Genomic DNA, 55,975 nt, shown 5'->3' with positions numbered 1-55,975 from the left:
CTCACAATGTGCGTGGCGAGTGCGGAGAGCATGCCTCCCGACGTCAAAAATGTCGTTATCTGATCGACGGGATGGTCCAGCTCGCACATCACGAACGGCTCCGTGAACAGATCGCCTGCCAAGGTGCTGGCGAAGATGCGGAAGTGCTTGCCCATCACTGCTACCGGGTTGCCTTCTTCGTCGTAGGTTTGTCCCACCTTGCCATCGGTGTTCTCTACATAGAGCACGCACCTGCCGTTGTTGCTTACGCTAAACGATGCCGGGCCACAGCCTGCGGCACCCACGGGCTGCGTTGCAAATGCCGATGCGCCTCGCGTCCAAGTAATATGCTGCAGTTGCTCGTTGACGGTTGCCAAAAAGCCCGAATGTTGTGGCCATGGCACCGCATGAGGTACCGTGGCGTCTGGTGACATAACGTCCCAGCACGCAATGGACTGGCCGATCACGGCGTACGATGCGCAGCCGCAACCGTCTGCGGTCTCGTACGCAACGGACACCACCATTTTGCCGTTGATATTCTCGGGCTCGCCCAGCTCGATACTCGACGGTGCTTGCGGAAAGCGGAGGACCTGACGGAACGTGAGACTGTCGCCCAAATCATCCGACCACAAGGTAAAGCATTCCAGCGCAACCTCGGCCTCGCTGCCGAGCGCCTTTTCTGCGGTGGTTCCGCGGCGGTGGAGGTAGGCACCCGACAGGCGCCCGTCGACGATCGTCTTGCCCACCGTGATACGCGGGCACTGCAGACAATGGTAGCCATCCTCCTGAAGGCGGCCGCGCGAGATGCTGCGCCACGACGTATGCGACACCACGCGAACTTCGCTATTACTTATGCGCAGGCGCACGACGGACAGTATGCCGGCTGTGCTTGCCGTATCGAAAAGGGTGTTGTCACCGGCGGGGCGCTCGCCCGAGATCAGCAGCACGTAGGCGTCCTGGTTTCCTCTTCCGTCCGTATATTCCACCACGTCGAAATCGTAATCGAATATGCCGTCGCGCTCCACGTCGCCCTCGCCAAACCCAAGGGGAAAGTCCACGGGAGTGGGAGCGGACCACGTGCCGTTTGCCTTTGTGTGCACCACCAGGCGCGAGCGGCCATTGTCGCCGTAGCGCACCGAGGCGATACGGAACAGACATTCTACGCCGGCAATCATTGCCAGCTTCATGTGAGCTTCGCTGAGCACGCCAGTAAACAGCACGTTGTCGCTCGAGGGTTTTATGCCGCCACGCTCGTCCTCCGATACACCAGCAGAATTGGCGTTGGGGTCCGCAACGGCGTTCGTCGCCTGCCCGATATAGGTGTACTCATACATCGGCGCGGCTTTTTCGTCGTTCTCTATCAGTGTATGGACGAAATGCTCGATCTGTCCCGTGTCGTCGCTTTCTGCATCCACCTCGAGCTCAATGCGCGTGACCGCTTGATCCCAATCGCGCACGACAGGCGCGACGTTTACGGCAGTGGCCTTAACCTCGGCGCGTGCGAGCAGCTCGGCGTTGGTGACGATGGTGGCCGATGCGATAAATTGCGGCACGCCGCCTGCCTCGGCGTTGCCGGCCGTGCCGAAGCGGGCATCCAACGTGTAAGGCGTATCTCCACCCAATGCGAGCTCAGAGCGCTGGAGCACATACTGGTTGCCATTGTTCACCGACATATTCCACGAATCGAGGAGTGTGGGCCACGACCCCGACCAAGCCTTGGTGGTCCACTTGAACATTACGAACTGGAGTATCACATCGACATCGACGTCTGCACCTACGCGCAGCCGCGGAAGCTGGTGTCCATCTGCCTTCTCGTACCCAATGAACAGCGTGAGGGATGCGGCGCCGCGCACGGCAGACGAAGCGACACCTGCAACGCCGGCGCCAAAGGTGACGGCAAGCCCGATCTGGATGGTGAACGAGCCCGAGGTGTTTGAATAGTCGAGCGAAATGTTTTTAAAAAACGCCGCGCCGCTGCCGTGCGTGTGGGCACCCACGGCGAGCGCCAGCTTCGCCAGCACCCAGGGGTTGACGTTTAGGAAAAACGGCACCGGTCCTAGGGTAAACTGCTCGGTCCAATTGAGGTCGGTTCTTACCTGGAAGAGGGCCTTAATATTGCCAAATGCGGGGTCGTTGTTGTCACCCCAGGTTTTGCCCACCCAGTCGTAGGCGAGCGATCCGTACAGCTGTGTGGCGATATCCATCGTAAAACGCGGCGTGCAGTGGTGACGAAGCAGCTTAGTGTTCCTTGGATCGGTGCCCGAACCGGCACTCATACTTTTGTACTGATTCCACTTCCCCTCCATCTCGTCGAGGTAGCGGTTTGCCTGCTTGGCGCCCGACTCGCGCGGTGACTTCTTCCAGTACTCCGGATCCGGATTGCCCGAATCGTTCATGTAGCCGACCGGTTTGTATCCTCCGCCAAACAGCACGTATCCGGCAAAAGAGAAATCGAACAAAATGGGGAACGAGGGCATCCAGCACGTGAACTTATTGCCGCCGATGCCGGGAAACGCCGCCGGGAAATCAAACGGAGTAATCTCTTGGTCCATGGTGGTGGGGACGATAGTGGTCGAGCCCGATTCTGCCTTTGCGGCCGGCGCGGTGACAACGGCCATGGGGGAGGAGAGTGTATAGGTCTTGCCCTGATAGTCGAGGACAAAGCGCAGCTTGCATCCTTCCTCCAGAAGGCCCGAAGCTGTATCGAGGAACGTGTCTTCGAGTGTGAACGTTGCCAGATTATCCGAACCCGATGCACTGGCCTTGACTTGGCCAATTTGCGTGACGGTTTCGGATGAGCTGCTCGTGGCGGGCATTACCTTGTTGATGCACAGCGTTGCCTGTCCACCCTGTGGCAGATGTGCCTGCACGGTAAAGGCGTGCGTGTCGGGTTGGTCGTTTCCGGCGTCGTCCTTCGGCAGTGCCATGAACGTGGCGTCGGCGTACTGGATGTCCCACTCGTCGAACGTAAGCTGGCGAAAGTACGGCTCACCGTCGGAAAGCGGACGTGTGGGCGCGGTAATGGCGGTGCCGCCCTGGATGCGCGTGAGGGGGATCTCGACATCACGGTAGCCCGCCATACTGATGGAGATGCCACCGTTAAAGTCGTACGCGTCGAGAAGCGTTGCCTCGTCCACGTAGCCTTCCGAAAGCGGCGCGACCTCAAAGATGGCCGTGCCCTCGTCGTCGGTAGTGGCGGAGATCTGCTTGCCCGCGGCATAACGCGACGCGAGCGTGACCTGGGCTCCCTTGATGGGCATATTCTTGTTGGCGACGTCGACCACGACCACACCAAACATGGTGCGCGAGAGAACGAGCACCTTGAAGGGGTCTTCTTCGTCGGCATAGGCCTCGGTGGGGGCGAATGGCAGTATGAAGGCGTTTGCGCTGCTCGGCACGCGAGGCAGCATGATGCCTGCCAGCGATGATGCTCCGGCGATAAGTAGCGAACGACGATCAAGCATTTTGGGCTCCCATCCCGCAAATATCGGAGGAAATAATCCTATTTTGCGAGAAGGTGCCCCGTGGCGGTAGTGCCGTTCAAGGGTCAAAATGTCCAAATTGATCGAGCGAAGCGCCGGGTTCCGGAACGCGTTCGATGCGCTTGGCAGCCCGGTCGCTAACGCAACATATGCGCGACCAGCTCGGCGCGAGTTCCGATACCAAGCTTGGCATACACTCCTGATAGGCGGTTTTTAACAGTGCCCGGCGATACTTCCATGTGGCGTGCGATTTCGGCGTTGGTCCATCCGCGGCAGGCGAGCATGGCCATGGTGAACTCCGTGGTCGTTAAATCGTCGGCCACGTCCTCGCCCGAATCGGGGTTGTGGATGCGCCGCCAGCCGTAGCTGAATCGATACGTAATCTCGATGATGCGTGCGAAATCGTCAGGGTATTGCGCTTTTAGGCACGCCTCGATGAGCCCCTGTAAAAGGCCGTGGTGCTCGCCAATGAGCTCGATAAGGCCGTCGGGGCGCGCAATGTTCCAAGCAGCTCCGAAGTGCGTTTTTGCAGCGTCGATGTCCTTGAGGCTCATGCATGCCATGGAAGCCGCCAGGTGTAGGAACAGTTCCGAGATGGGATAGCTTCCCTGTTTCATGATCAGGGCATTTTCCACCATGCCCAGGCTGCGGCCGTATTCGCCGCGCAGATACAAGGCGTGCGCCATCACGTAGCTGGCGAACAGGCGCAGGCCTTCGGGCAAATGCGCCGCAAGCGGATAAAACTCTTCGGCGGAATACGGGGAAGGCAAGTGCAGCAGGACGCTCGCGGCCGAGGCGAACAGGATATGCACGGCGTGGACGGCAGGTGATTCCTCGTCGGCCGGCGTATCGAGGATGCCAGTAAGGCACCGGCGGGCATCGGCGATACGGTTGAGCGACAGACTGGCGTATCCGCAGATAAAGCATGCGGAATAGCGCAGTGCGGGGTCGGTGGCGTCAAGATAGGGGCGCGCCGTCTTGGCAGCGAGGGTGGCCTGTCCGCGAAAGTACAGCGCTTCTGCCGTGGCAATGGCGCGCGAATCGGGGTCGGAAATGCCTGCAACCGCAGCGTCAATCTGCCCCGGCACAAAGGCGGTGCACATCAACGGCATGGGAACGCATGGGTAGCCATCGCAGTCCATCTTCCATCTCCCAACAGCTGGCAACAATAGCAGCAATTGTACTCCTGTTACTCGGGACTGGAATTTGCGGGTATGGCATACGATTGCGCAGAACGTATAAAGGAAGAGTCTATTGGCGATGCTGCCAAGGTGGCTACCGAAGCCTAGCTGAGCTCGCCAGTAGGAAAAATTGCCACCCCTGCAAAAAGCTTTGTCGCAGCGATGGGAAACACATCTTGTTCTGCATATAATGAGGTCATATGACGGTGCGTCTGCATACGCGCGGCGCATTCCCATCGAACCGAAAAGGAGCTTTGCATGGATTCCAACAAGCGTCCCGACGACATGGTGCGTATCACCACTTCCGAACTTGCCCAGGTGTTCATCGATGAGCAGGTCGCTGCAATCCGCGAGCAGATCGGCGACAAGAAGGTCCTGCTGGCCCTTTCCGGTGGTGTCGACAGTTCGGTTGTCGCGGCCCTGCTCATCAAGGCCATCGGCAAGCAGCTTATCTGCGTGCACGTGAACCACGGCCTGATGCGTAAGGGCGAGAGCGAGCAAGTCGTCGACGTCTTCAAGAACCAGATGGACGCCAACCTGGTCTATGTGGACGCGACCGATCGCTTCTTGGATAAGCTCGTGGACGTCGAGGAGCCCGAGGCCAAGCGCAAAATCATCGGCGCCGAGTTCATTCGCGTGTTCGAGGAGGAGGCCCGCAAGGTTGGCGACGAGGTCAGCTTCCTCGCCCAGGGAACCATCTACCCCGACATCCTGGAGTCCCAGGATGGCGTGAAGGCCCACCACAACGTGGGTGGCCTGCCCGAGGACCTGCAGTTTGAGCTTTGCGAGCCCGTCAAGCTGCTGTACAAGGACGAGGTCCGCGTCGTGGGCCGCGAGCTCGGTCTGCCCGAGAACATGGTCGAGCGTCAGCCGTTCCCCGGTCCCGGCCTGGGCGTCCGTTGCCTTGGTGCCATCACCCGCGACCGTCTTGAGGCGCTGCGCGAAGCCGACGCCATCGTGCGCGAGGAGATCGACAAGGCAGGTCTGACCATCTGGCAGTACTTCGCCGTGGTGCCCGACTTCCGTGCCACCGGCGTGCGCGAGGGCAAGCGCGCCTACGACTGGCCCTGCATCATCCGCTGCATCAACACCGTCGACGTGATGACCGCCGAGGTGCCTGAGCTCGACTGGGCACTGCTCAAGCGTATTACCGCTCGCGTCACAGCCGAGGTTCCCGGCATCTGCCGTGTGTGCTACGACCTCACGCCCAAGCCCGTCGGCACCGTTGAGTGGGAGTAAGCTTTTTGGGCTGCTTTGATCATAGTTCCATGAATGGGGAGGCCTCGCGCGATTGCGCGGGGCCTTCTTTTTCGAAAAGGGCTGCCGTCGTGGTGTTGCCACTTTCCATCGTGCTTGTCATCGCCTCTGGTGTTGCTCCTGAGCAGGACTGGTTTGCGACGAGAACTAGCAGGGCTTGTTGGTGGCACGAGCGAAGCAGGTTGTTTCGCATTGAGCGCTCCGGGCAGAAGAAGGCCATAATGGAGTGTGCGCACAATTTGTTTTAGAGGAGGATGCCGCATGGCAAAAGACGAACAAACAGGCTGGATTGTTGAGATGCTCATGGCCAGTGTGTCGGTGGCGCCCGCGGCTCTTTTGGAAGAGGTTATGGCAGATGAGCGCTGCGTGGCTTTTGGCCCCATCCACCATTTTATTGTGGGCGCGGTGCTGCTTGCGTGCTGGCGCAACGCCGAAGCATCTGGGGAGCGAGATGCGATGCTCAAAGACGATCTTGCCGATTTGATGTCTCGTTCGGATTGTGTGCCGGGGGCAACGTGTGCCCGCTGGGGCATGTGCGGGGCAGCTGCGTCTGCGGGCATGGCATATGCAATCGTGCGCGGCAATGCGCCGCTGCGCAGTGAAGGCTGGCAGGAGGGGCAGCTTATGGTTTCGGAGCTGCTCGCCGCCATCGCGCGCTCGGGAAGCCCACGGTGCTGCAAGCGAGATGCGCGCGTGGCGATTCGTGAGGCCGTTTCGTTTTTTAACGCGCTCGGCGGACCACAGCTTAAAGCATGGGAGAAGACGCCGGCCTGCGATAGCTATGCGGCCAATACAGTGTGCATGGGCGAAAAGTGTCCGTATCATCCGTCCTTTATCATCCAATAGGGAATCGGGTGCCCCAATACGGGTTGGGCAGATGTGACAAAGTGACAGTTCCTTTGTCACATTATCGACGGTATACGCGGGATGGTGCGCCACGCGGCGTGCCGTCCCGTTCGTTTTTTGGTGCGGTTTGTTACATTCCTCACTGGCGCCGGTAAAAAATGGGGATAGAGTAGGACAAACGCGTCGAATACGAACGGCGGGGGAGAGTGGGCGAGTGCGCCCGCGCAGGAGAGGTTGCCGTCCATGCTGGAGCTCAAAGGAATTTGCAAAAGGTACGTTACGCAGTCGTTTACGCAGGTGGCGCTCGACAGCGTGAGCCTGTCTTTTCGGGATAACGAGTTCGTGGCCATTCTGGGGCCCTCGGGTTCGGGTAAGACCACGATGCTCAACGTTATCGGCGGACTCGACCACTTTGACTCGGGTGACCTGCTGATCGACGGTATTTCGACCAAGGACTTTCACGATCGCGATTGGGATGCCTATCGCAACAACCGCATCGGCTTTGTGTTCCAAAGCTATAACCTCATTCCACATCAGACCATTTTGGAAAACGTGGAGCTGGCGCTTGCGCTCACGGGCGTGGGGCACGCCGAGCGCCGCCAGCGTGCGCGCAAGGCGCTCGAGGCCGTTGGTCTGGGCGAGCACGTGAACAAGCGCCCGAGTCAGCTTTCGGGTGGATAGATGCAGCGCGTGGCCATCGCCCGCGCCCTGATTAATGATCCCGAGATTGTGCTGGCAGACGAGCCGACTGGTGCCTTGGATTCCACAACGTCCGTGCAGGTCATGGACTTGCTCAAGGACGTCGCGCGCGACCGTCTGGTTATCATGGTCACGCATAATCCCGATCTGGCGTACGAGTACGCCACGCGCATCGTCAACCTGGCGGACGGCAAGATTACCGACGATTCTGATCCTTTCGATGTCGCTGACGCCACGCGCCGCGAGGCCAAGCCTACGCGCAAAACCTCGATGAGCTTTGTGACGGCGCTGGGGCTTTCTGCCCGAAACCTTATGACCAAGAAGGGCCGTACGGCCATGACGGCCTTTGCGGGCTCGATTGGCATTATTGGCATCGCGGCGATTTTGGCGCTGTCCAATGGCGTAAACGGCTACATCAAAAAGGTCGAGGAGGATACGCTTTCGAGCTACCCGCTTACCATTTCCAAGCAGGATTACGACCTGTCGTCCATGATGGGCGAACAGGGGGCCACGGATGACGATACGTCCAAGAACGAGGGTTCGTCCGACGACGGCACCGACGGCAAGGCTCAGGGAACCAAAAAGATCCCCGTGGTCACGGCCGTAAAGGATATGTTTGCAAGTGTTAAGTCCAACGACATGACGAGCTTTAAGGCATGGCTCGATGCCGGCGGCGACGGTATCGACAAAGAGGTCAACGCCATCCAGTACGGTTACGGCGTGACGCCGGTTATCTATCGTGCCGGCAAGGGCGATGAGAAGCCTGTCCGGCTGGTGCCCAACGCTATGACCGAGGCCATGAGCGGTGGTGCGAGCTCGGCGGCAACGGTGAGCATGGACTCCATGGGGACCTCGGTCTTTAACGAGATGATCGACGATCAGAGTCTGCTCGACAGCCAGTACGATGTCGTCGCCGGCCATTGGCCTACGTCTGCTCACGAAGCCGTAATGGTGCTTTCGAGCCGTGGAACGGTGGGCGACTATACGCTTTACAGCATCGGTGCGCTGGATATCGATGAGCTCAACGACCTGGTGAACAGTGCCATGGCCGCCGACGGTAAGATTGAGACGCCTGAGAGCGGCGCCGACTTTACTTACGACGATGCGCTGTCCACGACGTTTAAGGTGTTGTCGCCGGCCGATGCTTATCGCAAAAACGAAGAGACCGGCATGTGGACTGACATGTCCGGCGACGCCGACTTTATGACGGCCAAGGTTGCCGACGGTATTGACGTGCACATTGTGGGCGTGGTGCGACCTAACGAGACGGCCAATGCGAGCGCGTTGTCTCCGGGCATAGCCTATACGCATGCGTTGACTCGCCAGCTTATGGAGCGCGCCGCCGATTCGCAGATCGTGCAAGAGCAACTTGCCCACCCCGAGACGGATGTCTTTACGGGCAAAACCTTCGACGAACTGCAAGGCGAGGCCAAGCAAGGCGTGGATCTGGGCAGTATGTTCAGTGTGGACGAGGCGGCGCTCAAGAGCGCGTTCTCGTTCGATGCGTCTGCACTCTCGGGTGCTGCCGGTGGCATGGATCTTTCGGGCATCGATTTGTCGGGCCTGGATATTGACCTTTCGGGTGTTGGCAAAGACATCGACTTAAGCGACATCATGGCCAAAGCGCCGACCCCCGATTTCTCGGGCATCTTTGACGGTCTGGAGCTCACGCCCGAGCAAATGCAACAGGTGGGAACGCTTGCCAACCAACTATTTGAGGGCTTTTTGCAGTCTGATCAGTTTAGGGCGCTGTCACCCGAAGATCTCAAAGACGCGTCAAAGCTTGCTGCCGCATTCTCGGCGTATCTCGAGAACGATGTTGTGGCGCAGCAGTGCCTGGCACAGCTCAAGGCGCTCGGCGGCGATGCCCTGGTCGAGCGCCTGCAACAGGCGATGACCGACTATGTCCAAAATCAGTTGGCTCCGTATCTGCAGCAGGCTATGGATCAGGTGATGAAGGCGATCAGCGAGCAGGTGGCAACAACCGTGTCGACCCAGCTTAAGGCCGGCGCGGCAGGGCTCATGGACCAGATGGTGACGCAGATGTCTTCGAGTTTTGCCAACCTGGCGAGCGCCATGCGCGTGGATGCGAGCGCCTTTGCTCGTGCCATCCACTTCAACATGGACGCCGAGGACCTGAGCTCGCTCATGATGAGCTATGCCAAGGCGTCGAAGCTCACCTACGACAACAATCTGATCACGTTGGGCTACGCGGATGAAGCGGATCCCATCTCGGTCAAGATTTTCCCGCGCGACTTTGAGGCCAAGGAGCGCGTACTCGACCATATCGATGCGTACAACAAGCAGGTCAAAGCCGCCGGCCACGACGAGCAGGCAATCTCGTACACCGACTACATGGGCATCATCATGGGCTCGGTGACTGATATCGTGAATACCATCAGCTTGGTGCTCATCGCGTTCGTGAGCATCAGCCTGGTGGTGAGTTCCATCATGATCGGCATCATCACCTACATCAGCGTGCTGGAGCGCAAAAAGGAGATTGGCATCCTGCGCGCGATCGGCGCGTCGAAGCGCAACGTGGCAAACGTGTTCAACGCCGAGACCTTTATCGAGGGCCTCATCGCCGGTGTCTTTGCCATTGTCGTTGTGGTGGCCGTGAGTTTTCCGGTTAATGCCTGGGCGCTTGCTGCCAAACAGGTACCCAATCTGATGAGCTTGCCCGTGCAGGATGCGCTGGCGCTCATTGCAATTTCGGTGCTGCTGACGGTCGTTGCCGGCCTGCTGCCGGCCCGCAGCGCATCCAAAAAAGACCCCGTGGAAGCCCTGCGCTCCGAATAATGTGACAAAGGGACTGTCCCTTTGTCACATTGAGTGACATGTAAATCGAGGTCTAATACTTTTCCCGAGAAGTGAACGAGTCAAAATGGATCCCCGAAGCATCGACACTTATTGAAGGCGGTTTCCTGCGGTTTTGCCAGCCAAATCCTGCGGGTTTGGCGTCTAAGAATGTCGATGCTTCGGGGGTCCAAATACAGCCGTTCACTTCTCGGGAAAAGTATTAGACCTTGAGATATAGACGGCGTTTGCGAGCGTCAATTAGAGCGTAAGTTGCTAGTCCTCCTTTGCGGAGAGCATGAGGCTAATTTCCGGATGGGTGTACTTGTCGAACTCTTCTTTGGGCTCGGTGTCAAAGGTGTAGTACGACTTGATAGATTCGTCCTCCGTCTTGATGCTGATTTCTTCATATAGGGATCCGGCTAAAAATGCCTGTTTAAATTCATCCGACAGGCTGCATGGCGTGAGGAGGCCCGGTGTGGCAACAGAAATGTCCAACCCGTTGACCGGGGGGCGCATAGTGTCGCGATATCCTGCTCGCTGCAGGCGAGGTTGTATGCAAGGCTTGCCTCGGGGTCGATCTGACTGGTGTAATCGACGTCCGTGAGCATGCCATCTGCATCGAAAGAAAGGTAGACATAGGCTGCTTGAGCGCCGAGGTCATTATCACGCAGATAGCCGATAATGCGGTAGCCGTAGTCGTGATACGACTCGTATGGGTCGTCTGCCGCGACGCGTTTGCACACGGGTTCCAAGGCATCTTGCGCGGCGAGCACGCCGGCGACCTCCGCGGAGCGGTCTTTGTTGGTTTGGGCTACCGCAAGTCTGCTCTGTAGCTCCTTCCACTGTTTGCCCTGCATTCCAAAGCGCGGCGCAAGAGCGCAATAGCAAAAGATGACGAGTTCGATTGCGGTGAGTGCAATGGCGGTATATATGCCCGCGGGTTGGAATTCCTTTTGGTGGAACGCGATATCGTTGATCATTTGGAGCGGCAACATCAACAGGCATGCTACGAACGACATGACGAGTACGGTCGCTGCGATCTTGGGGTACGTGCAGTACCGCTGGATGCGTTTCTTTTCTTGCTCGGTGAGCAGCTGCATGGGGCCTCGACTCTCATCGTTTTTCGAGGGCGATGCGCATACGCTCTTGAGTATGTGAGTGGAGGGTGTCTGTTGTTCAGACATGGCGGTCAACAGCTTGCTGTTGGTGATCGCTTGATCGCGAACGTCCTCTTTTGGACAAGGAAAAAGTGGCGAGTGAGGGAGCTGCTGTGGGGCGGCCCTGCTTGCTGTTTGTGGGCGCCATTCACTTTCGTTGCACAGAGATGGTCGGAGGGCTGGTTGGTGTCAAGCAACCGCCTCCGCCTTGTGGGCCGCCTCGGGGACAAGGCATAATGCATGTGACAAAGGGGCGGTTCCTTTGCCGCATTGATTTGAGAGTAGATGTTGATGATTCTATCGTTGGCCCCCATGGAGGGGATTACCGGGCATGTGTTCCGTCGCGTGCATGCGGAGTGCTTCGGTGCGCTCGACTGCTATTACACGCCGTTTTTGCCGCCGCCGCGGGTGGGCAACCGCTTTGGCGGCAAGGCGTTTAAGGAAATCGATCCGGCTAACAACCAAGGGCTTAACGTGGTGCCTCAGCTGATGTCTAAGAACGCGGACGAGTTTGTGTGGGCGGCACAGGTGCTCGCCGACATGGGCTACCGCGAGGTTAATCTCAACCTTGGCTGCCCCTCGGGTACGGTTGTTGCCAAGGGTAAAGGATCGGGCTTCTTGCGCAACCTCGATGGGCTCGAGGTGTTCTTGCTTGATGTGCGTGAGCGATCGCCCTTGCCGGTGTCGGTAAAAACCAGGCTGGGGTTGGAGAGCGACGACGAATACGAGCGCGTGCTTGACCTGTACTGTCGCATGCCGCTGGCAGAGTTGATCGTGCATCCGCGCGTACAGAAGGATCGCTATACGGGCTCGCCGCGCAGAGAGTTTTATGGCGAGACGCTGGAGCGCGCGCCGTTTCCGGTGGCATACAACGGCGATATTTTTGATCTTGAGGACATGGATGCGCTGGTGGAGGCCTATCCCGGTACACGCCATGTGATGTTGGGGCGTGGCTTGCTTGCGAACCCCGCGCTGGCTCGCATGGTCAAGGGCGGCCCTGCTGCCACGGCAGCCGAACTGCAGCGCTTCCACGACACGCTGTTTGCGGCATATGCAGAAGAGATTGGCGGCAACGCGGTCTTTCGCATGAAGGAGTGGTGGTTCTACGCTAAATGCGCCTTCGCCGATCCTGCTACCGTTCACAAGCTCGTACGCAAGACTAAAAAGGTCGACGAATACCGCGCCGCCGTCGATCGCGTCTTTCGCGAGCAGCCACTTGCGCCCATAGCCCGCTTCCACGGTTAGCTAGTCATTGGGGACGTTCTTTAACGGCTAGTCATTTAAGTGCGTCCCCAATGAGTACTCGCACGCTAGAGCAGGTTCTCCTGTACCCATGCGATGATGTCGCTCGATTCGTAGAGTGGTTTGCCGTCGATGAACAGACAGGGAACCTGGCGTTTTCCGCCGACGGCGATGAGCGTCTGCTCGGCATCGGGGTCGGTCGAGATGTTGCGCTCAGGGATGGTCATACCGTTATCGGCAAGGAAACGCCTGACCTTCATGCAATACGGGCAGCCGGTCATAACGTACAGCGTGAGCTCATGTTTAGTAGCCATAGGTCTCCAATCGGTTGAGGTTTTGATTGAAATACCCAAAGCCGCCGCGGTCTATGCATGAGCTGACGACGACTCGATGGCCTGTACCAGAAACGCCGTGGCTCCGGTGCCGCAGGGCTTGTCGTAGTAGTCGATAAAGCGCTGGTCAGCAAGATAGCCGTGGGCGAGGCCCAGGTATGCTTCGTCTTGGGGCTTGTGCCCCCAGTTAAGGCCAATCCATCGACGGTGCATCGCGACAAGTTTGCGGGCCTCGCTTCCATCCGCATCGCCGTCGCCCATGGCAATCGAAAGCTGGCCCAGAATAGCGCGTTCAAGTTCCTTCATGTCGTTCCATGTCTCGGGGTCCATGTCCAGCAGTGCTTCGTTTGCTGCGTCGATCGCCTCGTCGCCATAGCGCGCCCGCGCCTCGGCGCCGTAGCGCTCCTCGTTTTCTTGCACGGAGCGCCAGCGCTCCAGTTGCGGCAGGACGGCGCCCATGAGCGAGACGGCTTCGTCGAGCGACATGCCGGTGTTTTGCGCCAGCCGCGGGGCACAATCCTCGATCATCGCCTCCATGGTGGTGTCGTAGGTGTACTTGCCGTGGTCGTAGCACCACTTGCAGTAATGGTCGGTCGTGGCGCCCACAGCATCGGTGCCGCAGTCGTCGGGTGTGAGTATCATGCCGCAGCTCTGGCAATAGTGCTCGGGCATTTCGAGCAGGTGGGACAGCGGTTCTCCGGTTACGGCGGCAATGAGCTTCATCATGTCGATGCCCGGGGTGACTTCGCCGCGTTCCCAACGGCTGACGGCTTGGCGTGTGACGAAGAGCTTGGCGGCGAGCTGCTCTTGGGTAAGGTGATGGGCGCGGCGAATGGCAATGAGCTTTTCTGCAAAGGCCATAGCGACTCCTTTCTGCTGGTTGATGGCTTAAGCATACGCGGCGGCCGGCGCCCTTCCAAGCAACCGTTGGTTGCACGACGGGAGACCGAGACGAAGAATTGCGCGCTGCACCCCCACACCTCCATGGCGTACAATGACCGGCATGGAACCTATCGCACACATACATACCGACCTGCCGCAGAAGTTCGGCATTCCGCGCAACAGCTTTTTGGCGCCCCACCTGCAGGGACGCATCGTCTTTGAGCCGGAATTTGCCTCCAACGCAGCAGTTGAGGGTCTGGACTCCTTCTCTCACCTATGGCTGCTGTGGCGCTTCGAAAACGGAACGCCCGGCGGCGCGGCTAAGGATATAGCTGCCGATGCCAAGACGCAGGACAGGTCCGGCACTAACGTCAAGTGGTCGAAGACTGTGCGCCCGCCGCGTCTGGGCGGAGCCGAACGCGTGGGCGTGTTTGCCACGCGGAGTCCGTTTCGCCCCAATCCCATCGGTCTTACCTGCGTCAAGCTCAGCCGCGTTGAGCGCACCGACGACGGCCCCATCATCCATGTACTGGGGGCCGACCTGCGTGACGGCACGCCCATCTACGACATTAAGCCCTACATCCCGTTTGCGGACTGCCACCCGGATGCGACCGGCGGCTGGATTGAGGGTGCTCCGTGGCAAGAGGTCGATGTTGAGTTCCCGCAAGCGCTTCAAGACATGATCCCGCCCGCAAAGCTCCCCGGCCTGGTCGAGGTTCTTCGCCAAGATCCGCGCCGCGCGGGCAGCAAGCACGAGCCAAACCGCGTTTACCACTTGGCTTACGCCGGACTCGACATATCGTTTACGGTTGACGGGACCAGGTTGACGGTAACCGCCATCAACGACGCGCGAGACTAGCCGGCCATTCGTCCGCACCCATCAAATTAAGCGCCAAACCCCATGCCAAAATCGCCTACGCTGGTGGACAATAACGCTTACCGAATCATTCCGCTCTGCACGGGGGCTCAGCATGAAATACGACTTCACTTCAATCATCGACCGCCACGGCATGGACTCCATCGCCGTTGACTCTTGGGGTGAGATCCCCGGTATGGCTCCGAACGCACCCGACGAGGGCTTCGACCGCATTCCCATGTGGGTGGCGGACATGAACTTCGCCACGGTGCCTACAGTCCAGGAGCACATCATTCAGCGCGCCCAGCACCCCATGTTTGGTTACTTCAATCCGCGTTCCGAGTACTTCGACCGCATCATCGAATGGCAGAGCCGCCGTAATGGCATCGAGGGCCTGGCGCCTGAGCATATCGGTTACGAAAACGGCGTGCTGGGCGGTGTCGTGTCGACGCTGCGCGCGTATGTCCAGCCGGGCGATGCGGTGTTGGTCCACAGCCCCACCTACATCGGCTTCACCAAGTCCATCGAGGCCGCGGGCTATCGCATTGTCCACAGCCCGCTTCAGCTCGACGGCCAGAGCGTGTGGCGCATGGACTTTGAGGACATGGAGCGCAAACTCGCCCAAAACCACATCCATGCCGCAGTGTTCTGCTCGCCGCACAATCCCTGCGGCCGCGTATGGGAGCGCGACGAGATCGAGCGCGCCATGGACATTTATCGCGAGCACGATTGCGTGGTGATCTCGGACGAGATCTGGTCCGATATCATTCTGCCGGGACACAAGCACATCCCGACGCAGTCGGTGAGCGAGGATGCCCGCATGCGCACGGTTGCCCTCTATGCGCCGAGCAAGACGTTTAACCTGGCGGGTCTGGTCGGCAGCTACCACATTGTCTACAACGAGACACTGCGCGACCGCATGTGCGCTGTGTCTAACAAGACCCATTACAACGAGATGAATGTCCTTTCGATGCATGCGCTTATCGGTGCCTACCAACCGCAGGGGTACGAGTGGGTGGACGAACTCAACCAGGTGCTTGCCGACAATGTCGAGTACTTCTGCGATTACGTGGACGAGCATTTTGAGGGCGTGTCCTATTCGCGTCCGCAGGGCACGTACATGGTGTTTCTGGACTGCACCGAGTGGTGCCGCGAGTATGGCCGTGATATTCAGTGGTTGCTCGACGAGGGGGCACGCGTGGGCGTGGGGTATCAGGATGGACGTCCGTTCCATGGCCCCTGCCACATTCGCGTGAATCTGGCGCTGCCGCTTTCGCGCGTAAGGGAAGCGTGCGACCGCCTAGACCGTTACGTTTTTGGGGTATAGGGGTCGCACGATTCGGGTACTGCGGATTGCGCCCGTGTCGTCAATGTGCGTGGGCGCATAGGGCGCAGAGGATTGCGAGCGCGTTTTCCACGTTTGCTACTTTTCTTGAATTTGCTTGCCGCAAAGGTGTTCAACCGTAATTTCATACAGCTGGACGCCCCTGATACTTTGCTTGATCTCCTCTTCGACCTCTTCGGCAGAAGGATAGTACTTGAGGGCAAACTGTCGGACTTTGTCTTCGACAAACGCCGGGTCATCGTTCACGAGGCGGCAACGGCCAAAAACCACAGTGCTTTGAACATAGGGTGCCCAGTCGTCGTCTTTGTACCAATCGTTGCCATAGACGGTAAAGCAGACTTTGTCGCTGCGTTTGAGTGCATCGACCTTATGCCCCGCCTTGGCTCCATGAAAGTAAATTTTGTCGTGCTCGGGGTCAAAGTAGTAGTTAACGGGAATGGCGTAAGGATAGCCGTCGTCTCCGTTGACGGCAAAAATGCCGCGTTTGCAATTAACGAGCAGCTCTCGTGCCTCTTGATCGGTGATAGCACGCTTCTTTCTACGAAGAGGTCTAAACATCGTGGGTTTCCTTTCTTTCCGCGTGCTGCGTGCACGGCGGTGGGTGGCATGTCTATATCATGATACTAGTTCAGGCTGCGAGGCCGACGGGAACATCCTATTTGTCGCAGATTGAAACGCACTTTTTTGTTGTGGAAGGATTGTCCCTCACAACTCGTCGTCTAGGGGCATTCTCGATGGCTGGTTCCGTTTGCGGGGGAGGCGTGGGACAATACCGACCAAAAGCGATTGCTTGTCCTGAAAAAGGGGGTCTCGATGAAAAAGCTGAGGACGCTGGCCGATGTGTTGCGTCAAGCCGGTTTCGTGCGCATCACGGGCCTTTTTCTCGTCTTTTATCTTCTGTGTTCAATGGCTGTTTGGCTCTCTGAGCCAACAACTCTTACGTTTGGCGATGGCCTTTGGTTTAGCTTTGAGACCGTATCGACGATCGGCTTTGGCGACATTCCGGCCGAAACGCCGGTCGCCCGTGTCATCACGGTCGTCCTGAGCGTTATCAGCATTTTTTACATTGCCATGCTCACGGGAGTGGCGGTGAGCTACTGCAATATGCTCATCAAGATGCATCAAAAGGACACTATGGCGCGCTTTATGGATGATCTTGAGCATTTGGAAGAGCTCGATCGTGACGAGCTCGCCGATCTGTCGCGCCGCGTGCGCGAATATCGCCGGCGCCAGCGCTAAAACGGGCGCCGCACGTCACGATGAGGGGGACTGAATTTGAATATCACCGTGTATCTGGGTGCCAGTATCGGCAATGACCCGGCGTTTCTGCCTGCGGTGCAGGAGCTGGGCAACTGGATTGGCGCCAACGGGCACGCGCTCGTGTACGGCGGATCCAAGTCGGGCCTGATGGGCGCGCTCGCCGATAGCGTGCTTAATGCCGGCGGGCACGTGACGGGTGTGGAGCCGAGCTTTTTTATCGAGGCCGAGTTTCAACATGACGGTATCGACGACCTCATCGTGACGAGCGATATGGCGGAGCGTAAGGCAAAGATGATCGAGCTCGGCGATGCGTTCATTGCCTTTCCCGGTGGGACGGGCACGCTCGAGGAGATTGCCGAGGTTATGTCCGCGGTGTCGTTGGGGCACCTGAGTGCTCCGTGCATCCTGTATAACCTGGACGGTTACTACAACGACCTCAAGGCGCTGCTCGGACACATGATTGATAAGGGTTTATCAAGCCCACGGCGCCAGCAAGGCATTTACTTTGCCGAGGATCTGTACGAAATCGCATCAATTATCAACGGATAAGCCTTGAGCCTGTCCCGCTGTGGCCCCCGGTGGCTCCGTTTGCAGCGCAGACGGTTGGCTTGTCTGGGCCACACTCGCTCTACAATAAAACGTATCTATGTCGACTTTGACCGCGGGAGGACCCGATGGATAAGCTTGCTAAACCTACAAACCGCGCGCTGTTTTTAGTTAGCGTTGCCGTGACCGGTGCGTTCGCAGGTGCCGCGGTCTGGCTGTTCTTTTTTGTGATGGAGCATGGCATCGACTATCTATGGACCGAGATTCCGCACGCACTGGGCGTCGCTTCGCCCGAGCTCGCCAGCGGCCCGTTTGGCTTTCTGCCGTACCCGTTTTTTGTCTGCCTGCTGGGCGGCCTGTTAATCGGTCTGTACGAAAAGATGACAGACACCAAGACCGATAACCTGAATCAGGTGATGGCTAAGGTCAAGCAAGATGGGCGCTACCCGTACGACAATCTGGGCAAGCTTTCGCTTGCGGCATTGCTGCCGCTGCTGTTTGGCGGAAGTATTGGACCGGAGGCCGGCCTGACCGGCGTTATCGCGGGCCTGTGCAGCTGGGTCGGCGACCGCATGCGTCGCTTTGGCGCCGAGTTTAGGGAGCTCACGCTGCTAGGTACCCAGGCTGCCCTGACGGCGCTCTTTACCGCGCCTGTCTTTGGCTTTGTGGCGCCGCTCGCCGGTAGCGCCGACGGCCAGGGCGAAGATGCCGACGATGAGTCTGCGTCCGACGAGATCACCCTCAAGCTGCCCAAGTCGCAAAAGACCGTGGTCTACGGCATTGCGATTGCCGGCGGTCTGGGCACTTACCTGTTGCTTGGCCAGCTTGTGGGCGGCGGCATGGGCATGCCCAGGTTCGAGTCCGCCGAGGTGGGCAACCTGGAACTTGTCTGGCTCATTCCGCTGGCGTTGATCGGCACCGTATGCGGTTGGCTGTACTTTGTCTCCGAGCACGCGAGTGAGGCGCTGTCCCATGCAATAGGGGAGCGTCCTGTCGTCAAGGCCATGTTAGCTGGTCTGGCGCTCGCCATCTGTGGCACGCTCCTGCCCTACACCATGTTTGCCGGCGAGACGCAAGCCGATGTGCTCATGGAAACCTATCTGACCATTCCCGCCGGCGTGCTTATCGCGACCGGTCTTGTCAAGGCTATGCTGACCCCCGCCCTCATCAATATGGGCTGGCGTGGCGGTCACTTCTTCCCGGTTATCTTCTCGGGCGTAAGCCTGGGCTATGGCCTTGCCATCCTCACCGGCGCCGATCCGGTCTTTTGCGTCGCCGTCTGCACGGCATCGACGATGGGCGCCGTCATGCGCCAACCCGTTATGGTCGTGGGCCTGCTGCTCATGTGCTTCCCGCTCAAGGGCATCGTCTGCATGATCATCGCCGCAGCCATCGCGGCCGGCATTCCGCTGCCCAAGCCGCTGCGCAAGTAGCATATTGCGCTTTGCGTTTGTTCAGAACTCGTTTTGAAGAAGCCGCGCGAGGCCATTTGTTTACGGCCTCGCGCGGCTAATGTTTAGAGCTTTCTCAGCACAATGGCGATGGTGTTGAGGTATTCGAGCGCACCGGCTTCAACGGCAGCGCGGTCGCCTGCTGCGTACTCGTTGTCGCAGGCGAGCCAGTCTTTCCATGCTTCGTCCGTGCAGAGCATAGGCTGCATCGAGACAATCTCGACGCCGGGGGTCGGCTCGATCATGGCGCGCCACCAGGCTATGTCGTGCATATAGTCGAGCTGCTCGGGTTTCCAGGATTTGAGCAGGCAAACGGGCAGGTTGTCGTGGCAGTCGCGAACCATGCCGGGGATGCTTAAGTAGAGCATCCCGCCTTGCTTTACGTAGGGGAGTAGGCGCTCACCCAGATAGTGTGGGTCACGGCCGTAGTAGTTGTACGAGTCGATACTTACGACCGCATCAAAATAGTCGTGCTCAAACGGCAGCCCCTGCGAGGCGTCTGCCTTAACAGGGTGAATCGTGTCGCGCGAGATACCGAGCGAATCGAAGAACGCACGGTTTTCGACGGGGTCGCTCCACAGATCGACAGCGTAGGTGTCAAACCCGTATTCGCGGGCGAGTAGGGCGCTGGTGATACCGGTGCCCGATCCAAGGTCGCAGACGCGGACGCCGCAGGGGATATGCACATCGCGAAGCAGCTCTTCGCAGAGCTTGAGGGGATTGGGGCCCATAATCTTAGAGCGTACGAGTGTCGCGCCGAAGCTAGTTGCTTTTGGGAAGGATTGAGATTCCTGGGTTTGCATTGTTCTTTCCTATCAGGTGCAAAAATGGCAGATGACGGAGGCGGAACGGCGCAACAAACCACGGCCGTTGGACGGCCGTTTTCGTGGTTCTATGCGATTGACCGTTCCCTAAAGAACAATGACCAAAAAGACATCCCCTTGGATGATCGAGACTGAGCCGAGGCCCGTGACGTTTATATTGTAAAACGTCACGGGCGTGCCGGGATATGCCGTTTATCACGGATTTGCGAGCGTCTAGATCTCGCTTGGCATCGGCGCTATTTCCAAATCGCGAGCGCGGCGGTGCCCAGGACGATGAAGGCGAGACCGATAGCGCTGCGCCGTGAGAGTTTTTCGTTGAATGCCAGGCGCGCAAATAGTACCGATACGACAATCGATAGTTTGTCGATCTGCACCACGACGCTCACCTGGCCTGTGGCGATGGCGTAGTAGCACAGCAGCCACGATGCGCCAGTCGCAATGCCCGATGCCGCGAGAAATACGAGTTCGTAGCGGTCTACGTGCACGGCTTGGCCCATCTTGCCTTTAGCTGCCACGATTGCCCATGCCATAACCAGTACCACACAGGTACGGATTGCCGTGGCCAGGTTGGAATCGACGCCTTCGATGCCAACCTTGGCAAGGATGGACGTGAGCGCCGCGAACACGGCGGCGCCGAGGGCGTAAGCGAGCCAGGTCCGGTCTTGCTGCCGCTCGGATCCGGCAAACTGCTTCTTCTCGATCATTAAAAACGTACCGAGGGTGATGACAGCGGTTCCCACGAGCTTAACCGCAAGGTTGCTCGTCTCGCCAAAAAGCACGATGGCGATCAGTGCAGCGAGTACGGTGCTCATCTTGTCGACCGGTACGACCTTATTGACGTCTCCGATGCCCAACGCCTTAAAGTAACAGATCCACGAAGCACCGGTAGCGAGTCCCGAGAGGACGAGAAAGAGCCAAGATCTGGGTTCGATGCTGCCGATGGTTCCAATGGATCCAGAAATGCCCGCCATTGCCCAGGCGAAAACGAGCACCACGCAGGTGCGAATGGCCGTCGCGACATCGGAGTCGGTCTGCTTGATGCCGCATTTGGCCAGGACTGATGTGACGCCGGCAAAGAAAGCCGACACAAATGCTGCTGCGACCCACGACACGGGTGAAATGCCTCCCCAAAGAACGACCGCGCCAGATTTACGGCGCTCGTCCGATGATACCGTCCCGCCATGAAGCTTTGATATCGCTGTGGTGAGACAGGGGCCATAGTTTGAGAGGGCATTTGGTTAAGGCTCGAATCGAAGGTGAATGGTTTTCCGCGAAGTGAACGAGTAAATCTGGACCCCTGGAACATGCGCACTTTTTTCGAACAAAACTGCAGGATTCTTAGACAAAAACCGCAGGAATTGAGTCCTTAAAAATGTCGATGTTACAGGGCACTGTTTTTACTCGTTCACTTCTCGGAAAAGTATTCACCTTCGATATGCTGACGGTGTCTTTTTGGTTGCCAAGAACTAGACGGCCTGCTGTGAAGGGCGGTGGTGACGCTATGCCGCCTCGTTTCATTGAAAAAATAAGCGGGGTACCACCTAAGCTTTTTTAGCCGTCGATTACAGATCGCGTACTCGATAAACCTTGGTGCTGACAGCGCAGCTGATTACACATAGTGCGAGCGCCAGTACTGCAGTTCCTGCACACAGGCAGCCAAGGACGGTGGGATCGGGATTCGCCCCGACAATCGACATGAGCCAGTTGCTGATGGGGTTGGAGGAGCTCAACGTGGCCATGGCAAGGCATCCGAGCAGGGCAAACAGGCCAACGGATAGGCGCAGCGCCTCCATATGTCCAAATCGAAAGAACAGCGGCTGCGCCAAAAACACCATCATGAGGGAGATGAGCATCGATGCTGCCGAGGCGATTGCGATTTCAAAGACCGTCTGTCCGGTCGAAGGAATGCCCGCGCTGTTGAAGAGCGGGATGGAGGCGATGCTCAAAAGCGTGGCGGCGCACGTCATGACGGCCGAGAAGACAACGATGCTCAGGTAGCGTGCGCAGATGATGTCTTTGCGCGAGAGGGGCAGCGTTGCCCGATAGCGCTCCCATCCGTTTTGATTGTCGAAGCCTGCCAGCGAGCTCATGATCATGATAGGTGACATGGCGCTGAGCGCGCAGGCGCCGGCACTCATGCCGGAGTCGCCACCTGACGTGTTGGCGAGGGTCAGCACAACGAATATGAACAGGCCGACGCCCGCTATGCTTGGGACAAGCGTGCGAACGATGGCGAGCTCGGACATAAAGGCGCGTTTCATTTCGAAGCCCCTTTCAGCGTGAGGCGTAGATAATCGTCAATGGTTGCCCGATCGCAGGGAATCTCGGGGAAGGCCTCGAGCGTTTCGCGACGGTTGGGCACGAGCACGTCCACGCTATAAGCGTGGTGGGCGGCACGGGCACCTTCGACGCAAGCCATAAGCTCCGCGGCCTGCGCTTGGGTACAGTGGGCGATGCCGGCGCGGTCGGTAATGTCCTCGCGCGGCAGGTCAAACACAATCGAGCCATTATCGATGCAGATGATGCGGTCGGCGGCGCGATCGAGGTCGGACGTAATGTGACTCGAGAGCAGCACGCTGTGTTGGCCGTCGGCGACAAAGGCAAGCAGCTCATCAAGCAGTTCCTCGCGCGCCATGGGATCAAGCCCCGCGGTGGCTTCGTCCAAAACGAGCAGCTTGGCCTTGTGGCTGAGCGCACAGGCAAGCTGCAGCTTCATGCCCATGCCGCGGGAGAGGTCCTTGACCTTCGCCTTGGGATCCAAGCCAAATCGGTCGATGAGGCTGGCGAAGGTGTCGTGGCTCCAGGTGGGGTACGCCGGGCTTACGAGTGCCTCAACTTCGGTCACCTTGAGTGTGGAAGGGAAAGGACACGTGTCCAGCACGAGGCCGATACGGGCGTGCAAGCAGCGCTGCACTTCACCGGGTGCGTCGGCGCCACAGCACTGCCCAAACAGGTGCACCTCGCCGGCATCGAGCTTTATAAGCCCGAGCGCGGCGCGAATGGTCGTTGTCTTGCCGGCGCCGTTTGCGCCCACAAAGCCAACAATCTGGCCGGGCTCCACGGCGAGCGTGACATCGCGTAGTGAAAAGCGGTCGCTTACAGCACGTGAGATGCCTTTGAGTTCAAGCAAGTTTTGCATGGTATAGCCTTTCTTGCAGATGGCTACTGCATGGTTTCGGGGGCTACCAGGTCGAGCATTTCGTGCAGTTTGTCGCGCGTGACGCCCAAGGCTTCGGCTTGGCTCGCCGCTTTCGCAAGCAGGTCTTCGATATGGCAGAGCTGGTTTTCGCGCAAGAGCTCCTGGTTGCCCTCGGCGACAAAACAGCCCTTGCCCTGCACGGTGCAGATAAACCCGAGTTGCTCTAGGTCGGCGTAGGCGCGCTTGGTGGTGATGACGCTCACACCCAGGTCGCTCGCGAGTGCACGGATGCTGGGGAGTTTGGCTCCCGCAGCGAGCGTGCCCGATAAGATCTGAGCTTTGACTTGCGAGGTTATCTGCTCGTAGATGGGCTTGTCGCTCGAATTGGATAGGATGATGTCCACAGCGGCTCCTTAGCTGTTGGGCTACACGTGTATATAACCGATAAGCACAGTATATATACACTATGCACAGTTATGCAAGAGGCAAATAAGGATTGTCCGCTCGTTCATTCATCTCAATCTGTAACATCTGGAACCGATTTGGACGGCTACCTGTTACAGATTGAGATTTTGTTGGTGGGCCCCACCTGGTTGTCTCAATCTGTAACAACTGGAGAAGTTTTTGGCTGCTAGATGTTACAGATCGAGATCTTTCTGGGACGCCCACCTGTTTGTCTAAATCTGTAACAGGTAGAGGTTCAAAAACCGTCTAGATGTTACAGATCGAGACAAAGTGCTGCGGAGTGCCGTCATCGACTGCTACACAGGCCCCAACTGATGAATTTGTCCTGATAGGCGCCCTAGAGCGGAATTTCGCGGCTACAATAGTGCGGTTACAACGACGTAATGCACTCAATGCAAGAAAGGATCCGCATGGCAAGCCTGTCGGATGAAATCTCGTCGCGCCGCACATTCGCGATCATCAGCCACCCGGATGCCGGTAAGACCACGCTTACCGAGAAGCTGCTGCTCTATACCGGCAGCATCCAGACCGCCGGCTCGGTCAAGGGCAAGAGCTCGGCCAAGCATGCCGTCTCGGACTGGATGGACATCGAGAAGGAGCGCGGCATTTCCGTCACCTCCTCGGTGCTGCAGTTCACTTACAACGGCGCCTGCGTCAACATCCTCGATACCCCCGGTCACCAGGACTTTTCGGAGGATACCTACCGTACCCTTATGGCCGCTGACGCCGCAGTCATGGTCATCGACGGCGCCAAGGGCGTCGAGGCCCAGACCAAGAAGCTCTTTAAGGTCTGTACGCTGCGCCACATTCCCATCTTCACCTTTGTGAACAAGCTCGACCACGAGGCTCGCGATCCATTTGAGCTCATGGAAGAGATCGAGAATGTCCTGGGCATCAATACGTATCCCATGAACTGGCCGATCGGCAGCGGCCGCAATTTCCGCGGCGTGTTCGATCGTCAGACCCGTCGCGTCATTGCCTTTGAGGGCGATGGTCACGCCAACGCCACCAAGAAGGTCGCCGAGGTCGAGGCCGAGCTGGGCGATTCTTCCATGGATGAGCTCATCGGCGAGGAGAACCATAAGAACCTGATGGACGACATCGAGCTGCTCGATGGCGCCGGCGACGAGCTCGACTTGGATGCCGTGGCCTGCGGCAAGCTGAGCCCGGCGTTCTTTGGCTCGGCGCTTACCAACTTTGGCGTGGAACCCTTTCTTAAGGAGTTCCTGCGTCTGGCCCCGACGCCACGTGCCTATACCGATACGCTTACCAGTGAACCGGTCGATCCCTGCCGCGACGACTTTAGCGGCTTTGTGTTTAAGATCCAGGCCAACATGGACAAGAACCACCGCGACCGCATCGCCTTTGTGCGCATTTGCTCGGGTAAGTTCGAGCGCGGCATGGATGCCTTCCACGTGCAGGGCAACCGCAAGCTTAAGCTTGCCACGGGCACGTCGATGATGGCCGACGACCGCGCCATCGTGGACGAGGCGTACGCGGGCGATATCGTGGGCCTGTTCGACCCGGGTATCTTTAGCGTCGGCGACACCGTGTGCTCCGGCAAGCGCCATGTGCAGTATCCGCAGATCCCGACGTTTGCCCCCGAGATGTTCGCTCGCATTACGCAGGTCGACACGCTCAAGCGCAAGCAGTTCGTCAAGGGCATGGAGGAGCTTGCCCAGGAGGGCGCCATCCAGATCTTCCGCGAGCTGGGTGCCGGCATGGAGAGCGTCATCGTGGGCGTGGTCGGCGTGCTACAGTTTGAGGTACTCGAGCGCCGCCTCAAGGCCGAGTACCGTGTTGAGGTTCGTCGCCAGCCGCTGCCCTATACGGACATTCGCTGGATCCAGAACGACCCCGACACCATCGATATCCCGGGCCTTTCGCTCACGCGCGACACGCTGCGCGTCGAGGACATGCGCGGTGGCAAGCTGTTGCTGTTCACGAGCCCGTGGAACGTGGATTGGGCAACCGACCACAACCCCGACCTTATCCTGTCGGAGTTTGGCAACGTAGTCTTTTAACGCATCGGCGCGGTGGCCCTGCGGGGCTGCCGCGCTGCCTGCTTGCCTGATGCCGCGTGAGCGGCTATCATGCCCACCGTCGTCTCAAGACCGGGGCGTCCGAGCAGTTCGGGTCCGATATCCTGCTCGTTAAACCTAAAACCAAAGGAGTACATAATGATCAAGAAGGTCATGGAGGACTACAAGGTCCTGTTGCGGAGCATTCCCGCGGCAACGGTTTCGCTGTTTTTCGTGAGCGTCATCATGATGAACCTGCTGGCCAACAAAGAGCTCATCAGCCTGCCGTATCTGGCACTCGATTGCGGCTTTGTGGTGAGCTGGGTCTCGTTTTTGTGCCAGGACATGATCTGCAAGCGCTTTGGCGCCAAGGCATCCATCAAAATCTCTATCCTCGCACTGGCGGTCAACCTTGCCGTGAGCCTGTGCTTTTGGGCGTGCTCGCTCACGCCCGGTATGTGGGGCGCCTACTACGACACGGGCATGATCGAGGTCAACACCGCCCTTAACGCCACTGTCGGCGGCACCTGGTACGTGGTGCTGGGCTCTTCGCTGGCAATGCTCGCTTCTGCCGTGGTTAACTCCACGCTCAACCAGTCGCTCGGCCGTATGCTCAAAAAGAATAACTTTGCGAGCTTCGCCTTCCGCTCCTATGTGTCCACGGGTGTTGGCCAGTTTATCGACAACCTGGTCTTTGCCATTGTGGTGAGCCACACGTTCTTTGGTTGGACCTGGGTGCAGGTCCTTATGTGCTCGCTGACCGGCGCTGTTGCCGAGCTGCTGTGCGAGGTCTTCCTGAGCCCCGTGGGCTACAAGGTCGTGCGCGGCTGGGAGCGCGAGAATGTGGGCGCCGAGTACCTTGAGCGCCACGCAACCGCCTAAGGAGCAAGTATGCGGGTTTTGATCACGGGCGCTTCGGGCGGTATCGGAGCCGCGTGCGTGCAGCGCTTTTTGGACGAGGGCCACGAGGTAGTGGGCTTTGATCTGCTGCCGGCGGCGATCGAACACGAGCGCTATCGCCATCTGGTCGTTGATGTACGCGAGCCGGACTCGTTTCCAGGCGATCTTGAACCCCAGGTAATCGTGAACGTTGCCGGTACGCAGGATTCGGCTGACGACATCGCCGCCAACCTGTGTGGCACCATCAACGTGACCGAGTGCTACGCCTTTGTGGGGGAGGGGCTTGCTGCCAAGCCGGCGTCGGCTATCAAATCCGTGGTCAATGTGGGGTCGGCGAGCGGGCATACGGGATCGGAGTTTCCCGCCTATGCTGCCAGCAAGGGCGGCGTTATCGCCTACACCAAGAACCTTGCAAACCGCCTGGCACCGCAGGCCATCGCCAACAGTGTGGACCCGGGCGGCGTTATCACGCCGCTCAACCGTTGCGTGATGGAAGACGAGCACCTGTGGAACCAGATTATGGAGCTCACGCCGCTTAAACGCTGGGCTACCGCCCAAGAGATTGCCGAGTGGATCTACTTTGTGGGCGTGACCAACCGGTTTATGACCGGGCAGAGCCTGCTCATTGATGGTGGCGAGGCCGGCCGCACGCAATTTATTTGGCCCGAATAGGAAACGCGCCCGATGGAAAGCCGTCGGGCGCGTTTGTGATGTATCGATTCTTAGCCGAGACAAGTCCAGTTGACGGGGGTCGAGCCGTGCTGTTCGAGTAGCCGATTGGCTGCCGAGAAGGGTCGCGACCCCATAAAAGCGGGGAGTTCTGCCGTGGCACGGTTGGCCGAAAGCGGCGAGGGGTGCGTGGAGGCAAGGCAGAACTTGCCGGTTGTTTTGCCCGCGCCGATTGTGGCGAGCTTGCCCTCCACCATCTGCTGGGCAAAACGGCCCCATGCCAAAAAGACTACCGGTTGGGGTAGCTGGCAGCAGCGTTCGATAACGTAGTCGGTGAGCGTACTCCAGCCCAGCTTGGCGTGTGAGTTCGCGGCATGCTCGCGTACGGTGAGCGTAGTGTTGAGGAGCAGGACGCCCTGTTGTGCCCATGGCGTCAGATCTCCCGTGGCGGGAATGGAACAACTCAGATCGGCTTTGAGTTCCTTATAGATGTTGCGCAGGCTTGGCGGCAACTTGGTTTGCGTCGCGGGGACCGAAAACGATAACCCCATGGCCTGGTTGGGTCCGTGATAGGGGTCTTGGCCCAAGATGACAACTTTGACCTGGTCGGCCGGCGTGTAGGCGAGGGCATTGAGGATGTCGTCTTGTGCCGGGTAGATGGTCTGCTCGGCACGCAAAAGGGCGATGCGCTCGAGCAGCTGGTTCGTAGTGTCACGTACCGGCTGCGGCGCATCGCCCAACCAAGTTGCTATGTTGCGGTCGCGAGTTGCGGTGTCCATGGAGCTCCTTTATGGCAAATGCTACGTTGGCATCTATTGTAAAGGCGCACCGGTTGCCTTTATGCCGCGGCTGTATGAGGGGCGGGGTCTTCGAGACGTGCTCGATGCATTCGCGGTGTATGGCCTGTCGCCGCACGTGACGAGCGAGGTCACCGACGACTACACCATCATGGCGATGGTGGAGGAGGGCCTGGGCGTGAGTATGCTGTATCGCCGTACCGTTGAGGGCATGCGTGCCGATATTCGCGTACGTCCCATCGTGCACGCCCCCTCACGCGACGTAGTGGCGGCCTGGCGCAGCTGGGACACCATGCCTATCGCCACGAGGCGCTTTATCGACTATATGAGCTCGCATATTGTCAATTAATGACTGGCGTGGCGTTGAGTGCGGTGTTTAGCAGGCTGTCGCTTTGGCTTGGGTGGCGCGATAGGTGCGTGCCGGGTGGCAGAGTAGTACCGCCACGACCATAAAGAACGCCGTGGTGCCCAGGCTGATGGGGTAGACCATCATGATGTTCGCAAAGGTGCGGAAGTGCGGGAACACGCAGAATACCCAATAGAAGCGGATGCCGCAGACGCAGATCATGGTGATAAGGGCGGGCATGAGCGAGATGCCAAAGCCGCGCAGGTAGCCGGACATGTTTTCGTAGAACATACTAAAGGCGTACGCAGGGAAGATCGAGCACACGCGGATATAGCCGATTGAGACGATGTTGGGATCGCTGTTGAACAACGACAAGATCTCGCGCCCCAGGCCGACAATAACAATAATCGTGGTGAGCGCGACGATACCGCCTTCGACCAGGCAGACCTTAAGGGTCTTGGTGCAGCGGTCGATCTGACGGGCACCGTGGTTTTGCCCCACAAAGGTGGTGCAAGCCTGGCTAAAGCTGTTGAGCAGGTTGTAGCACACGTACTCCAGGCTCATGGCGGCGCTCGAGGCCGCCATGACCTCGGTGCCCAGGCTGTTGATGGCGGACTGGATGATGATGTTGGCGACGGCAAAGACGGCGCTTTGGATGCCGGCGGGCAGGCCGATCTTGACGATGCGCTTGAGGGCGACGGGGTCGATAGCAAGGTCGCGCGGGGTGACGCGGACGACGGAGTCGGTCTTGAGCAGGCGGATAAAGAGTGTAGCGGCGCTGACGGTGTAGGCGATGACGGTGGCGATGGCGACACCCGCGACGCCCCAGTGGAGTACGGGGACAAAGATGAGGTCCAGGCCAATGTTGAGGACGGTGGACACGGCAAGCGCTTGCAGCGGCATGCGGGTGATGCCGACGGAGCGGAAGATCGCGGACTCAAAGTTGTAGAGCAAGATTGAGGGCATGCTGAGCAAAAAGACGCGTAGATAGAGCGAAGCGAGCGGCATGGTCTCGGCGGGAACGTTGAGCGCGGCGAGCATGGGCTCGGCAAAGATCTCGCCCAGAGCGATGACGACAAAGCCCACGAGCGCCATTAAAATCGAGGTATGGACGGCGCGTTTGACCATATTCTGATCGTTGCGGCCGATAGCGTTGGCGATGACCACGTTGGAGCCAAGCGACATGCCAATAAACAGGTTGAGCATAAGGCTGGTAAGCGGAACATTGGAGCCGACTGCCGCCATGGCGAGGGTTCCCTGGTCGCCCGAGAAGTTACCGATAATGACCGTGGCGATGAGGTTTGACAGCTGCTCCAAGATGCTCGTGGCGGCCACGGGCAAGGCGAACAGGGGGATATTGCGCCACAGTGAGCCGGTGGTCATGTCGATGTGCTTAGATGCGGTATCAGCCATACGCTCTCAATCTCTAACGTGCTATTTCGTGCTTATTTGCGCAGACGATGATACTCCTAATCACCTAGTCATTGGGGGCGTTCTTAAACGACTAGTCATTCAAGAACGTCCCCAATGACTAGGTGGGGAAGGCGTGCGACAATGGTGTACGTTGTGTTGTTCGCGCTAAGGAGTTGCCATGTTGTTGTGTCCCGTTTGCCATGAGCCGTTGGTGGACGACGAGCGCGGTGCTGCATGCGCGGGCGGACACCGGTTTGACCGTGCGCGCGAGGGTTATCTATATCTGCTACGTTCGTCCAAGAGCGGCGACTCCATGGGCGATCCCAAGTCGCAGGCACGCAGCCGTCGTGACTTTTTGAACCGTGGCTACTATGCGCCGCTGCGCGATGCAATGGTCGAGCTGGTGCGCAAATGGGTTTCTGGGCGTGCTGCGTCTACAGGCGGCCCCATGACGCTGCTCGATATTTGCTGCGGCGAGGGTTACTACACCAGCGCCATGGGCGCGGTGCCGGGCGTGGACGCTTATGGCTTTGACCTGGGCAAAGAAATGGTACGCCTGGCCGCCAAGCGCGGCGATGCGACCTATTTTGTGGCCAACATGAAAGACATCCCAGTGGCCGATGGTGCCTTCGATATGGTGACCGAGCTCTTTGCTCCCTTTAACGAGCGCGAGTTTGCCCGCGTGTTGGCGCCGGAGGGTTCGTTCTACACCGTGGTGCCGGGTGCCCGTCATCTCTTTGGGCTCAAGGAGGTGCTCTACGACACGCCGTACATCAACGACGAAAAGCTTCCGAAGACGATGGAGCTTAAACTGGTCGGCACACAGCGGGTGTCCGCGAATATTACGCTCCAGACCCAGGCCGACATCGAGGCGGTGTTCCAGATGACGCCGTACTACTACCGCACACGCCCTACCGACAAAGAGCGCCTGGCAAACCTGGACACCCTTAAAACCGACATCGACTTCATCATTGCCGAGTACCGCCACAGCTAACCAACCTGCCAAAAAGGGACAGGTTTATTTTGGCAGGTTTTATCTGGGCAAATGTAAAGGGCCGACCGCGTTACTGCGCAATCGGCCCATGTTAGTTGCTTGGCTGCAGGGGTTATGAGAAGCGAGTGCCTACAGGCGGTCCTTGTTCTCGGCCTTAACGGCGTGCGCCTGCTGAACAAAGAACAGGTCGTAGAGCACGATGACAAAGGCACCGATATTGACGGCGCTGCCGCCGAGTGCGGGAAGTGTGAGCACGGCCTGCGCAATCGTGGCGATTGCGGCAACGATGCCGAGCTTAAACGCGCTATCCACCTGCGAGGGCTTGTTGGCGCCCTTGATGCCCGCAACACCTGCGGAAAGATCGACAATGCCTTTGACGACAAGCACGACCGCGGCGAGCATGGCGTTCGACCCGTACGTGGAATCGAGGCTGCCCCTGGCGATACCGATGCCGGCGATGACGAGGTTGGCGATGCCCAAAACAAAGTAGATGAGGGCAAGGATTTTGAGAGTCTTGCGAGCGGAGCTCATGGCTGGTCCTTTCGATACGAGTACGCCGATCTGGCGTAGCCCATGTGTTGCACATATGGTGAAGCACATTGTAGTTCAACGCAGCGATGCGTGCGCCTGAAAGCGCTTTGAGCCCGCGCAGCCCAATCCGACCTTTCAAAAAGGAAAGCTGGACGTAAGCCAAATCGATGGCAGCTCATGTGCGGCGCTGCGATGATGAGACCGTAACAAGGAGCTGTTCTTAAGGAGGAGCCATGATGTACGGAGCAGGGCGAGTGCATGAGCCGCGGTCGTTGGGAAGGCGCATGGGCGATTCTGTGATCGCTGCCGTGTGCACGGGATTGATGGCGGTGCTTTGCATTGGGATGCTGTGGGCCATGTCGCATGTGGGACAATAGCGGACGGTTGGGTGCTGGCATAAACGGCGCTCACGTATTCATTTTGCTTGTTAAGGAGTACCCATGGGCGTCGTCGATCCCTTTTCTGTTGCTCGGGCCGCGGGGCTTGAGCTGATCGGGAAGTCCGCGGGCCTCACGCTCACCGACGGCACGATGGAGTTGCGTGCCGATTTTGGCCGCATGCTGCCACGGCTCAAACAGGGCCGTCTGCAGCAAGAGCTGTTGGTAAAGGCTGCGCGCGCAAAAGGCGTCGAGTGCCCATGGGCGATTGATGCCACGGCAGGCTTTGGCGAGGATTCGCTGCTGCTGGCGGCTGCGGGCTTTACCGTCGATCTGTATGAGCAGGATTGCGTGATCGCGGCGCTCCTCAAGGATGCCTTGGATCGCGCGGCAGATGATCCGGCGCTTGCGACTGCCGTGGCCCGCATGCGCTTACATGCGGGCGAGGACAGCATTGCCGGCCTTCACCATATAACTGAGTTGATCGGGCAGGGCGAGCTCACCGCTCCCGACGTGGTGTATCTGGACCCCATGTTTCCCGAGCGCACAAAGAGCGCGGCGGTTAAAAAGAAGTTCCAACTCTTGCATCATCTGGAACAGCCGTGTGCCGATGAGGAGACGCTGGTCGAAGCTGCGCTTGCGGTGCGCCCGCGCAAGGTCGTTATCAAGCGGCCGGTGAAGGGGCCGCTGCTTGCTGGCATTAAGCCGAGCTATCAACTTGCGGGCAAGGCCGTTCGTTACGATGTTTTGGTGCCGCCGCGCCCGTAGCTTGCGTGCGATGGTTGGCGCTCCGTCAGTGCCGTGCCGATGCGGGGCCTATTTCCAAGGGTGCGACGTCAGGTGCCAGCCGCCGCAGTATTCGCATTTGTAGCAGGCCAAACCACGCCGCCCGCGGTTTTCGCAGTCGGCCATAACGGCCTCGGCCTCGGCGCGTGTGTCGTAACGGTTTTTGCGCTCGCACGACTTGTAGCGCCAGGCTTCATCGCGCTCGGCGTTCAGGGCGTCGCGGCGCTCGTTCTCGCGCGCAAACAGGTCGCTCATCTCGCCGCCGGTGGCAGCGCCCAAAAACTCGCTTTTGGCCTTTGACCAGGCGGCTCGCTTTTTGCTTCCCATCTGCTTCTCGCCCCTCTTCAAACGCTGGTATCATTGCTCAATCAAAGTGATACCAATAAACGTGAGGTCGCCGCGTGATGATCAGAAAAACCCTCGATACCGACATTCCCGCCGTCATGGCTATCTATGACGTGGCCCGTGCCTTTATGCGTGCTCATGGCAACGCCACGCAGTGGCCCGAGGGCACGCCTTCTGCCGAGCAGCTGGCTGCCGATATCGCCGCCGGTGGTAGCTATGTGTTCGAAGTCGACGGCCGCGTGGTGGCGACGTTTGCCTTTTTACCGGGCCCGGACGAGTGCTATGACGTAATTGAGGACGGGCGATGGCGTAGCGACACTCCGTACGCCGTGCTGCACCGTGTGGCGTCCGACGGCACCGTGCACGGTATCGCGGCTGCGATGTTCGCCTTTGCCAAAGAGCGTGCCGACCACCTGCGTATCGATACGCATCGGGACAACCTGCCCATGCAGGGCGCGAGTATTAAAGCGGGGTTTGAGCGTGCCGGCGTCGTGTATGTGTCGGACGGCACGCCGCGTGTTGCATTTGACTGGCTGCGCGAGGCATAAGAGCGGGGGCGCGTATCTACGCTCCATGTAAGCGAAAATGGCCCCGGGTGGGGCCATTTTGATCGCTGCGCCGTTTTGCAAGGTGGTGGATGCCGCTCGCTGTCGGCTCTAAGGCACCTACGCTCGGGGCAGCTCGCTTCCGCAGTGGCAACACTTGGTCGCGCCTTCGTGCACCTCTTCCAGGCAATACGGACAGACGGGTGCCGGTGCGGCTTCCTCGGCGGTGGCACCGGCGAGCCTGTCGCCGATCTCCTGCGCCTTGTTGAATGCCTTGACGATGGCAAAGACGATTGCCGCCACAATCAAAAAATTGATGCACGAGCCGATAAAGGCGCCAAAGTCGATATTAGTGCCCGGCACCACCAGCCCCGAGATCTCGGTAGCGCTACCGCCGGCAATCACGGAGATAAGCGGGTTGATGATGTTATCGGTAAGTGAGGTCACGATGGCGGTGAATGCGCCGCCGATAATCACGCCGACGGCCATGTCCATCACGTTGCCGCGATTGATGAATTCCTTGAACTCGTTGAGCAATGTCTTCATGGTGACTCCTCGCTGTTGTGGGGTTCGCGTTGTTGCCGCCCCGGATGAGCTCGGGCAGGCAAAAAGGGGAGGTGCCGGCTTTCGCAAGGCGCGAACCTACGAAAATCGCCGCGCGGCAACGCGGGGCGATGAGCTCGGTCGGGGGATAGGGCCCGCTTCGCCCGCCGGCTCGTAAATTGTATCATCCAGTGTGGAACGAGAGCGCCCGTTTCCGCGTGCGACGGGCTTGCAATAAGAGGAGAGCCATGTCGAAGCAAGCGGTCGTTGGAATCTTGGCGCATGTCGATGCTGGCAAGACCACGCTGGCCGAGGCCATGCTGTTCGATGCGGGTCGCATTCGTAAGCGCGGCCGCGTGGACGATGGCGATTCGCATCTGGACACTAACGCGATCGAGCGCGAGCGCGGCATTACGATTTTCTCGTCGCAGGCCGTGCTCGACCACGGTGATACCCGCGTCATGCTCGTGGATGCACCGGGGCATGTCGATTTTTCTGCCGAGGCGGAGCGCACGCTGCGCGCACTCGACTACGCGATTTTAGTTGTGGGCGCCAACGACGGCGTGCAGGGGCACACCGAAACCCTGTGGCGCCTGCTTGCACGCTATGACATTCCGACGTTCATCTATATCAACAAAATCGATTTGGAGAATCCCGGCCGCGATGTTTTGCTGACACAACTTGGGCGGCGTCTTTCCGAAGGCTGCCTGGATGCCAACGAACTGCTGGAGGGCGGCGCCGTTCAGGAGGACGCTGCTGCGTTGGACGAGGCGGCGCTCGAGGAGTTTCTTGAGGCAGGTGAGCTTTCCGTCGCAACGCTGTCGCGCATGGTTGCCGAGCGCAAGCTCTTTCCCTGCTTTGCCGGCTCGGCGCTCAAGGACCAGGGCGTGAGCGAGCTGCTGGATGGCATATGCGCGTTGATGCGCGAACAGATATGGCTTCCGGAGTTTGCCGCGCGCGTCTATCGTGTCAGCCGCGGGGATCGCGGCGAGCGCTTGGCATGGGTTAAAGTGACCGGCGGCACACTGTGTGCAAAACAGATGATCAGCGGACGTTCCGGTGCCGAGGTATGGGAACAGAAGGTCGATCAGGTGCGCATCTATAACGGCGAAAAGTATGAGCTTGCCCAAGAAGTTGCTGCTGGCGGTATTTGTGCCGTGACAGGTCTTGCGCACGTTCGCCCAGGGGACGCCTTGGGTGCGGAGCCCGTGTGTGATGCGCCCGTCATCGCTCCGGTCCTCACCTATACGGTGCTTCCGGGCGAACACGATGTCCATGCGGTGTTTAAAGCGCTGACTGAGTTGGCGGACGAAGACCCCATGCTCGGCGTAAGCTGGAATACTCATCTGGAGCAGATTCACCTGCAGCTGATGGGTGCCGTGCAACTCGAGGTCGTGCAGCGGGTGTTGGTCGATCGCTTTGGCCTTTCGATTTCGTTTGAGCCCGGCGGCATTCTCTATAAGGAGACCATTTCGCAGCCGGTCGAGGGCGTGGGCCACTTTGAGCCACTGCGCCACTATGCCGAGGTGCATCTGAGCCTGGAGCCGTTGCCAGCGGGTTCGGGCGTGCAGTTTGGCACCGTGACTTCGACCGACGAGCTCGATCTTAACTGGCAGCGTCTGGCGCTCACCAACGCCATGGAGCGCGATCACCTGGGCGTGCTGACCGGCTCGCCCATCACCGATGTGCGCATTACGCTCACGGGCGGCCGCGCGCATGCCAAACACACCGAGGGCGGCGATTTTCGTCAGGCCACGTACCGCGCGATTCGCCAGGGGCTCATGCAGGCGCGTGAGGCCGGCGCGGCGGTGCTGTTGGAGCCGTGGTATCGCTTTGAGCTCGAGGTGCCGGGGGAGTGTGTGGGCAGGGCGTTGTCAGACGCCACGCGCATGGGTGCCGAGTACGAGCCGCCGACGATGGCGGGCGAACGGGCGAAGCTTGTGGGTCGCGTGCCGGCATCCGAGGCGCAGGATTATGCGCTGGAGGTGGCCGCCTACACGAGCGGTCGCGGGCATCTGTACCTGGAGTTCGCCGGTTATGCGGCATGCCATGATGCCGAGCGCGTCATCGAGACGGCCGCCTATGAGCCCGAGGCCGATCTACCCAACACGCCCGACTCGGTCTTTTGCTCTCACGGCGCCGGCTACACGGTCAAATGGTACGACGTGCCCGCCGCGGCGCACGTAAAGGTCGATCCCGCCACCTTCCGCCCCTGGCGAGCGGCGGACGTCGAGTTTTTCGGCCATAGGTGATGGAGGGTCAGTCTCTTTGTCGCATCCTGTTGGTATAACTCGGTATAAGTTGGTATAACTGTTACCAGGGTTTGCCAATCCGAGGAGGCCGACATGAATCCAAATCCCTTTAAGCCCACGGCTGGTAAGCGGCCTCCGATACTCATCGGCCGCGAGTCGGTCATCGAAGATTTCGAGGAAGGGCTCGATAACGGCGCCGGAGCTCCGGGCAGGCTCATGCTCATTACGGGAAACCGCGGCTATGGCAAAACGGTTCTCTTGCGGGAGCTGCAGCGTTTAGCTAGCGAGCGCGGATGGGCGGTTGTCTCTGATTCCGCCTCGCTTGGCCTATGCGACCGCCTGGCCGATGCGCTTCGCTCGAATATGTCGGTTGCGACGTCAATGGAGTTCGGGCCGTCACTTGGCCGGATGTCGGTCGAGGCGGCGCGGGCAAAAGGCGAGACGTTGCGCGGGTTAGTCAACGAACGCCTCGAGAAACTCGGGCCGGGAAAGGGCTTACTGTTTGCGATTGACGAGGCCCAATCGGCATCTATCGAGGAGCTGGCGGCGCTGGCCGTTCTCTATCAGCAGGTGCTCGGAGACCAGGATGCTACGGGCTTGCCCGATAGAGACCAGCACGGTCTTGCGCTGGTTTTTGCCGGCTTGCCCAGCATGGTTGATGACTTGCTCGAAGAGCCGATCGTAACGTTTTTGCGCCGCGCCCAGCAGCGTACGCTGGGTGCGATTTCTTTGCCCAAAGTGCGCGATTCATATATCCAGACGGTCAAAGGCACTGGTCTTTTCGTTGATGCGGAGACGGCGGACCTTGCGGCGCACAAGAGCATGGGGCATCCCTATATGGTTCAGCTGGTGGGATATTACATGTGGAGGTCTGCTGTCCGGCGTGACTCGCGGGTCATTGAAGTGTGCGATGTCGAGGCTGGCTACGCGGATGCCATCTCCGAGTTCTATGAAGCAGTGGACGCTCCCTTGTATTACGGGTTGCGCAGTCCGCAGCGCCTCTTTACCGAGGTCATGGCGGCTGATGGGGGCAAGCCGACGCGCATGGCGGCCATCATTGAGCGCTGCGACCCACCCAAAGCTGAGCGAGCAAATATCGCGCAAGCCTGATTCGCGAGCGCGTCATCGAGGCTGCCGGATACGGTCTCGTCCGGTTTACCGTGCCCATGCTGGGCGAGTGCATCCGCGACCGCGTTTTATGGCATGAGTAGGGTGATAAAGGTGACGGAACAGAAGATGAGCCCGCAGGCTATAGAGGTACGTGGCGCGCGTGTGCACAACCTCAAGGACATCGATATCGATATTCCGCTGAGAAAGCTCGTGGGTATTGCTGGCGTATCGGGTTCGGGCAAGAGTTCGCTGGCACTGGGCGTTCTTTACGCCGAGGGCTCGCGTCGCTACCTGGAGGCGCTTAGCACCTATACCCGCCGCCGTCTGACGCAGGCCGAACATGCCCAGGTGGACGAGGTGCTGCACGTACCGGCGGCGCTTGCATTGCATCAGCGCCCCAGCGTGCCGGGTGTGCGCTCGACCTTTGGTACCATGACCGAGCTCAACAATAGCCTGCGTCTGCTCTTTAGCCGTTGCGCCCATCACGTGTGCCCGCACTGCGGGGCGCGCGTGGAGCCGAGCCTTAACGTGGCCGCGGGCCTGTCGCTCACGTGCCCCGAGTGCGGCCGTGAGTTCTACGCGCCGGGTGCCGAGGACCTTGCCTTTAACAGCGGCGGCGCGTGTCCCACCTGCGGCGGCACCGGTGTCATGCGCGAGGTGGACGAGGCGAGCCTGGTGCCCGACGAGTCCAAGACTATCAACGAAGGCGCGGTGCTTCCTTGGGGCACGCTCATGTGGGATCTGATGAAGCAAGTGGCAGGCGAGATGGGTGTGCGTACCGACGTGCCGTTTAACCAGCTCACGCCTCAAGAGCGTGACATTGTGTTCCACGGCCCGGCGGTTAAGAAGCACATTCTCTACGTTCCCAAAAACGGCGAGGGCGCCACGCCGCTCGACTTTACCTATTACAACGCCGTCTATACCGTCGAGAACGCGCTCGCCAAGGTCAAAGACGATAAGGGCTTAAAACGCGTGGCGCGCTTTTTGCGCGAGGGGCCATGTCGTGACTGTGGCGGCACGCGCCTCTCCGAGGCTGCGCGCCAGCCCCAGGTGCGCGGTATCAATCTGGCGCAGGCCGCGGCCATGACGCTTGGTGATGCGGTTGAGTGGGTGCACGGGGTGCCCGCATCCTTGCCGGCCGAGATGCGGCCCATGGCGGCGGATATCTGCGATTCGTTTTTGAGCGCGGCCCGTCGCCTGGTCGATCTGGGTCTCGACTACCTTTCGCTCGATCGCGCCGGTGCCACGCTCTCCACGGGCGAGCGTCAGCGCGTGCAGCTCGCCCGCGTGGTGCGCAACCGATCGACGGGCGTGCTCTATGTGTTGGACGAGCCTTCGATTGGCTTGCATCCTGCCAATGTCGACGGCTTGGTGGGCGTGATGCGCGATCTGGTGGATGACGGCAACACCGTGGTTGTTGTCGACCACGATACACGTGTGCTGGTGGAAGCCGACTATCTGGTCGAGATGGGCCCCGTTGCCGGAGCTGGCGGCGGTAATGTGATTGCCGCTGGCACGGTGGACGAGGTCGAAAAATCGCAGGGCAGCCGCATCGCCCCGTTTTTGCGCGCAGAGTCCAAGCGTATGCGTCCGCAGGTGACTGACGAGGAAATGTTCGATCAGGGCCACATCCGCATGGCAACCGATGCCATCCATACCGTCAAACCGCTCGAAGTCGATATACCGCGCGGCCGTCTCGTTGCGGTGACGGGCGTTTCGGGTTCGGGTAAGACGACGTTGGTGCTCGAGACACTCATCCCGGCGCTTAAGGCCCAGGCAGCTGGCGAGCGCCTGCCAAGCCATGTGCGCTGGGTCGACGCCGAGGGTATCGCACGCGCAAACCTGATTGACGCTACACCTATCGGCGCCAACGTGCGCTCGACGGTTGCGACCTATGCCGACATCCATGATGAGCTGCGTCGCGCCTTCGCCCGTACGCCCGAGGCCAAGGCAGCCGGCTACAAGGCGGGTGCCTTTAGCTACAACACTGGCGCCTTGCGCTGCCCCACATGCGATGGCACGGGCTCGATATCGCTCGACGTGCAATTTTTGCCCGACGTCGAGATCATCTGCCCAGCATGTCGAGGCTCGCGTTATGCAGACACGGCTTCGCATATCCATCGCGAGGGCAAGGACGGGAGCAAGCTTGCGTTGCCGCAGCTCATGGACATGAGCGTGGACGAGGCTCTCGACGCCACGGTGGGGCTCAAGAAGGTTCAGGCGCGCTTGCTGACCTTGCACGACCTGGGCTTGGGCTATCTTACACTCGGTGAGCCCACGCCGGCGCTTTCGGGCGGCGAGGCGCAGCGCTTAAAGCTTGCGAGCGAGATGGGCCGCGTGCAGGACGATGCCGTATTCGTATTCGACGAGCCCACGATCGGCCTGCATCCGCTCGATGTTCAGGTGCTGCTGAACGTGTTTGACGGCCTCGTCGCCAAGGGCGCCACGGTTATCGTGATCGAGCACGATCTCGACCTTATCCGCAATGCCGATTATGTGATCGACATGGGGCCGGGCGGTGGCGATGCGGGCGGGCAAGTCGTCTGCGCCGGCACTCCGGCGGATATCGCTGCTTGCTCCAAGAGCATTACTGGCCGCTACCTATAGACAATGAGGCAAAGGGACAGTCCCTTTGCCTCATTGATGCCTATTTCACGCATTGAGCGGCGAGATAGTCGCGGAAGAATGGCAATTCAAAAGCGACGATTCCGCGCCCGCGTTCTCCAATGATGCCGGCATCTATCATGCGGCGTCGGTAGCGGGAGACCTGCTGCGGCGAACGCTTAAGGCGCTCGACAAGGTCAGCGGTGGTGGATTCTTCCTCGTCATCGAGCATGGCGATGAGGAATCGCTTGTCCTCTGCCGTGAGTTCCCGATAGGTTGCCGCGAGGATTCGGTCGTCCATCTCGTCGCGCGCGATTTTGATTCCCAGGCCAAAGTCGCGTGACGAGATTTCCTTCGAATCGCTTGTGAGATCCCAGGCACGGTAGCCTACGAGTTGCAATAGGAAGGGAAAACCAGAGATCGAGCGAACGGCTCTATCGATTCCCTCAGCATCCTTTCACACCGCCGTTTAACTTCATTTTACTTTAGTTAATTCTGATTAAAAGTAAGGGCTCTTTATCAAGAGCGTCAATTAGGCGTGTGTGCCATCGGCGTGGCGCTTGAATGTGACAAAGGGGCAGTTCCTTTGTCACATTCCCGGAAAGCCTGTCTGGCGCAGGGCTTCGTAGAGGACGATGGCGGCGCTGTTGGAGAGGTTGAGTGCGCTGATGCGGTAGTCGTCCGGATTGACGAAGTTGCCGCAGATATCCTGCCGAAGGATGGCCTCATGGCCGTCCGCGGTATGTCCGAGCGATTCCTCGTGGGCTTCCCAGGCCTCGGCGTTGTCGAGTGAGTCGCAATCGCGCAGCATGGGGATGCGCTCGCAGCGCTCGGGCGCTGCGGCGAGCAGCTCTTCGGGAATCCCTGAGCTTTCGCTGCCAAAGACCAAATAGTCGCCGTCACGGTAAGTGCTTTGCGCATAGGTTCGGCGTGCCTTTTTGGTCAGCAGATGCAAGCGGTCGTCGGCGGGGGAAAGGTCATTGCGCGCAAGGAAATCCTCCCAGCTGGCATAGGTCGTCACGTCCAAGTTTTGCCAGTAGCCCAGGCCGGCGCGACGCACCGTTTTGTCGCCGAGCGAAAAGCCCAGTGGCTCCACCAGATGCAGGCGGGCGCCGGTAACCACGCAGGTACGGCCGATATTACCCGTATTGGCCGGAATCTCGGGCGCATACAGCACGATATTGAACATGAATCTCCTTGGCATAGAACGAAAAACCACCACGAAGGGTACCTTCGTGGTGGTTTGATGGTTACGTGGGCGGAAAACGCCCACTTGGATAACCTAAGCGCGGTGCCAGTCGGTCAGGCAGGCATCGAGGGAGGCGATGAGCGCATCCTTGTCCATGTGACGGCCGATGATGCACAGGCTCGTCATGCGGTCGCCCGTCTCGTCGTCCCAAATCTGCATGATCTCGGGGTTCTCGTCGATGATCGTCTGCTTCTCGCCCTCGGGCGCCGAGTCAACGAACAAGCCGTTCTCCATCAGGCGCATCTGGCGGCCGGCCTGCTCGAACATGTAGCACATGTCCGGATCGCCGGTCTGCCACAGCGGACCCTTGACGCGAATGACCTCGTCGGGCCACTCCTGCTCAACAAAATCGGTGAACTTCTGCAGGTCAAATGGCTTACGGCGCGAGTACACAAAGGTCTCGATGTCGTACTCGAGCACCTCGGGGTCGTCGTGCTCCTCGGGATGCTCCATGGCCTCGATCCAGGCGGCGGAGTTGTAGGCGCGCATAAAGTCGAAGCGATCGGTATCGAGCAGCTCCTCCATGGGGACCTCGCCGTTTTGAGCCTCGACAATCACGGCGTCCTTCTGCAGACTGCGCACGATGGCCTTGAGCTCGGCGATCTGCTCAGGGCTCACGGTATCGGTCTTGTTGAGGATCAGCGTGGAGCAAAACTCGATCTGCTGGATGAGCAGGCTCTCGATGTCGTCCTCGTCGATATCCTCGGCCAGCAGGTCGCGACCGCCGTTGAACTCGTCGTACATGCGGGCACAGTCGACCACGGCAACGATGTTGTCGAGCGCGAGCTTGGGTTCGCCGCCCACTTTGGCCTCGTCGCAGAAGCTCGAGATGGTGTAGGCGATGGGGATAGGCTCGCAAATACCGGAGGCCTCGATGATGATGTAGTCGAACTTGCCCGAATCGGCAATGCCCTGCAGCTGGTTGGCCAGGTCGTCCGAAAGCGTGCAGCAGATGCAGCCGTTGGTGAGCGGGATGAGGTCGTCGGTCTCGGAAAGGCCACCGTCGGCGATAAGGCTGGCGTCGACGTTGATCTCGCCGATATCGTTGACGATCACGGCGGCGCGGATACCGCCGTCGTTGGCGAGGATATGGTTGAGCAGCGTGGTCTTGCCGGCACCGAGGTATCCGGTAAGCATGATGATCTTCACGGGTTTGTTGGGCATGTGCCCTCCTTTGTTAGACACGGCTTACAGTAAAATCATATGCCAAACGCCTGCTCTTATACCCACGCGCCGGCAAATAACACAGGCTACTCCCAGGCTCCCCATACATCGGGGCAATAACCGACGGTGGCCTTTTTGCCGTTGCGCACGATGGGCTCGGCCAGTACCTGCTGATTCTCGAGCAGCTTATCAAAGCGCTGGCTGGGAGTGAGGTGCTGGATAAGTGCGAGTGTCTCCTCGTCCTTGGCTTTGGGGTTGAGCAGCTTGTCGATGCCGCCGACCGCCTGCATCACGCTCGTGAGCTCGCCTTTGCTCATCTCCTTTTCCTTAAGGTCAATAAACTGCACCTTAATGCGGCGCTCCTTAAAATAGCGCTGGGCCTTCTTGGTATCGAAGGACTTTTTGGTGCCGAAGATTTGCACGTTCATGTATCTGTTCCGCCGTTCTAACGAACGGCGGTCACCTCGACGCTGCAAAGCCATCTGATGGGCAATCTGCCTTTCAATCGTCGGGCGCGGGCAACAGCCTAGCGCCCTCCTCTTTCAAGGCACCTTGCCTCATCAGCTGGCTTTTCGCTGACATTGATAGAACATCGAGGTGACCACCGCTGGACTTATCGAATGAAGTTGGTGCGCTCGCGATCGGCTTCGGGCGCGCTGATGCCGGCGGCCTGTCCTGCTTCGATACATTGCAGGAGCCAGGCCATGTTCTTGCCGATGTTGCGCATGGTGGCAAGGCCCTCGGCATCCCCATCGGCGTCGCCGGGCACGCGACCAAAGACGTTGTTCCAGTACGTGGAGGCGACCACGGGCATCTGGTTAATGGTGAAGTACTTGTTGAGCACATCGAAGGTGGTCGACGTGCCACCGCGACGGGCGACAGCGACCGCGGCGCCGGGTTTGTGCGCAAAGGCGTGCCCGCCCGCATAGAAGGCGCGGTCGAGGGCCGAAAGGATGCGTCCGCTGGGGTGCGCATAGTAGACGGGTGAGCCAAAGACAAAGCCGTCTGCCTGCTCAGCGGCAGCGATGAGCTCGTTCACCACGTCGTCGTCAAAGGTGCAGCGACCCCCAAGCTTGCCACACTGGCCGCAACCGATACAATCGCGAATGGGCTTGGCGCCCAGCTGAAATACCTCACTATCGATGCCTTCGGCTTTAAGCTGCTCTGCAATCTCGGCGAGCGCCCGGGCGGTGTTTCCGTTTGCCTTGGGACTGCCGTTGACCAAAAGAACCTTCATCACAAACTCCCTCTGCTGTCGGTGACTTCTGCTGAGAATTATCGCACGTTGCGTGCGATGACGTTGGCATGGTGCGGGCGATGTTTATCCCGCAACGTTCTTAAGGGCGTTCATGCCTAAGGCCATCTAGGGGCATTGCGGTACGGCATGGGGAATGCATTGGGAAACGTTCGATAAATGCTTATAAACACGTTTTTGACGGCATACGTTGACAGATATACTTGTTGAGTTCAAAAGCATGGGAACGGAGATGGTTGCATGGCACAGCCGGAGACATCACACACAGTGGGGCTTGCGCTCGAGGGAGGCGGCTACCGCGGTATGTATACGGCGGGCGTGCTCGACGTTTGGATGGAGCACGGTTTGACCTGCGATCATATGGTGGGTGTCTCGGCGGGCGCGGCGTTTGGCTACAACTTTAAATCGCGCCAGATCGGCCGCGCCATTCGCTACAACAAAGCCTATTGTGCCGACAAGCGCTATGCGAGCGTGACAAGCTGGTTGCGAACCGGTGACATGTTCAATGCCGATTTTGCCTATCACGAGGTGCCTATCGAGCGCGATCCCATCGACTTGGAGGCGTATCGCGCCTGCCCCATGCGATTTACGTGCGTGTGTACCGATATCGAGACGGGCAAGGCCGTCTATCACGATCTGCCGTATGGCGACGAGCGCGATATCGAGTGGATTCGGGCATCGTCGGCGATTCCCGTGGCGACCAAGCCCGTCTGGATTGATGGACATCGATATCTGGATGGCGGTGTGGCCGATTCTATTCCCAGCGCATGGCTGTTTGCGCAGGGGTATGACCGTAACATCGTGGTGCTGACGCAGCCGGCGGGCTTTGTGAAACAACCCAATAGCTTGATGCCTATGCTGCGCCGCGTGTTTCGCCGCTATCCAGAGTTTGTCGCGGCGCTTGAGCACCGGCACGAGGTTTATAACGCCACGCTCGATGACCTGACGCGTCGCGAGGCCGGCGACGAGGTTTTTGTGGTGCGTCCGAGCGAATCGGTGAAGGTGCCATCGCTGTGTCGTGAGCCAGAGGAGCTCGAACGTATCTACCAGGTCGGTCGGCGTGATGCGGAGGCCACGTTGCCCGCACTAGAGGTGTATCTGGCAGGGTAGAGCCACGGTCGCTGACTCGGCGGAAAGTGCATCTCAGAATGAGCCTTCGAAATGGGGCATAGTTTCCCATGGAGACCGCTCGGGAAAGCGTGCCCCACTTTTCGGCCGTAGTTTGGGACACAGTTTCCCGTTGGGCGGATTTCGGAAAGCGTGTCCCAGAATTTGCGCCCAGAACGGGATACAGTTTCCCAGACGGCGGATTCCGGAAAGTGCATCCCGGAATCTACGTCTAGACTGGGACACAGTTTCCCGCTGACTCTCTATATGGAAAACGCATCCCAGAATGGAGGTCCAAACTGGGATGCGCTTTCCGCTATTGAAGATATGAGGCTGCGAATCAGCTGCTCGGCCTATGCCTATGCCTGCTGCCAGGTGTCGACAAGCTCCTTGGCTGCGGCGTGGGGGTCGTCAGCGCTGCAGACGGCGCTCACCACAAAGAAGCCCTCGACGCCGGTGGCCTTAAGCTGCGGCAGATCGGCTTTTTTGACGCCGCCGCCGACCACGATGGGAACGGGGCTTGCCGCATGGAGCGCGGCCAGGTCCTCAAAGCTCTTGGTGATGATGGAGCCATCTGCCGCGCGTCCACAGTCGCGCTTGGTCTCGGTCTCGTGGAGCGGGCCGATGCCCAGGTAGTCGACTAGGCTCATGTCGGCGGTCTTGACGTACTCGAGCATTTCCTCGCAACGGGCCGAAAGGCCCACGATGGCATCGGGGCCCAGAAGCTTGCGGCAGACCTCGACGGGAATATCGCTCTGGCCCACATGCACGCCGTCGACGGCGATACCCTGTTCGCGTGCGGCGAGTACGCAGTCCAGACGGTCGTCGATAAGCAGGGCGACCTTGCCGGTCTTGCCGGCGCGAGCGATAGCCTGCGCGGCGTCGCCCGTCAGCGCGATGATCTCGCGGGCACTTGCCACCTTGGAGCGCACCTGGATGCAGGTAAAGCCGGCATCGAGCGCCTGCGCTACCACATCGCCCACGGGACGTCCCAGCGTGTTTTCGGGGCCGAGTACCAGATAAGCCGAGATATCAAGGTTGTCGCGGATGCTCATCGTGCTTCCTCCTGCTTTTTGATCTGCGCTTCCATGCGCTCGAGTTTGCCGGTCATGGTGTCGGTAAAACCGGGTCGAATATCGGCTTTGAGCACGACTTCGGTGCGGATGCCCTTGCTTGCCAACGCAAAGGTTGCGTCGCGTACGACCTGCATGACCTCGTCCCAGTCGCCCTCGATCTCGGTGAACATCGAGGTGGTGCGGTTGGGAAGGCCGCTCTCGCGAATGACGCGCACGACCTCGGCGACCTCGGCGGACAGCTCGTCGCCTGTGCCGCACGGGGCGATGGCTACGGCGACGAGCGTGTTCATGTCGGCAGCGGTTGCGGGTTCGGACATGGCTTATGCCTCCTCGAGCTCGAGGTGGTTATTCGCAATATCCTGAGCGGTCGCGCGGTAGAGTTCGTCGATAAAGGCGACCTTAAAGCTTGCCGGGGCATCAGCGACAGCGGCGGCACGCGTGCCGGCAACGTTGTAGACAGCGGTACCGCAGATGGCTGCCGTAAACGGATCGGCGGCGCAAGCGTACACGGCCAGGACGCCGCCCTGCGAGCAGCCACAGCCGGTAATCTTGGACATGAGCGGGCTGCCGCCGTGGGACTTGGCCACGGTCGTGCCGTCGGTAATCAAGTCGACTTCGCCCGAGACCACTACGGCGCCGCCGGTGTAGCGGGCGAGTGCCACGGCAGCGCCGCGGGCGGCGTCGACCGTATCGGTGGTATCGACACCGCGCACGCGGCTCAGGTCAGCCGCCTCGCCTTCAAGACCCCACAGGCCGGCGAGCGCGATGATCTCGGAGGCGTTGCCGCGCACGATGGCGGGCTTGTACTGCTTGAGCTCGTTTACCAGCTGGGTGCGCAGGCTACCGATGCCCAGGCCCACCGGATCGAGCACCCAGGGCTTGCCGGCGTCGTGTGCCGCTTTGGCCGCACGGGGAATCGTCTGCTCGTAGATGGGGAAGAGCGTGCCCATGTTGAGATAGATGGCGCCGCCGCCGGCAACGAGCGCCTCGCCCTCGTCGGGCAGATAGACCATGGCGGCCGAACCGCCTACGGCGAGCTGGGCGTTGGCGACAAAGTTGATCGTCACCGTGTTGGTGATGGAGCCGGCCATCGGATTGGTGGCGCGAATCTCCTCCACGGCCTTGACCACATTTTGTTTAAGCTGTTTCGAATCAATCACTGCACATGCCTCCTTGGCATAGAAAAGGGGCGCTGTGCATAGACAGCGCCCCTGTAAAGGCGGCATGCTCCCTACGCCAGCATTAACTGACAGGTTCAAAGGATTGGGCCCCATGCCCTCTCAGCCTTGTGGTTTGCACCGCCGGCACTCCCGCATCGAATCTGTTGTTCCCTATACTAGCGCACCTGCCAAAAAGGGACAGGTTTATTTTGGTAGGTGGCAACTGGGGCGTTGCATTTTCCCAGATAAAACCTGCCAAAATAAACCTGTCCCTTATTGGCAGGTCGCTACAATGGATACGGTGAAAATGACTGGGGGCCTTATGATTAAACTTGTGCTGACCGATATGGACGATACGTTGATTCCAGCCGGGCATGACGGCGCCAGCGACTACGCCATCGAGGGCATTCATGCCATGCAGGCGTTGGCCCTGCACTTTGGCCCGGTTTCGGGCCGTCAGCCTTCCGCGATGGGCTGGATGTTTCGTAATCGTTCCGAGTGCTTCTCGACCGGTGCGTTCTGCAACGGCCAGGTCATGTTTGTCGACGGCGAGGTGGTAGCCTCGCATGCGACCGATAACGCCGCCCTTATTCGCTTGGCTGACTACTTGGAGCAAGAGACCGATGATACCTATCTGAAGGTCTACAGCTTGGGTGATGACTTTTGGGATAATGACGCCTATTGCGTGACGAGCGACCCCGAGCGCGTGCATCGCGCTATGGAGTCGGGCGGCAACGCGTGGCTCAAAGGCGAAGAGGCCCCGTGCCGTCCCGTTGTCGATGACGCGCCGGTGTTCAAGGCGAATATCTGGAGTGCCCGTTCGCGTGAGGGGCTCGCGGAGCTACGCGAGCGCGTTGCCGCCGAGGTGCCGGAACTCTCGCTTGTGTTTCCCAACAACCGAGTGCGCCTGTTTGACATCCTTCCGGCTGGTTGGGACAAGGGCTGTGCCACGCTGGAGCTGGCGCGTGCTTTGGGCCTAACGCCCGACGAGGTGGCGGTGTTCGGCGATTCCGATAACGATCTGCCCATGATTAATGCCGTTCCCAACTCCGTTGCAGTCGCCAATGCCAATGAGGCCGTCACGGCTGCCGCGCGTTGGCATATCGGCGCTGCGGCAGACGATGCGGTTGCCGGGGCTCTGCATCAGATTGCCGCCTGCGCCGCGACGGGGGCGATGCCGTCGTTTATGCGCCAGATGGACGCGACGGGTCTTGGCGTCACGAACGTCTAGGGAGAAAGTCATGAAGCTTCAGCAGCTCAGGTATGTTGTTAAGGTTGCCGAATGCGGCAGCATCACCGAGGCCTCGCGTCGGCTCTTTGTGTCGCAGCCTTCGATTACCGCCTCGATTCGCGATCTCGAAAACGAGATGGGTGTGCACATCTTTGAGCGCACCAACAAGGGCGTCATTGTGTCCGAGGAAGGCGAGACATTCTTGGGCTACGCGCGCCAGGTACTCGATCAGGCCGATCTGCTCGAGGATAAGTACAAGGGTGCATCCGAGCAGGTGCCGCACTTTAGTGTGAGCTGTCAGCATTATTCCTTTGCCGTTAATGCGTTTGTCGACGTGATCCGTGAGTTCGATGCCGCGCGCTACGACTTTACCCTGCGCGAGGAACAGACTCACGAGATCATCGAAGATGTCGCGCACATGAAGAGTGAACTGGGCATTCTGTACTTATCCGAACATAACCGCGAGGTTATCGAGCGCATGCTGGCGGCCAACGAGCTCGTATTCGAAGGGCTCTTCTGCGCCACGCCGCACGTCTTTGTATGCGCCGACCATCCACTGGCGGACCACGCCAGCGTGACGCTCGAGGACTTGGAAGACTATCCGTTCCTATCCTATGAACAGGGCAGCTACAACTCGTTTTACTATTCCGAGGAACTGACCTCGACGTTTGAGCGCCGCAAGAATATCCGCGTGCGCGACCGTGCGACCTTGTTCAACCTAGCCATGGGTCTCAACGGCTACACGGTGTGTTCGGGCGTGATTAGCCACGAGCTTAATGGCCCCGGTATTATCTCGATTCCGCTCGATGTGGATGAATACATGGAGATCGGCATTATCACGCGCAAGAATACGACGCTCACGCGCTATGGACAGGCTTATGTCGAGGCCATCCGGAGGCATATCTAACCGGTAGCGTTTGATGTTGCTATCTTGAGCTGTCGAAATGGATATAGGAAAACTATATGGCAAACATATATAAACGCATATTTTACGATAACCAGGAGTGCGCTCATACTCTTTCTCGCCAAAGCAGTCCATGCAAAAGGAGATTCCTATGAGCAATTCCACCCAGCTCAAAGCGCCGTTTCGCGCCGATATCGTCGGCAGTTTTCTTCGTCCGCAGGCCGTAAAGGACGCCCGCGCTGCCTATGCGGCAGGCGCGCTTGATGCCGAGGGACTTAAGGCAGTCGAGGACGAGGCCATTCGCGATTTGGTGGCAAAGCAAAAGGCCGCCGGCCTGCAGGTCATCACCGACGGCGAGTTCCGCCGCAGCTACTGGCACCTCGATTTTATGTGGGGTCTCAACGGCATCGAGCGCCGCACCTCGCGTACGGGCTATATGTTCCACGATGAGGAGACTACCGCCGACACCGCGTGGTGACCGGACCTATTAGCGGCGAGAACCATCCGTTCGTCGAGCACTTCAAGTTTGTCAAGGCGCTTGAGGGCGAGGGCCAGGTCGCGCGGCAAACCATTCCGGCGCCGATCCAGACGTTCTCCGAAGTCACGCTCGACCGCTGCGATGGCCAGCAGGAGAGCCTGCGCGCCGTCTACAAGACCGACGAAGAGCTCGCCGATGCCATCGCCGCAGCATACCGCACCGTGATTGCCGATCTGTATGCCGCGGGTTGCCGCAACATCCAATTTGATGACTGCACCTGGGGCATCTATTGCGATACTGACTTTGTGTCCAAGACCGGCATGAGTCCGGTTGACCTGCAAAAGGTGAGCGAGCTGGGCGTGGCGCTCAACAATGCCGCCATCGCGGGCAAGCCTGACGACTTGGTGATCAATACGCATGTATGCCGTGGCAACTACCACTCTACTTATGCCTTTGAGGGCGGCTATGATCCCATCGCCCCGTACCTGTTTGCGCATGAGGACGTTGACGCGTTCTATCTGGAGTTCGACACTCCGCGCGCCGGTGGTTTTGAGCCGCTTAGGCACGTTGCGCCCGGTAAGAAGGTCGTGTTGGGCCTGGTGACCACCAAGGCAGCCGAGCTCGAGGACGAGGACGCGACCGTCGAGCGTATTCATGAGGCAGCAAAGTACGTGCCGCTTGAGAATCTGTATCTGTCTCCGCAGTGTGGCTTTGCCAGCTGCGAGATTGGCAACAAGCTGACCGAAGGCGAGCAGTGGGCAAAGATCGCGCTGGTCAAGCGTATTGCCGAGCGTGTTTGGAAATAGCGGTACCGTTTGCAAGTGACGGCGCGTGCGAGACATGGCGTATCGCGTACAATGGTTCGGACCGTATCGTTCGGGCAGGTTATCCGCTATGCCCGAGCGCCCTTCCATTCGAAAGGACATCCATGTCCCAGTCCTCGACGCCCGCCGTCACCGATGCCATCTACGACGCTTCGTCGCTCGGCCGCCCGCGCATGTTCCTGCTCGGTCTGCAGCACCTGTTTGCCATGTTTGGTGCCACGGTGCTGGTGCCCGTGCTCACCGGCCTTTCGGTATCGGCAACGCTTTTGTTTGCCGGCTTGGGCACGCTGCTATTCCACTTCCTGTCACGCGGTAAGGTCCCCGCATTTTTGGGCTCATCGTTTGCCTTTATTGCCGGCTATGCCGCAATCGCGCCCAACGGCGAGGCCGAGCTATTGCCCTACGCTTGCCTGGGCGTTGCCTGCGCCGGTTTGCTCTACCCGGTGCTTGCGGCGCTCTTCCGCACGTTTGGCGCCAAGCGCGTCATGCGCTTCTTCCCGCCGGTGGTGACTGGCCCCATTGTCATTTCGATCGGTCTGATCCTGGCGAGTTCCGCTATTGCCAACTGCCAGACTAACTGGCTCGTTGCCGTGGTTGCCGTCGCCGTAATCGTCATCTGCAATATTTGGGGTCGCGGCATGGTCAAGATCGTGCCGATTTTACTGGGCGTCGTGGTGAGCTATGCCGTTGCGGCTGCGCTGGGCGAGGTCGATTTCTCCGGCGTCGCAGCCGCTCCCTGGCTTGGCTTGCCTGTCGTGTGGGACAACACGGTGTTTGCACTCTTTGGGCCGCAGTTCGATAGCGGCCTTGCCACGACGGCCATCATCACCATCATGCCGCTGGCCTTTGCAACCATGATTGAGCATATCGGCGATATATCCGCTATTGGCTCCACCTGCGAGCGCAACTACATCGCCGATCCCGGCCTGCATCGCACGCTGCTCGGTGATGGTCTCGCCACGATTCTGGCTTCGCTCTTTGGCGCTCCGGCCAACACCACGTATGGCGAGAACACCGGCGTGCTCGCCCTGACGCGCGTGTTTGACCCGCGCGTGATTCGCATTGCCGCGTGCTGCGCCATCGTGCTTTCGTTCTGCCCCAAGTTCGCTGCCGTGATCGCCGCCATGCCGGCATGCGTTATCGGCGGCGTGTCGCTCGTGCTCTATGGCATGATCAGCGCCGTGGGCGTCCGTAACCTCATCGAGAACCAGGTCGATTTCCAGAACAACCGCAACGTGCTGGTGGTCGCTCTGGTGCTCGTGCTTTCACTCGGCATTGCCTACAGCGCCGCCGGTGGCATCGTGCTGGAGCTGGGCGGCGTGACGATTTCGCTTTCGGGCCTTGCCGTGGGCTCGCTGGTGGGCATCGTGCTCAACGCGATTCTGCCCGGCAACGACTTTGAGTTCGCCGTTTCCGAACTTGAGGAGACTGTCGAGTAGTAGTTGTGTTCAGCTAAATCAAAAAAATGGCGCCCGTGCGTACGCGTGGGCGCCATTTTTAATGCGTCAGTATCCAGTGTATGCCGCGGGCCATGCGCACATCGGTTTGGGCAAAGTGGTTACCGGGGTTGAGCTCGAAGGTCGCGGGGATGCCTCGGTCGCCGAGTAGTTTCTCCATTGCGCGCGTGTCGTCGAGTACGTGCCGCATCATGCGGTTGGGCGTCTTGGTCTCCTTTTTGCCGAGTGATAGATAGACGGCGTTGGGCGCGGCTGACATCGTGTGCCCGTGTGCGTAATCGAGAAATCCGGGAAACCATAGGGACCCCGATGCGCTTGCGGCGCGGTCAAAGGCATCGGTCTGCCAGAGCGACCAAAGCGAAAAGAGGCCCGCCAATGAGTAACCGGCAATGCCGCGCCAGGTAGGCGGGCAGGGAAGTGATGGCTCGACCTCTGGGATTATCCGATTCAGCAGTTCATCGAGAAACTCGGACGCCTGTCCACCAAAGGGCTCGGCATAGCGCACGGTTCCGTCGCATTCCCAAGGACTCAGCTCGCGATTCCAATCGAGTTCGCCAATGGCGACCAGGGTGAATGGCGGGCAATCAAGCTCAAGACAACGGCTATAGACCTCGGTGCCGTCACCCATGACCGCGGGAAGGTAAATGACGGGCGCGCTTTCGACATGCTTTGAATGAATGGTTATCTGCTTTTGACGCGCTTCCATGACAAGCTTCTCTCTGCATTTCGACATCTACAAATACGATTGTCGCACGTCGGCGTAGGGACCGTCGCTAAAAGAAAGGCGCAGAGCCGCTTGATGCGACTCTGCGCCTTGAGGTTTTGCTTTGGCAGCTTTGCCCTTACGCTACAAAGAAGTAGACGAGGAAGGCGAGTGATGCGATCCACATGAGCGGCTTGACCTTGGAGGCCTCGCCCTTAAAGAGCGCGACGACCACGTAGGCGATAAAGCCCAGACCGATGCCGGCAGAGATGGAGTAGGTAAAGGGCACGCCGGCGACAATCATGAACGCTGGGAAACCCTGCGACACGTCGGACCAGTCGATCTCGGAGGCCTCGCTCATCATGAGGTAGCCGACGTAGACCAGAGCACCGCAGGTGGCGGCGCTGGAAACGATGGTGACGATGGGGGAGAAGAACGCGGCGAGAATGAACAGCACGCCGGTGGTGACGGAGGTGAGGCCCGTGCGGCCACCGTCGGCAGCGCCAGAGGTGGACTCGACGAAGGTGGTGATGGAGGAGACGCCCATAAAACCGCCCACAGCAGCGGCGGCGGAGTCGACGATCAGGATCTCCTTGATATTCTCGACGTTGCCGTCGTCGGTGAGGAACTCGCCCTGCTTGGCCACGGCCATCGCGGTGCCCATGGTGTCGAAGAAGTCACTCATGAGCAGCGAGAACGAGATGACGAGGAGCGTGGGGTCGGTAAGGACCTTGACGATGGCGAGCACGCCGCCGGCGTCGGCGATGGGGCCACCGATGCTCGAGAAGTCGAGCGGGGCGATGATACCGGTCGGAGCATGGGTCACACCTAGGGGGATACCGGCGATAACGGCGACGATGATGCCGATGAGCAGCGAGCCCGGCACGTTGCGGGAAGCAAGGGCAACCGTCACGACGATGGAGATGATGCCGACGATAAAGGTGGGGGAGGTGATGTCGCCCAGGCCGACGAGCGTACCGGCGCCAGCGGTGATGATGCCGGCGTCGCACAGGCCGATCATGGCGATAAACAGGCCCAGACCCACCGAGATGGCGTGGCGCAGGACAACCGGGATGGCATCCATGATGGCCTCGCGCAGGCCACAAAGCACGAGCAGCAAGATGACGACGCCCTCAAGGAAGATGACGCTCATGGCCACGTGCCAGTCACCGCCGCAGACGGTGGTGGTGATTCCAGCGATCATCGCGTTGACGCCTAAGCCCGACGCACAGGCGAGCGGGCGGTTGGCGAAGATGCCCATGCAGATGGTCATGATACCGGCGCCCAGACAGGTGGCGCAGGCGAGCGCTCCCGCATCGATGCCAGCGCCCGAGAGCACCGCAGGGTTGACGGCGATGATGTAGGCCATCGCCAGGAATGTTGTCAGTCCAGCGCGAAGTTCGGTCCCGATTGTGGACTTGCGCTCGCTGACGTGAAAAAGTTCGTCCATGCATACCCTTTCCTTGTTCGGCCCCGAGTTTAGGCCGATTGACACGAACTTACCTACTATATCGCCTTTGGAAGGTCGATGCTTCTCGCATGTTGAAGTTCGGCGCTTTGTAACAGGCGGACGGTATTTTTCGCATGAAAATGTGTAGGTACCGTATACTTAAGCAGTTACATTGAACTCTTTGGAGGAACGTATGATTAAAGAGCTCTGCCGCGACGAGGCCATCCTGTCCCAGCGTTGCGAGGTTGCGACTGTCGAGGACGAGTCGGTCGCACAGGACCTGATCGACACCATCAAGTCGCTCGAGGACGCCGGCTGCCTTGCCGCCAACCAGATTGGCGTCACCAAGAAGGTCTGCGTCTATCTGGACGACGCCGGCGAGCCCCACGTGCTCTACAACCCCCGTCTGGTGTTTGGCCTGGGCGCCAGCAAGATGGAGGAGAGCTGCCTGACGCACGACGAAATCACCAAGTCCACGCGCTATATCAAGTGCAAGGTTGCCTTTGACCAGATCGTCGACGGCAAGATGAAGGAGTGCCGCCGCGACTACACGGGCTTTGAGGCACAAATGATCCAGCATATGATCGATCACTGTCTTGGAAAGTTGGTCTAAGGGGACCAAAGTACCGCACCTTGCCGCTCAATCGTCGCTCGCGTACCTTAAGTACGCTTCGCTCCTCTTTCGTGGCAATCTGCGGTACTTTGACCCCTTAGACGACCTGCGAGGTTGACTTGGTTGAGTTTATCTTGCTTGTGTGGTCCGGGCGTGACGTTATTGTCATGTCCGGGCTTTTGTGTTTAGCGCCTATTTGTTTGGTAACAATGAGCTTAACAAGGACGTATGGCTAGGAGGCGCCATGTGCACGAGCATTCGATTTACCGATAATTCCGGCAACATGTATCTGGGTCGCAACCTCGACTGGAGCTTTAGCTACGGCCAACAGGTTCGCGTGATGCCCCGCGGGTTCCATATCCCGTATTCGTTTATCGACGATGCGTCGGCGGCACACGCGGTAATCGGCATGTGCATCGATTACAAGAACTATCCTATGTTTTTCGACTGTGGTAACGATGCGGGTCTGGCTGTGGCAGGGCTCAACTTTCCCGGTTATGCCGAGTATGCCGAGGACCCGGTTGATGGCAAGACCAATATCGCGGCCTATGAGTTTCCCCTGTGGGTGGCAGCGACGTTCTCGACGGTCGACGAGGTCGAGGCTGCGCTTCGCGACACGGTGATTGTTGCCAAATCTGCCGGAGAGGGGCTGGGTGTGTCGCTGCTCCATTGGATTATCGGCGACAGCCGGCGCAGCATCGTGGTCGAGATGATGGCTGACGGTCTGCATGTATACGACGATCCGGTCGACACCCTTGCCAATCAGCCGACCTTCCCGTGGCACATGGAAAACCTACGCACCTATATCACTGCCACAAGCGATTTTCCTCAGACGGCGACATGGCGTGGCGCCGAGCTCAAGCCCTATGGCGCGGGTGCCGGCATGCGCGGTATTCCGGGTGACTGCTATTCGCCGAGCCGTTTTGTAAAGGCGGCATACCTCAATGCCAATTACCCGCAAAAAGACAGCGAGGCCGAGAACGTCATTCGCATGTTCCGCTCGCTCGAGGGGGTGGCGATGATCGAGGGTGCGTCCAAGATGGGTGACGGCAAGTTCGAGAAGACTATCTACACCGGATGCTTTAGCGCGCGCACGGGCAATTACTATTACTCAACGTATGAGGATCCGTCGATTCGCTACGTGAGCCTGATGGATGCCGAGGGCGCGAGCCCCGATAGGCTCGTGGTTCCCGAGCCGCGTCGTTCGTAGCCGGCGGTTTTACTGCAATGCAAAGCGGCCCTGCGGCGCCGGGGGGGGGGCGGGGCGCTGTCGTGGCCCCGGGGCGGCGGGAGGTGTTTGGGGCGGTGGGGTGTTTGGTGTCGCGGGCC

General features: G+C 59.3%; 52 protein-coding genes, 1 pseudogene and 1 riboswitch (1 of these 54 cut by a window edge). Of the genes and pseudogenes, 27 read left to right on the top strand and 26 right to left on the bottom strand.

Annotation, left to right across the window (positions count from 1 at the left end; translation table 11 throughout):
- Both ACTNBB_RS00265 and ACTNBB_RS00260 read right to left on the bottom strand, forming a co-directional pair.
- Positions 1-3,443, bottom strand: partial view of a hypothetical protein gene (locus ACTNBB_RS00265; RefSeq protein ID WP_441056332.1) — the 5' portion only. It extends 925 nt beyond the left edge of the window; 3,443 of the gene's 4,368 nt are visible here — the first part of the coding sequence; its start codon is at positions 3,441-3,443; its stop codon lies beyond the left edge, outside the window.
- 155 nt (positions 3,444-3,598) lie between these two features.
- Complete coding sequence (locus tag ACTNBB_RS00260) at positions 3,599-4,603, bottom strand: helix-turn-helix domain-containing protein (RefSeq protein WP_441056331.1); 1,005 nt, start codon at positions 4,601-4,603, stop codon at positions 3,599-3,601.
- Between the two features lie 297 nt (positions 4,604-4,900).
- Here ACTNBB_RS00260 and guaA point away from each other — a divergent pair, with 297 nt between their 5' ends.
- From guaA to ACTNBB_RS00240, 4 genes are all read left to right on the top strand, one after another.
- Positions 4,901-5,881, top strand: coding sequence for a glutamine-hydrolyzing GMP synthase (gene guaA / locus ACTNBB_RS00255; protein ID WP_427794284.1), 981 nt, complete (start codon positions 4,901-4,903; stop codon positions 5,879-5,881).
- A gap of 279 nt (positions 5,882-6,160) precedes the next feature.
- Positions 6,161-6,745, top strand: coding sequence for a DUF5714 domain-containing protein (locus ACTNBB_RS00250; protein WP_441056330.1), 585 nt, complete (start codon positions 6,161-6,163; stop codon positions 6,743-6,745).
- Positions 6,746-6,988: 243 nt separating this feature from the next.
- A complete protein-coding gene (locus ACTNBB_RS00245) occupies positions 6,989-7,426 on the top strand; it encodes an ABC transporter ATP-binding protein (RefSeq protein ID WP_441056329.1) in 438 nt (145 codons plus the stop codon).
- On the top strand, positions 7,427-10,243 hold the full coding sequence (locus ACTNBB_RS00240) for an FtsX-like permease family protein (protein ID WP_441056328.1): 2,817 nt from the start codon (positions 7,427-7,429) through the stop codon (positions 10,241-10,243).
- A gap of 419 nt (positions 10,244-10,662) precedes the next feature.
- Here ACTNBB_RS00240 and ACTNBB_RS00235 read toward each other — a convergent pair whose 3' ends face one another.
- Entirely contained in the window at positions 10,663-11,343 is a 681-nt protein-coding gene (locus tag ACTNBB_RS00235) for a hypothetical protein (protein ID WP_441056327.1), read from the bottom strand.
- A gap of 348 nt (positions 11,344-11,691) precedes the next feature.
- Between ACTNBB_RS00235 and ACTNBB_RS00230 the strand changes: the two genes are divergently transcribed.
- Positions 11,692-12,645, top strand: coding sequence for a tRNA dihydrouridine synthase (locus ACTNBB_RS00230; protein ID WP_441070956.1), 954 nt, complete (start codon positions 11,692-11,694; stop codon positions 12,643-12,645).
- Positions 12,646-12,710: 65 nt separating this feature from the next.
- Here the strand turns inward: ACTNBB_RS00230 and ACTNBB_RS00225 are convergent, their stop codons facing one another.
- Together ACTNBB_RS00225 and ACTNBB_RS00220 are read right to left on the bottom strand one after the other, a co-directional pair.
- The gene (locus tag ACTNBB_RS00225; RefSeq protein ID WP_441056325.1) at positions 12,711-12,956 is read right to left on the bottom strand and encodes a glutaredoxin family protein; all 246 of its coding nucleotides are present in this window, start codon (positions 12,954-12,956) and stop codon (positions 12,711-12,713) included.
- A 51-nt stretch (positions 12,957-13,007) separates the two neighbouring features.
- Positions 13,008-13,835 (bottom strand): TipAS antibiotic-recognition domain-containing protein, encoded by an 828-nt coding sequence (locus tag ACTNBB_RS00220; protein WP_154516952.1) that lies wholly within the window; start codon positions 13,833-13,835, stop codon positions 13,008-13,010.
- A gap of 142 nt (positions 13,836-13,977) precedes the next feature.
- On the opposite strand from ACTNBB_RS00220, the gene tsaA reads away from it, so the two are divergent.
- The gene (tsaA, locus tag ACTNBB_RS00215) at positions 13,978-14,715 is read left to right on the top strand and encodes a tRNA (N6-threonylcarbamoyladenosine(37)-N6)-methyltransferase TrmO (protein WP_441056324.1); all 738 of its coding nucleotides are present in this window, start codon (positions 13,978-13,980) and stop codon (positions 14,713-14,715) included.
- Positions 14,716-14,827: 112 nt separating this feature from the next.
- A complete protein-coding gene (locus ACTNBB_RS00210; RefSeq protein WP_441056323.1) occupies positions 14,828-16,039 on the top strand; it encodes a MalY/PatB family protein in 1,212 nt (403 codons plus the stop codon).
- 96 nt (positions 16,040-16,135) lie between these two features.
- On the opposite strand, the gene ACTNBB_RS00205 is transcribed toward ACTNBB_RS00210, so the two are convergent.
- A complete protein-coding gene (locus ACTNBB_RS00205) occupies positions 16,136-16,615 on the bottom strand; it encodes a pyridoxamine 5'-phosphate oxidase family protein (RefSeq protein WP_154516961.1) in 480 nt (159 codons plus the stop codon).
- A 255-nt stretch (positions 16,616-16,870) separates the two neighbouring features.
- On the opposite strand from ACTNBB_RS00205, the gene ACTNBB_RS00200 reads away from it, so the two are divergent.
- The 3 genes from ACTNBB_RS00200 (at position 16,871) to ACTNBB_RS00190 (ending at position 19,296) form a co-directional block, all read left to right on the top strand.
- Complete coding sequence (locus tag ACTNBB_RS00200; protein ID WP_154516963.1) at positions 16,871-17,296, top strand: potassium channel family protein; 426 nt, start codon at positions 16,871-16,873, stop codon at positions 17,294-17,296.
- A 36-nt stretch (positions 17,297-17,332) separates the two neighbouring features.
- Entirely contained in the window at positions 17,333-17,866 is a 534-nt protein-coding gene (locus tag ACTNBB_RS00195) for a TIGR00730 family Rossman fold protein (RefSeq protein ID WP_427719368.1), read from the top strand.
- A gap of 125 nt (positions 17,867-17,991) precedes the next feature.
- Positions 17,992-19,296, top strand: a complete 1,305-nt coding sequence (locus tag ACTNBB_RS00190; protein ID WP_441056322.1) for a chloride channel protein — start codon at positions 17,992-17,994, stop codon at positions 19,294-19,296.
- 83 nt (positions 19,297-19,379) lie between these two features.
- Here ACTNBB_RS00190 and ACTNBB_RS00185 read toward each other — a convergent pair whose 3' ends face one another.
- From ACTNBB_RS00185 to ACTNBB_RS00165, 5 genes are all read right to left on the bottom strand, one after another.
- Positions 19,380-20,117, bottom strand: coding sequence for an SAM-dependent methyltransferase (locus ACTNBB_RS00185; protein ID WP_441070954.1), 738 nt, complete (start codon positions 20,115-20,117; stop codon positions 19,380-19,382).
- A 257-nt stretch (positions 20,118-20,374) separates the two neighbouring features.
- Positions 20,375-21,250: an EamA family transporter gene (locus ACTNBB_RS00180; protein WP_441056320.1), complete on the bottom strand. Its 876-nt coding sequence runs from the start codon at positions 21,248-21,250 to the stop codon at positions 20,375-20,377.
- A 450-nt stretch (positions 21,251-21,700) separates the two neighbouring features.
- The gene (locus tag ACTNBB_RS00175; RefSeq protein WP_441056319.1) at positions 21,701-22,399 is read right to left on the bottom strand and encodes an ABC-2 transporter permease; all 699 of its coding nucleotides are present in this window, start codon (positions 22,397-22,399) and stop codon (positions 21,701-21,703) included.
- Positions 22,396-23,277 (bottom strand): ABC transporter ATP-binding protein, encoded by an 882-nt coding sequence (locus ACTNBB_RS00170; protein ID WP_441056318.1) that lies wholly within the window; start codon positions 23,275-23,277, stop codon positions 22,396-22,398. The genes ACTNBB_RS00175 and ACTNBB_RS00170 overlap by 4 nt, the downstream gene beginning before the upstream one ends.
- Positions 23,278-23,300: 23 nt before the next feature.
- Positions 23,301-23,681 carry a GntR family transcriptional regulator gene (locus ACTNBB_RS00165; protein WP_370450620.1) on the bottom strand — a complete coding sequence of 127 codons (381 nt, stop codon included), beginning with the start codon at positions 23,679-23,681 and terminating at the stop codon, positions 23,301-23,303.
- 471 nt (positions 23,682-24,152) lie between these two features.
- Between ACTNBB_RS00165 and ACTNBB_RS00160 the strand changes: the two genes are divergently transcribed.
- The 3 genes from ACTNBB_RS00160 (at position 24,153) to ACTNBB_RS00150 (ending at position 27,335) form a co-directional block, all read left to right on the top strand.
- Positions 24,153-25,766, top strand: a complete 1,614-nt coding sequence (locus ACTNBB_RS00160) for a peptide chain release factor 3 (RefSeq protein WP_427719358.1) — start codon at positions 24,153-24,155, stop codon at positions 25,764-25,766.
- A 156-nt stretch (positions 25,767-25,922) separates the two neighbouring features.
- Positions 25,923-26,645 carry a VUT family protein gene (locus tag ACTNBB_RS00155; RefSeq protein ID WP_441056317.1) on the top strand — a complete coding sequence of 241 codons (723 nt, stop codon included), beginning with the start codon at positions 25,923-25,925 and terminating at the stop codon, positions 26,643-26,645.
- Positions 26,646-26,654: 9 nt separating this feature from the next.
- Positions 26,655-27,335 (top strand): SDR family NAD(P)-dependent oxidoreductase, encoded by a 681-nt coding sequence (locus ACTNBB_RS00150; protein WP_441056316.1) that lies wholly within the window; start codon positions 26,655-26,657, stop codon positions 27,333-27,335.
- Positions 27,336-27,385: 50 nt separating this feature from the next.
- On the opposite strand, the gene ACTNBB_RS00145 is transcribed toward ACTNBB_RS00150, so the two are convergent.
- Entirely contained in the window at positions 27,386-28,111 is a 726-nt protein-coding gene (locus ACTNBB_RS00145; RefSeq protein ID WP_441056315.1) for a uracil-DNA glycosylase, read from the bottom strand.
- A 61-nt stretch (positions 28,112-28,172) separates the two neighbouring features.
- On the opposite strand from ACTNBB_RS00145, the gene ACTNBB_RS00140 reads away from it, so the two are divergent.
- The gene (locus ACTNBB_RS00140; RefSeq protein WP_441056314.1) at positions 28,173-28,478 is read left to right on the top strand and encodes a LysR family transcriptional regulator substrate-binding protein; all 306 of its coding nucleotides are present in this window, start codon (positions 28,173-28,175) and stop codon (positions 28,476-28,478) included.
- Positions 28,479-28,505: 27 nt separating this feature from the next.
- Here the strand turns inward: ACTNBB_RS00140 and ACTNBB_RS00135 are convergent, their stop codons facing one another.
- A complete protein-coding gene (locus tag ACTNBB_RS00135; protein WP_441056313.1) occupies positions 28,506-29,888 on the bottom strand; it encodes an MATE family efflux transporter in 1,383 nt (460 codons plus the stop codon).
- A 178-nt stretch (positions 29,889-30,066) separates the two neighbouring features.
- On the opposite strand from ACTNBB_RS00135, the gene ACTNBB_RS00130 reads away from it, so the two are divergent.
- Positions 30,067-30,882: a putative RNA methyltransferase gene (locus tag ACTNBB_RS00130; protein ID WP_441056312.1), complete on the top strand. Its 816-nt coding sequence runs from the start codon at positions 30,067-30,069 to the stop codon at positions 30,880-30,882.
- Positions 30,883-31,011: 129 nt separating this feature from the next.
- Here the strand turns inward: ACTNBB_RS00130 and ACTNBB_RS00125 are convergent, their stop codons facing one another.
- Positions 31,012-31,413: a hypothetical protein gene (locus tag ACTNBB_RS00125; protein WP_441056311.1), complete on the bottom strand. Its 402-nt coding sequence runs from the start codon at positions 31,411-31,413 to the stop codon at positions 31,012-31,014.
- 440 nt (positions 31,414-31,853) lie between these two features.
- On the opposite strand from ACTNBB_RS00125, the gene ACTNBB_RS00120 reads away from it, so the two are divergent.
- Complete coding sequence (locus ACTNBB_RS00120; RefSeq protein WP_441056310.1) at positions 31,854-32,558, top strand: class I SAM-dependent methyltransferase; 705 nt, start codon at positions 31,854-31,856, stop codon at positions 32,556-32,558.
- Between the two features lie 48 nt (positions 32,559-32,606).
- Here ACTNBB_RS00120 and ACTNBB_RS00115 read toward each other — a convergent pair whose 3' ends face one another.
- Positions 32,607-32,903 carry a hypothetical protein gene (locus ACTNBB_RS00115; RefSeq protein WP_441056309.1) on the bottom strand — a complete coding sequence of 99 codons (297 nt, stop codon included), beginning with the start codon at positions 32,901-32,903 and terminating at the stop codon, positions 32,607-32,609.
- A 77-nt stretch (positions 32,904-32,980) separates the two neighbouring features.
- Here ACTNBB_RS00115 and ACTNBB_RS00110 point away from each other — a divergent pair, with 77 nt between their 5' ends.
- Complete coding sequence (locus ACTNBB_RS00110; RefSeq protein ID WP_441056308.1) at positions 32,981-33,469, top strand: N-acetyltransferase; 489 nt, start codon at positions 32,981-32,983, stop codon at positions 33,467-33,469.
- Positions 33,470-33,586: 117 nt separating this feature from the next.
- Here the strand turns inward: ACTNBB_RS00110 and mscL are convergent, their stop codons facing one another.
- On the bottom strand, positions 33,587-34,012 hold the full coding sequence (gene mscL, locus ACTNBB_RS00105) for a large conductance mechanosensitive channel protein MscL (RefSeq protein ID WP_154517006.1): 426 nt from the start codon (positions 34,010-34,012) through the stop codon (positions 33,587-33,589).
- Between the two features lie 245 nt (positions 34,013-34,257).
- Here mscL and ACTNBB_RS00100 point away from each other — a divergent pair, with 245 nt between their 5' ends.
- From ACTNBB_RS00100 to ACTNBB_RS00090, 3 genes are all read left to right on the top strand, one after another.
- Entirely contained in the window at positions 34,258-36,261 is a 2,004-nt protein-coding gene (locus ACTNBB_RS00100) for a GTP-binding protein (protein WP_441056307.1), read from the top strand.
- A 93-nt stretch (positions 36,262-36,354) separates the two neighbouring features.
- On the top strand, positions 36,355-37,371 hold the full coding sequence (locus tag ACTNBB_RS00095) for an AAA family ATPase (protein ID WP_441016544.1): 1,017 nt from the start codon (positions 36,355-36,357) through the stop codon (positions 37,369-37,371).
- 93 nt (positions 37,372-37,464) lie between these two features.
- The gene (locus ACTNBB_RS00090) at positions 37,465-39,978 is read left to right on the top strand and encodes an excinuclease ABC subunit UvrA (RefSeq protein ID WP_441056306.1); all 2,514 of its coding nucleotides are present in this window, start codon (positions 37,465-37,467) and stop codon (positions 39,976-39,978) included.
- 40 nt (positions 39,979-40,018) lie between these two features.
- Here ACTNBB_RS00090 and ACTNBB_RS00085 read toward each other — a convergent pair whose 3' ends face one another.
- The 5 genes from ACTNBB_RS00085 to ACTNBB_RS00065 form a co-directional block, all read right to left on the bottom strand.
- Positions 40,019-40,375, bottom strand: coding sequence for a winged helix-turn-helix transcriptional regulator (locus ACTNBB_RS00085; protein WP_441056305.1), 357 nt, complete (start codon positions 40,373-40,375; stop codon positions 40,019-40,021).
- 189 nt (positions 40,376-40,564) lie between these two features.
- Entirely contained in the window at positions 40,565-41,164 is a 600-nt protein-coding gene (locus ACTNBB_RS00080; RefSeq protein WP_441056304.1) for a tRNA (cytidine(34)-2'-O)-methyltransferase, read from the bottom strand.
- A 93-nt stretch (positions 41,165-41,257) separates the two neighbouring features.
- On the bottom strand, positions 41,258-42,388 hold the full coding sequence (locus tag ACTNBB_RS00075; protein WP_441056303.1) for a GTP-binding protein: 1,131 nt from the start codon (positions 42,386-42,388) through the stop codon (positions 41,258-41,260).
- A gap of 86 nt (positions 42,389-42,474) precedes the next feature.
- On the bottom strand, positions 42,475-42,816 hold the full coding sequence (locus tag ACTNBB_RS00070; RefSeq protein ID WP_055252194.1) for an arsenate reductase family protein: 342 nt from the start codon (positions 42,814-42,816) through the stop codon (positions 42,475-42,477).
- Between the two features lie 185 nt (positions 42,817-43,001).
- Positions 43,002-43,625, bottom strand: coding sequence for a flavodoxin family protein (locus ACTNBB_RS00065; protein ID WP_441056302.1), 624 nt, complete (start codon positions 43,623-43,625; stop codon positions 43,002-43,004).
- Positions 43,626-43,883: 258 nt separating this feature from the next.
- Between ACTNBB_RS00065 and ACTNBB_RS00060 the strand changes: the two genes are divergently transcribed.
- On the top strand, positions 43,884-44,753 hold the full coding sequence (locus ACTNBB_RS00060) for a patatin-like phospholipase family protein (protein WP_427719865.1): 870 nt from the start codon (positions 43,884-43,886) through the stop codon (positions 44,751-44,753).
- A 356-nt stretch (positions 44,754-45,109) separates the two neighbouring features.
- On the opposite strand, the gene ACTNBB_RS00055 is transcribed toward ACTNBB_RS00060, so the two are convergent.
- Genes ACTNBB_RS00055 through thiM form a run of 3 tightly spaced genes read right to left on the bottom strand, consistent with a single transcriptional unit; the run spans position 45,110 to position 46,986 of the window.
- Entirely contained in the window at positions 45,110-45,805 is a 696-nt protein-coding gene (locus ACTNBB_RS00055) for a thiamine phosphate synthase (protein WP_441056301.1), read from the bottom strand.
- Positions 45,802-46,143: a thiamine-binding protein gene (locus ACTNBB_RS00050; RefSeq protein WP_441056300.1), complete on the bottom strand. Its 342-nt coding sequence runs from the start codon at positions 46,141-46,143 to the stop codon at positions 45,802-45,804. Before ACTNBB_RS00050 ends, ACTNBB_RS00055 begins: the two co-directional genes overlap by 4 nt.
- A 3-nt stretch (positions 46,144-46,146) precedes the next feature.
- Positions 46,147-46,986, bottom strand: a complete 840-nt coding sequence (gene thiM, locus ACTNBB_RS00045; protein ID WP_441056299.1) for a hydroxyethylthiazole kinase — start codon at positions 46,984-46,986, stop codon at positions 46,147-46,149.
- A 51-nt stretch (positions 46,987-47,037) separates the two neighbouring features.
- Positions 47,038-47,148: riboswitch (TPP riboswitch) on the bottom strand.
- A 160-nt stretch (positions 47,149-47,308) separates the two neighbouring features.
- Between thiM and ACTNBB_RS00040 the strand changes: the two genes are divergently transcribed.
- From ACTNBB_RS00040 to ACTNBB_RS00025, 4 genes and pseudogenes are all read left to right on the top strand, one after another.
- Positions 47,309-48,217 (top strand): HAD-IIB family hydrolase, encoded by a 909-nt coding sequence (locus ACTNBB_RS00040; protein WP_441056298.1) that lies wholly within the window; start codon positions 47,309-47,311, stop codon positions 48,215-48,217.
- A 10-nt stretch (positions 48,218-48,227) separates the two neighbouring features.
- On the top strand, positions 48,228-49,124 hold the full coding sequence (locus ACTNBB_RS00035) for a LysR family transcriptional regulator (protein WP_427747880.1): 897 nt from the start codon (positions 48,228-48,230) through the stop codon (positions 49,122-49,124).
- Positions 49,125-49,254: 130 nt separating this feature from the next.
- Positions 49,255-50,405: pseudogene (locus ACTNBB_RS00030) on the top strand (5-methyltetrahydropteroyltriglutamate--homocysteine S-methyltransferase).
- A gap of 122 nt (positions 50,406-50,527) precedes the next feature.
- Complete coding sequence (locus tag ACTNBB_RS00025; protein ID WP_441056297.1) at positions 50,528-51,862, top strand: uracil-xanthine permease family protein; 1,335 nt, start codon at positions 50,528-50,530, stop codon at positions 51,860-51,862.
- A 58-nt stretch (positions 51,863-51,920) separates the two neighbouring features.
- Here ACTNBB_RS00025 and ACTNBB_RS00020 read toward each other — a convergent pair whose 3' ends face one another.
- Complete coding sequence (locus tag ACTNBB_RS00020; RefSeq protein WP_441056296.1) at positions 51,921-52,586, bottom strand: alpha/beta hydrolase; 666 nt, start codon at positions 52,584-52,586, stop codon at positions 51,921-51,923.
- Positions 52,587-52,722: 136 nt separating this feature from the next.
- Positions 52,723-54,033: an NCS2 family permease gene (locus tag ACTNBB_RS00015; RefSeq protein ID WP_441056295.1), complete on the bottom strand. Its 1,311-nt coding sequence runs from the start codon at positions 54,031-54,033 to the stop codon at positions 52,723-52,725.
- Between the two features lie 193 nt (positions 54,034-54,226).
- On the opposite strand from ACTNBB_RS00015, the gene ACTNBB_RS00010 reads away from it, so the two are divergent.
- Both ACTNBB_RS00010 and bsh read left to right on the top strand, forming a co-directional pair.
- The gene (locus tag ACTNBB_RS00010; RefSeq protein ID WP_154517060.1) at positions 54,227-54,646 is read left to right on the top strand and encodes a peptide deformylase; all 420 of its coding nucleotides are present in this window, start codon (positions 54,227-54,229) and stop codon (positions 54,644-54,646) included.
- 244 nt (positions 54,647-54,890) lie between these two features.
- Positions 54,891-55,856, top strand: a complete 966-nt coding sequence (gene bsh / locus ACTNBB_RS00005) for a choloylglycine hydrolase (RefSeq protein WP_427719772.1) — start codon at positions 54,891-54,893, stop codon at positions 55,854-55,856.
- Positions 55,857-55,975 lie beyond the last annotated feature (119 nt).

Source organism: Collinsella sp. HCP28S3_B9, from assembly GCF_052066095.1.
Classification (GTDB): domain Bacteria; phylum Actinomycetota; class Coriobacteriia; order Coriobacteriales; family Coriobacteriaceae; genus Collinsella.
The sequence above is the reverse complement of the archived record's forward strand: the minus strand, read 5'-3'. Positions and strand labels throughout refer to the sequence as shown.

Excerpts from the sequence above, each read along its gene's own strand:
- ACTNBB_RS00015 (WP_441056295.1), bottom strand. The coding sequence starts at position 54,033 with ATGGACGAACTTTTTCACGTCAGCGAGCGCAAGTCCACAATCGGGACC.
- ACTNBB_RS00155 (WP_441056317.1), top strand. The coding sequence starts at position 25,923 with ATGATCAAGAAGGTCATGGAGGACTACAAGGTCCTGTTGCGGAGCATT.
- ACTNBB_RS00175 (WP_441056319.1), bottom strand. The coding sequence starts at position 22,399 with ATGAAACGCGCCTTTATGTCCGAGCTCGCCATCGTTCGCACGCTTGTC.
- ACTNBB_RS00080 (WP_441056304.1), bottom strand. The coding sequence starts at position 41,164 with ATGTTCAATATCGTGCTGTATGCGCCCGAGATTCCGGCCAATACGGGT.
- ACTNBB_RS00035 (WP_427747880.1), top strand. The coding sequence starts at position 48,228 with ATGAAGCTTCAGCAGCTCAGGTATGTTGTTAAGGTTGCCGAATGCGGC.
- ACTNBB_RS00260 (WP_441056331.1), bottom strand. The coding sequence starts at position 4,603 with ATGGACTGCGATGGCTACCCATGCGTTCCCATGCCGTTGATGTGCACC.
- ACTNBB_RS00025 (WP_441056297.1), top strand. The coding sequence starts at position 50,528 with ATGTCCCAGTCCTCGACGCCCGCCGTCACCGATGCCATCTACGACGCT.
- ACTNBB_RS00240 (WP_441056328.1), top strand. The coding sequence starts at position 7,427 with ATGCAGCGCGTGGCCATCGCCCGCGCCCTGATTAATGATCCCGAGATT.
- ACTNBB_RS00110 (WP_441056308.1), top strand. The coding sequence starts at position 32,981 with ATGATCAGAAAAACCCTCGATACCGACATTCCCGCCGTCATGGCTATC.
- ACTNBB_RS00200 (WP_154516963.1), top strand. The coding sequence starts at position 16,871 with ATGAAAAAGCTGAGGACGCTGGCCGATGTGTTGCGTCAAGCCGGTTTC.
- ACTNBB_RS00170 (WP_441056318.1), bottom strand. The coding sequence starts at position 23,277 with ATGCAAAACTTGCTTGAACTCAAAGGCATCTCACGTGCTGTAAGCGAC.
- ACTNBB_RS00150 (WP_441056316.1), top strand. The coding sequence starts at position 26,655 with ATGCGGGTTTTGATCACGGGCGCTTCGGGCGGTATCGGAGCCGCGTGC.
- ACTNBB_RS00090 (WP_441056306.1), top strand. The coding sequence starts at position 37,465 with ATGAGTAGGGTGATAAAGGTGACGGAACAGAAGATGAGCCCGCAGGCT.
- ACTNBB_RS00095 (WP_441016544.1), top strand. The coding sequence starts at position 36,355 with ATGAATCCAAATCCCTTTAAGCCCACGGCTGGTAAGCGGCCTCCGATA.
- ACTNBB_RS00230 (WP_441070956.1), top strand. The coding sequence starts at position 11,692 with ATGATTCTATCGTTGGCCCCCATGGAGGGGATTACCGGGCATGTGTTC.
- ACTNBB_RS00010 (WP_154517060.1), top strand. The coding sequence starts at position 54,227 with ATGATTAAAGAGCTCTGCCGCGACGAGGCCATCCTGTCCCAGCGTTGC.
- guaA (WP_427794284.1), top strand. The coding sequence starts at position 4,901 with ATGGATTCCAACAAGCGTCCCGACGACATGGTGCGTATCACCACTTCC.
- ACTNBB_RS00205 (WP_154516961.1), bottom strand. The coding sequence starts at position 16,615 with ATGTTTAGACCTCTTCGTAGAAAGAAGCGTGCTATCACCGATCAAGAG.
- ACTNBB_RS00225 (WP_441056325.1), bottom strand. The coding sequence starts at position 12,956 with ATGGCTACTAAACATGAGCTCACGCTGTACGTTATGACCGGCTGCCCG.
- ACTNBB_RS00235 (WP_441056327.1), bottom strand. The coding sequence starts at position 11,343 with ATGCAGCTGCTCACCGAGCAAGAAAAGAAACGCATCCAGCGGTACTGC.
- ACTNBB_RS00100 (WP_441056307.1), top strand. The coding sequence starts at position 34,258 with ATGTCGAAGCAAGCGGTCGTTGGAATCTTGGCGCATGTCGATGCTGGC.
- ACTNBB_RS00065 (WP_441056302.1), bottom strand. The coding sequence starts at position 43,625 with ATGAAGGTTCTTTTGGTCAACGGCAGTCCCAAGGCAAACGGAAACACC.
- ACTNBB_RS00250 (WP_441056330.1), top strand. The coding sequence starts at position 6,161 with ATGGCAAAAGACGAACAAACAGGCTGGATTGTTGAGATGCTCATGGCC.
- ACTNBB_RS00075 (WP_441056303.1), bottom strand. The coding sequence starts at position 42,388 with ATGCCCAACAAACCCGTGAAGATCATCATGCTTACCGGATACCTCGGT.
- ACTNBB_RS00125 (WP_441056311.1), bottom strand. The coding sequence starts at position 31,413 with ATGAGCTCCGCTCGCAAGACTCTCAAAATCCTTGCCCTCATCTACTTT.
- ACTNBB_RS00185 (WP_441070954.1), bottom strand. The coding sequence starts at position 20,117 with ATGCAAACCCAGGAATCTCAATCCTTCCCAAAAGCAACTAGCTTCGGC.
- ACTNBB_RS00120 (WP_441056310.1), top strand. The coding sequence starts at position 31,854 with ATGGGCGTCGTCGATCCCTTTTCTGTTGCTCGGGCCGCGGGGCTTGAG.
- ACTNBB_RS00220 (WP_154516952.1), bottom strand. The coding sequence starts at position 13,835 with ATGGCCTTTGCAGAAAAGCTCATTGCCATTCGCCGCGCCCATCACCTT.
- bsh (WP_427719772.1), top strand. The coding sequence starts at position 54,891 with ATGTGCACGAGCATTCGATTTACCGATAATTCCGGCAACATGTATCTG.
- ACTNBB_RS00020 (WP_441056296.1), bottom strand. The coding sequence starts at position 52,586 with ATGGAAGCGCGTCAAAAGCAGATAACCATTCATTCAAAGCATGTCGAA.
- ACTNBB_RS00050 (WP_441056300.1), bottom strand. The coding sequence starts at position 46,143 with ATGTCCGAACCCGCAACCGCTGCCGACATGAACACGCTCGTCGCCGTA.
- ACTNBB_RS00060 (WP_427719865.1), top strand. The coding sequence starts at position 43,884 with ATGGCACAGCCGGAGACATCACACACAGTGGGGCTTGCGCTCGAGGGA.
- ACTNBB_RS00130 (WP_441056312.1), top strand. The coding sequence starts at position 30,067 with ATGTTGTTGTGTCCCGTTTGCCATGAGCCGTTGGTGGACGACGAGCGC.
- ACTNBB_RS00190 (WP_441056322.1), top strand. The coding sequence starts at position 17,992 with ATGGATAAGCTTGCTAAACCTACAAACCGCGCGCTGTTTTTAGTTAGC.
- ACTNBB_RS00055 (WP_441056301.1), bottom strand. The coding sequence starts at position 45,805 with ATGAGCATCCGCGACAACCTTGATATCTCGGCTTATCTGGTACTCGGC.
- ACTNBB_RS00140 (WP_441056314.1), top strand. The coding sequence starts at position 28,173 with ATGCCGCGGCTGTATGAGGGGCGGGGTCTTCGAGACGTGCTCGATGCA.
- ACTNBB_RS00210 (WP_441056323.1), top strand. The coding sequence starts at position 14,828 with ATGAAATACGACTTCACTTCAATCATCGACCGCCACGGCATGGACTCC.
- ACTNBB_RS00040 (WP_441056298.1), top strand. The coding sequence starts at position 47,309 with ATGATTAAACTTGTGCTGACCGATATGGACGATACGTTGATTCCAGCC.
- ACTNBB_RS00145 (WP_441056315.1), bottom strand. The coding sequence starts at position 28,111 with ATGGACACCGCAACTCGCGACCGCAACATAGCAACTTGGTTGGGCGAT.
- ACTNBB_RS00160 (WP_427719358.1), top strand. The coding sequence starts at position 24,153 with ATGGCAAGCCTGTCGGATGAAATCTCGTCGCGCCGCACATTCGCGATC.
- ACTNBB_RS00070 (WP_055252194.1), bottom strand. The coding sequence starts at position 42,816 with ATGAACGTGCAAATCTTCGGCACCAAAAAGTCCTTCGATACCAAGAAG.
- mscL (WP_154517006.1), bottom strand. The coding sequence starts at position 34,012 with ATGAAGACATTGCTCAACGAGTTCAAGGAATTCATCAATCGCGGCAAC.
- ACTNBB_RS00115 (WP_441056309.1), bottom strand. The coding sequence starts at position 32,903 with ATGGGAAGCAAAAAGCGAGCCGCCTGGTCAAAGGCCAAAAGCGAGTTT.
- ACTNBB_RS00245 (WP_441056329.1), top strand. The coding sequence starts at position 6,989 with ATGCTGGAGCTCAAAGGAATTTGCAAAAGGTACGTTACGCAGTCGTTT.
- ACTNBB_RS00135 (WP_441056313.1), bottom strand. The coding sequence starts at position 29,888 with ATGGCTGATACCGCATCTAAGCACATCGACATGACCACCGGCTCACTG.
- tsaA (WP_441056324.1), top strand. The coding sequence starts at position 13,978 with ATGGAACCTATCGCACACATACATACCGACCTGCCGCAGAAGTTCGGC.